Below are 57,671 nucleotides of genomic sequence, written 5' to 3'. Positions count from 1 at the left end.
CAATTTAATAAATAATTGAAAAAGTAGTATTATAAAGATAAAATAATATTAATTTAGTATAAGGATGAATGGAAGTGAGGAGAAAGTGATATTTCAGTCGAATCAAATATACATAAGAGAAGCAACGAACAATGATATAGGGTATATAACAAACGTAGAGAATAGTGAAGAGAACAAACCTCATATTCTACCTTGGACAGAGGACCAGCATCGCAAGACTATGCAAGAGGAGGATTCCTATTATTTGATTGTTGTTGAGAAAATTACGAATCGCAATGTCGGATTTATTATTTTAAAAGGATTGACCAGTACGAATAAAAGTATAGAGCTCGTCCGTATTGCCATAGAAGAAAAAGATAAAGGCATTGGCAAAGAAGCATTGAGCTTAATTAAAGTATGGGCGTTTAATTCCTTTGAAGCGCATCGATTGTGGTTAGATGTAAAAACCGATAATAAAAAAGCAATTAATATTTACAAAAAAGAAGGATTTACTTTAGAAGGAACATTACGAGAGTGTTTGAAAGTAGGAGAAACATATGAATCACTACATGTAATGTCCCTATTAAAACATGAGTTTCAAAGTAATTAGGTCTTACTTTTATACTATTTATATTGCAGAAGAACATTTCCTGACTTAAACCGATGCATTAAACTTAATTTTAATTCTTTTGAGTGACTGTGAGACAGTCTCTTTCCACCACCTAATATAACGGGATTAAAGATACATTGATACTCGTCAATAATATCATTTTTGATAAGCGATAGGGCTAGATCTCCACTTCCTAATAAAACGATATTTTCGTTACTGTTCTTGTATTGCTCAATACTATTTTGATAATCTGAGCCTAACAATGTAGTGTTCTTCCAATTTGCTTCAGTCAGAGTTTTCGAAATAATAAGTTTAGGTTTTTCGTTCATAATTTTTGCAATAGACGGGTTATCATCTAGTGCTACTTCTGTATTCCAGTAAGCTTCCATATGTTCATATGTTTTCCTACCAAATAGAATAAGATCAGCTTGTTGAAGGTTTTGAAAAGCAAAAGAATGGTACTCATCATCGACGTGATGCCAGGATAAGTCACCTGCAATTCCTTCATAATAGCCATCGATACTTAGCATAATGTGCCACGTTAATTTTCCCACGATTACCACACTCCTTAGACATATTTTAATGAATTTAGATATATCAAATTTCTTTTTAATTGCTTTATTATCAAAGGGGGTACACATCGAAAGCAGGAAACTAGAGAAAGAAGAAAATACTATCAAATATGTTTACCATCGAGAATTTGCAAAGAGATACCATTTGGTTGCTAACCAGTGAAATAAAACAACAAATATAAAGGTGATAACATGAAACAAAATAAATATGATGACCCGACATTTTTCAAAGCATATGCAGAGATGGCAAGGTCGAGGGGTGGGCTTGCTGCAGCTGGAGAATGGCCAGAGTTCCAAAAGCTTCTACCTGAAATGGGAGGCAAAAGTGTTCTCGATTTAGGTTGTGGATATGGCTGGCATTGTAGGTATGCCCGAACTCAAGGTGCAAGTACTGTCGTTGGAATAGATATTTCAGAGAAAATGCTCACGAAAGCCAATGAATTAACCAATGACGATGGAATAAGGTATGTAAACTCTGCAATTGAAGATATGGAGTTTTCTAATCAATCCTTTGATATTATTATTAGTTCCTTAGCATTTCATTATATTCAATCTTTTGATGAGGCTTGCACAAAGGTGTACAATCTTTTAAAGAAGAATAGTACATTTATATTTTCTGTAGAGCATCCGATCTTTACATCAAGAAACGACCAGGATTGGATTTACATAAGCGATTCTAGTGAACCATTATATTGGGCAGTAGATAATTATCAGTATGAAGGGAAGAGAAAGACTTCTTTTTTAAATGGGGAAGTAATAAAATATCACCGAACGTTATCGACTTATATAAATCAATTAATTAAAGCCGGCTTTCGGATCAATAATGTCGTAGAGCCAGGGCCAACGGAAGAATTGATATGCCAAATTCCTGAAATGGTGCATGAAAACCGAAGACCAATGTTTTTGCTTATTGCTGCGGAAAAGCGCGAATAGTAAGTAATAAGGTGACCTAATTAAGGTTACCTTATTTATGCAATTGATCGGATATTTCCTTGTAACACAGAAATTTTACGCCTTTTAAACAATAAAGTAACTTGCATTTGTACTTTTGTGAATTCTTTTATGGTTCCACCCTTGCACCCATCTAACTGTTTTTAGCAATTAAGCATGAATTATATTAAACATTTTTTAGAAAAGGTTGTTAAATCTAAATATTTGTATTATTATAAAATAACAACGTTGTTATTATGTAGTAAAAGAAAGGGGTAGTTTTCCATAGAAACTTTATTAAGTAATTTAAAATTAGGTGAAATTGGAGAGGGAACTGAGAACATAAAAATATACAAACGATCATTTACACATTATCAAGGAACATTTCTTTTGATGATAAAAGAAAGCGCTAACAAATTTTTGTTAGCATCGGGTGAAGGACCATTATATAGAGAATTAAATGGGCAAGAAATTGGTGATGAGGGTAAAGTTTGTCCGTTGACTCACCATAATCGATTGGTGTTAAATCGCTATTTTGATTATACAGTACCAAGTGCATTTGGAAAAAACACAGCAACTATAGGGCTCGGTGACCGACTTGGAATAGCTTCCCCTGGTCACATTGAAGCAATTAAAAATCGAGATGTAAAACCGATATTAGGTCAGCAAAGTATCCGCGAGCTAACTTTAACAAAACGTACTATGGAAGATATGATTGATACAGCAACATTTGCCGTATTTCAAGAAGGATATAAAGACGGGTTTGGGATAGATGCAGACCATATTAAAAAAGAGGAAGATATTAAACGTTCACTAGAATTAGGAGTAACCATGCTGACACTAGATTGCTCAGATTATATTCAAAAAGACGTGGAGTCAGCATCTAAAAAACAAGTGCAAGATGAATTTGCGAAGCTAGATGTAAAACTTAAAAAATATTACCTTAATACCTATTCCAATCAAGTGTTTTCTCTCAAAACGAGAAAAATAGCAGTTAATGAAATTGATGTTATGCGCAATGTTTTAATATACGGAAAAGCGGTTGCTTACATGATACATGTATTTAACACTTATGTTCGACATTTAGATAGAGATTTTGATTTTGAAATATCGATTGATGAAACAGAGGCGATTACTTCTCCAGAAGCACATTTTTTTGTTGCAAATGAGTTGCGAAAGTCTCAAGTTGAAGTAACCAGTCTTGCTCCTAGATTTTGTGGAGAGTTTCAAAAAGGAATTGACTATATTGGTGATATAGATCAATTTGAAAAGGAACTAAGTGAACATGTAGATATTGCAAAACATTTTGGTTATAAATTAAGCATTCATTCCGGAAGCGATAAATTTTCTGTATTTCCAATTATTTCAAAGCATACAGAAAGGATTTTACACATTAAAACAGCCGGTACTTCATGGCTAGAGGCATTAAGGGTAATTGCGAATAAGAATCCATCGTTATATAGAAAGATACATGCTTATGCTGAAAAAAATGTAGAGCAGGCTTTGAAATACTATCACATTACTCCAAATTTTGAAGCGATTACTCCTCTTGAAGACACAAAGGATTCAATGCTTTCTGAGTATCTTAATGATGATAATGCGAGACAATTACTGCATATCACGTACGGATTGATTTTAACTGCAAATAGAAATGAGAGTTCTCTTTTTAAGGATGAAATATATTCGATGCTAAGTGAAAATGAAGATGTTTATCGTGAATATCTTATTAAACATATAGGTAAACATGTGGAAACATTAGATCTATAAAGGAGGATTTATGGTGAAAAAGTTTATGGATGATAATTTCTTACTAAGCAACAATATTGCAGAAGATTTATTTCATAATTATGCTAAAAATATGCCAATCATTGACTACCATTGCCATTTAAGTCCAAAAGAAATTTATATGAATAAAAGGTATTCAAACATTACAGAAGTTTGGCTGTATGGAGATCATTATAAATGGAGAGCGATGCGAGCAGCAGGTGTAGATGAGTCACTTATAACTGGTGATGCAAATGATTATGATAGATTTATGGCTTGGGCTGAAACAGTTCCTAAATTAATTGGTAACCCGCTATATAATTGGACTCACCTTGAGTTACAAAGATATTTTGGTATAAATGAAATTTTAAATAAGGAATCCGGACCATCAATTTGGAAGAAGGTAAATAAACTTTTAATCCGTGATGATTTTGGTGTTAGAGATTTAATTAATCGGTCTAATGTACAAGTCGTTTGTACAACTGACGATCCAATTGATGACTTATCCTTTCATCAGATGTTAGTTGAAGATGACGAATTTTCGGTAAAGGTGTTACCCGGTTTTCGGCCAGATAAAGCAATAGAAATAAATCAGGATGGGTTTATTGACTATGTAGATTTGCTTGAAAAAGTTACTTCTCATTCTACAAAAACATATGATGGTTTTTTAAGAGCTCTTAGATCTAGAATAGATTATTTTCATCAAAATGGATGCAGAGTCTCTGATCATGCATTAAATACGATGATGTTTACGGAAACAACGAAAGAAAACGCCAGCAATTATTATGAAAAAGCTATTAGTGGTCAGAAAATTTCTCTTAAAGAAGAAAGTGATTTTAAGAGCTTCACACTAGTATTTTTAGGAGAACAATATGCAGAAAAAGAATGGGTAATGCAATATCATATAAATGCATTGCGTAATAATAATTCTAGAATGTACAATTATCTTGGACCAGATACTGGATACGATGCCATGAATGACGAAGTAATTTCTAAACCATTAGTAAATCTATTAAATGAGCTTGAAAAGAAGGATAGACTTCCAAAAACGATTTTATATTCCCTTAATCCAAATGATAATCCTGTTATTGCCTCTATAATCGGAAGTTTTCAAAGTGGGAGAGTTCCAGGAAAGCTCCAATTTGGAACAGCATGGTGGTTTAATGATACAAAATCAGGGATGATAAAACAAATGCAAACATTAGCAGATATTGGTGTGTTCAGCCAATTTATTGGTATGCTTACCGATTCAAGAAGCTTTTTATCGTATCCTAGGCATGAATACTTTAGGCGCTTAGTTTGCTCCCTGGTTGGTGAATGGGTTTATAACGGTGAAGTTCCTTACGACCTAAAATTACTAGGAAAGATTATTCAAGATATATCCTACTACAATGCAGCAAGATATTTTGACTTTGGGCTTATATCAGATGAATAATCATAAGGTGGTTGTTTTGATACAAAACAACCACCTTAATTTAAATTGCTTGCGGTTGTTGATGAAGTGGCTAGGTTTTTGAGAGTATGCTACTTTAAATAGATAATATATAGAATAAACAAGAGTTTATTATAGTTGTAATTTTTCTAAATGGAAGGAAGAATCATAGAAAAAATAATATAATACTATCTTGAATTCTTATAAATATCAGAGTAAACTATAAATAAGGTCATCAGATGACCTTATTTATTTTGTCATCTATGAAATCGCTTCATTGGGGAGAAAGAGGGGTTTTGATGTATTTACTTATAGCACTAAGTGCGATTATTGCACCGTTTATTTTTTTAGTGTTATTACGTTTTCCGGCAACAAAAGGAATGACGTGGAGTGCGTTAATTGTAATTTTATTCGCAATTACTGTATGGGGAATGGAAGGGGAAGTTATTGTATCATCTATTTTCCAGGGGACGCATAAAACATTAACTATTTTATGGATTTTATTTGGAGCACTTGTATTGTTGAATACTCTCCGCAATACGGGAGCAGTTGATCGAATTAATCAAGGTTTTCAAAGTATTTCAGCAGACATGCGAGTTCAAGTGATTATTGTTGCTTTTTTATTTGGGGCTTTAATTGAAGGGGCAGCGGGATTTGGTACTCCTGCAATGGTAACCGGACCTTTGTTAGTAGCACTAGGTATTAGGCCATTGGCAGCAGCTACAATTGCTTTAGTAGCGGATAGTGCTTCGGTTGCTTTTGGAGCTGTAGGAACACCGATTGCCGTTGGATTAAGTAATGTTCCTATAGCAAATGCTACGTTCTATGATGATATCGGTATCATGGTAACAACATTGGATCTTTTTGCTGGTACCTTTATTCCATTTGTATTGGTTATATTATTAACCATCTTCTTTGGAAAAAACAAAAGTCTCAAGCAAGCTTTACCTATGCTTCCATGGTCTCTAGTGGTTGGTCTCTCCTATACAGGTTCTGCTTTATTATATGCAGTTGTATTTGGACAAGAATTTGTTGCCATATTGGCTTCGCTAACAGCATTAGTCATCGCTACACTTACAGCAAAAAAAGGATGGATATTACCAAAAGAAACGTGGAGAGAGGCTGTGCGAGAAGGGTTTGTGGTTAAGGAAAAGAAATCAGAGATGGGTATTATAGCAGCTTGGTCACCGTATGTTGTTGTCGTTGTTTTGTTACTTATGACTAGAATTATTCCTTGGCTAACCGAATATACACAATCAGCAATAGATTTATCTTGGACGAATATTTTGGGTGTAGAAGGTGTTTCATCCAATTGGGAGTTTCTGTACTCGCCAGGTACGATATTGGCAGTGGCAGCGGTTCTATCTGTATTTTTACATAAAAAATCGTTCCGGACCTTTTTAACCGCATCTAAAGACTCACTATCAACCATGAAGACAACATCCATTTCATTAATTGCTACCTTAGCAATGGTTCATGTATTTACGAATTCGGGAATGAATCTCAATGAACTAGCAAGCATGCCACAATACATTGCAGAATCATTAGCAAATTCATTAGGATTTATTTGGTTGCTTGTTGCGCCATTTTTAGGAGAATTAGGTTCTTTCATTACAGGAAGTGCTACGGTATCTACACTTACATTTTCTCCGATTCAATATAGTGTAGCGAATCAAATAGGATTGGATGTAAATGCAGTGCTTGCAGCTCAGGTAATTGGAGCGGGAGCTGGCAATATGATTTGTGTGCATAATGTTGTTGCAGCTAGTGCCGTAGTAGGGCTGAGTGGTAAAGAAGGGGATATTATACGAAAGACCTTACTTCCTGCCATTCTTTATGCATTAATTGTTGGAATCGTTGGATTTATTATTGCTCATTTCTTTTTATAGATTATCGTGGTCCTTACCATCAGCTTTTCAAACCGGTTCGTTTCCATTAAAATGGTCTCAAGCGATGAGGAGTTGAAATAAATGGAGTATAAACGTATTAAATCCAAAAAAATATATGAACAAGTTGCAGATTCATTAATAGATATGATTAAACAAGGACGTATACAGCCTGGAGATAAACTAGATTCTGTAGAACAATTAGCACAAAACTTTGGAGTAGGAAGATCTGCTATTCGTGAAGCACTAAGTGGCTTAAGATCTATGGGATTAGTAGAAATGAGGCAAGGTGAAGGTACATTTATTAATACCTTTAATCCAAAAAGATTCACACTACCTGTAAGTACAGCATTTCTCATGAAACAAGATGATGTAAAAGAATTATATCAAGTGCGTAAAATACTTGAAGGTGGTACGGCGAGGTATGCTGCTACCAGCTATGAACAGTTAGATTTAGACAAGATGGAAGAAGCATTAAACGTAATGAAAAATGCTAAAGGGGATGACGTATTAGCAGAACAAGCAGATACAGAATTTCACTTAGCGATTGCCCAAGCGACACATATGGATTTATTAATCCATTTAATGGGCAGTGTGTCTGATTTGATGTCAGAGACAATTCGAGAAACTAGACAGATTTTATTATATTCAGAAGACCGAGCGGATGCGCTATATGAAGAGCATGCACGCATATATCAGGCAATAAAAAATAGACAACCAAATGAAGCGAGAGACGCAATGTATGATCATTTAGAAAAAGTAGAAATGCTCTTGTTTAAAAATCTAGATATGTAATTCTAGCCTCGGTCATAGTTTAAATTAGAAGAGGTGTAACCAAATGAAAGTATCGTTATTCATTACATGTGTGAGTGATATTGTATTTGCAGATGTAGGTAAACATACTGTGGAAATTTTAGAACGAGTAGGTTGTGAAGTTGATTTTCCAGCTGCGCAGACATGCTGTGGTCAACCTGCCTATAACAGCGGCTACCTACAAGAAGCTAAAAAATCAATGAAACAGATGATTAAAGCATTTAAAAATTCAGAGTATGTAGTTGGTCCTTCTGGATCTTGCGTAGGGATGTTAAAAGAATACCCTCATATTTTTCAAGGGGATCCAGAATGGGAACAACCTGCTATTGATCTTGCGAATAAAAGCTATGAAATTACTCAATTTTTAGTAGATGTATTAGGAGTAACGGATTTAGGCTCAACTTTCAAAGGAAGAGTTACGTACCACCCTTCCTGTCACATGACGAGGGTACTAGGAGTAAAAGACGCACCACAAAAACTATTGCAAAGCGTAAAAGGTATTGATTTTGTTGAACTTCCTGTAAAAGAGGATTGCTGTGGATTCGGTGGAACTTTCTCCGTGAAAAACCCGGAAATATCAAGAGAAATGGTAAAAGAGAAGTCTCAGCATGTGTCCGAAACAAAGGCTGAATACCTAGTAGGTGGAGATATGGGTTGCTTAATGAATATCGGTGGCAGAATGCGCCGTGAAGGTAAAGATGTCAAGGTGGTTCACATTACAGAAATACTAAATACACATAGTGAAGGAGGAATAGCATGAGCGTAAAAATTGGTGATGTTTCCTATAAAGATCGAATTGATAAGGGAATTGAAAACGACTTTATGCGTCAAGCCGTTTCTTCGGCACAAGGGAGATTTCGTAAGGGACGACTTTCCCAAGCAGAGGAGTTAGGAAATTGGGAAGATTGGCGCCAACTAGGTTCGGAGATTCGAACACATACATTAGAAAATATAGATTACTATCTTTATCAATTGAGTGAACAAGTAGAGAAACGCGGAGGTAACGTATTTTTCGCACAAACTGCTGAAGAAGCCAATGAATATATTGAAAATGTTGTGAAAAAGAAACAAGCGAAAAAAGTTGTAAAAACAAAATCCATGGTTACCGAAGAAATTGGATTAAATGAAGCTTTAGAAAAATCGGGTGCAGAAGTAGTTGAATCTGATTTAGGTGAATGGATCCTCCAATTAGATGAGGATCCTCCATCGCATATTGTTACACCTGCTTTGCATAAAAACCGTCAACAAATTCGTGAAACATTTGCAGATAAACGTGGATATGATAAGACAGATTCACCAGAAGAACTGGCAGCCTTTGCCCGTGAGCAACTACGTCACGATTTTCTAACTGCTGATGTCGGTATAACAGGTTGTAACTTCGCTATTGCAGAATCTGGAGCAATTACATTAGTAACCAATGAAGGTAATGCAGAAATGGTTACTTCACTACCAGATACACAGATTACAGTGATGGGGATGGAACGATTAGTGCCAACATGGGAGGACATGGAAGTACTTGTTAGTTTACTAACACGTGCAGCAGTTGGTCAAAAGCTTACAAGTTATATTACAGCCTACACCGGAACTAGATTGGAAGAAGAGATAGATGGTCCAAATGATTATCATCTTGTAATTGTTGATAATGGTAGATCCAAGATATTAGGAACAGAATTTCAATCTGCACTTCATTGTATTCGCTGTGCTGCATGTATTAACGTATGCCCAGTTTATCGTCATGTAGGTGGTCATGCGTATAACTCTATTTATCCAGGTCCAATTGGTGCCGTATTAACACCGCTTCTCGATGGATATGACGATCATAAGGAATTACCATATGCTTCTTCTCTTTGTGCAGCCTGTACAGAAGCTTGTCCGGTGAAAATTCCATTGCATGAGCAATTAATTCGTCATCGTGAAATCATTGTAGAGGAGGAAAAGAAATCTCCAGTTTCCGAAAAAATTATGATGAAAGGTTTTGCTCAATGGGCTTCGAATCCAGCAGCTTATAAGTTAAGTACGAAAGTGGCTAGGACCGCATTAAAACCATGGACAAAAGATGAGTTTGTCGAGAATGGACCAGGACCATTAAAAGGTTGGACAGATGTACGTGACTTTCCTGCTCCAGGTAAACAATCTTTCCGTGCTTGGTGGAATGAACGTGCGAAGGGAGAAAAGCAAAATGCCAATTCATAATCGAGATAAATTTTTAAGTAATTTAGCTGCTAACCTTGGCCGACCTCGAAAAACAGAAGGCGTAGAAAGACCGGAGTATAGTGTGCAGCCACAATATGAAGTTCTACAAGGAGCTTCGCAAGATGAGTTAATTGACGTATTAGAAAAACATTGCGAAGTCATCCATACAGACTTTGTGCGCACGAGTAAACAGGAGCTACCTAATGTTGTACGACAAACTATTGATCGATATGCAGCAAAGTCCATCATTGCTTCTAATGATAAACGTAACGTGGAATATGGGATGGATCAAGCTTATAATCAGTATGAGTATGCAGAAGAACTAGATATGCATATTTGGGATGCTTCTATTGGTAAAGAAAACCAGGTTATTGCAGAGAAAGCGGATGTTGGAATTTCCTTTAGTGATATGACACTTGCAGAGTCAGGAACGGTAACCTTAAAGAACGATAAAAATAATGGTAGATCGATAAGTTTAATGCCTAAAAGTTATATCGCTATTATTCCAAAAGAAACAATTGTACCTCGAATGACCCAAGCAGCAAAACAAATTCATGATGATCATGTCAATGGAATAGAGACACCTTCAAGTGTTTGTTTTGTCACAGGGCCTAGTAATAGCGCCGATATTGAAATGAATTTAATTGTAGGTGTCCATGGTCCAGTAAATGTTACGTATATTGTGGTAGATTAGAAAGAAGTTTTTTAAGAAACTTCAATCGTTTTTTAAATGAAATTTAGCAATTAAGAAATTGATTTGAATATAAAAATACGACAATTCAATAATAAATCGAGAGAATTCATTAGATTAACAGATACATGATAGCAGATGAAATATGAGAGATTCCTAGAAATAGAGAATTCAATTACAAAGCATTAATGTTTGTATATTGAAAAGGATGGGGACATAATCATATTTCATCTGCTTTTTTTATTTAGAATTGCTTTTTTACATCTTTTTGTAAGTTATTTTCTGTAGTTACTCTCCCTTTTAAATCAGTAATTAAAATAAGAACGATTTCCTCATGTGGGCATATGCTGATTTTAGATTCTATGAAAGGTGGGTTAATGAATACATGTATTATATTCCATATTATCCAAATGATCTTCGTTATGCTTCTCAGTCTCCCTTAATTACGGAAAAAGAGAAAGAAAAGTTAGCAGAAATCACATTAGAGAACTTACAAAAAGATGCTGTAACCATTCAATTATTAGATCAGTTAAGCTCATCTATGAATGAACAACAATACTTGAATACACTAAATTACACACGTGAGGTCAAATTGAGAAACATAAATCAATTGGATTATTTATATAGAAATATCACTGGTAATGCCCCGAATTATCAGAAATCCAGTGAAGCAAGCAGAAATACAGAAATAGGCATACAAGATGTTGTAGAACGATGTATAGAAGATTATGAAGAAAATTATAAAGCTAGTCTAAGAAGTAGTAGCTCGGTTGTTCAACAATTATACTATCAATTATCTTCCGTAGGTTATATGGCTGCTAACCAATTGTATAATTATCATAATTCGAGAAATAGTGAATTAGGCATCACTCTGAATAGACAGTTGGAAGATCAGGGTGGATACCCATTTGTTATTGATATAGAGGAAGCCGCTGAACAAAATACAGCTTACCGTACAGCAATTTGGACCGGAGAACATTTACAAGTCACATTAATGAGCATTCCTATTGGTGATAATATCGGTTTAGAAGTACATCCAACTCACGATCAATTCGTTCGAATAGAAGATGGAGACGGGTTGGTTCAGATGGGGAGTCAAGAGAATAATTTAACATACCGACGACAACTTTCTGATAGTAGTGCTGTGATGATACCTGCAGGAACGTGGCATAATATAACTAATACAGGAGGTGAACCACTGAAATTATACACCATTTACGCCCCACCAGAACATCCTTTTGGTACTCTACATCAGACAAAAGCGGATGCACTCGCTTCAGAATAAATAAGAATATGCTAAAAACGCATGAAATCAGAGCTCATGCGTTTTTTTATAATAAAAGGAGAGTAATTTCAACTTGTTCGCAAATAAAAAGAAATAGGGCATGGGTAATTGTGGTACATTCCTTTATAAGCAATTAATAGAAAGGGGGAAAAGGGTGAGTAGGAAAATTATTTATTCACAAATGGTTTCATTAGATGGCTTTATTGAGGGGATTAATGGTGAATTGGACTGGAGCATACCAAGTGATGAATTATTTCGATTTATAAATAAGCAGGAGGAAAATATAGACGCACATTTATATGGAAGGAAAATGTATGAAAATATGTCTATATGGCCAAGTAAAGGACAATCGCCAAATGCTTCACAAGAAGAGAAGGATTGGGCAAAACACTGGATGAACGTAAAAAAATATGTGATATCAAGTAAATTAAAGCAAGAGGATCTTAAATGGAATACAGAGTTGCTGAATGGTGATATGGTGTCATCCGTCTTACAATTAAAAGGAACTACAGGCAGGGATGTTTCTCTAGGTGGGGCGAGTTTAGCTAGAGAATTTATTCATCATGACTTAGTAGATGAAATTTGGTTATTTATTTTCCCAATATTGCTTGGTGATGGCAAGCCAATGTTTCCTATTATGCCAAATCAAAGAAAATATTATTTAAAAGAGTACAAGCGATTTGATGAGACTGTTTTTTTAAACTATGCACGAATAAATAACATTCTAAAGGGAGATTTATAGTATGGGAAAGGTGTATGTAGATATTTCCATGTCACTAGATGGGTATATCACTGGAAAAGATGATTCTATGCAACAACCATTGGGAATAAGTGGAGAAGCATTACAGAATTGGATGTTTCAAGGATCATTTGCTAGTGAATACAATGCTTTTTTTACCATGTCTGAAATAAATCGACGTGTATTTGATAAACCAATCGGGTCGTTAGGTGCAATCATGGTAGGAAGAAGAACCTTTGATATCGTAAACGGATGGAATGGCAGTCATCCAATAGCAGGTATTCCTATCGTAGTTGTAACACATGAACCACCGAACGAATACGCGAAAAAAGATACAACATTTCATTTTGTAAGTGGTATTCATCAGGCAATTGATACTGCAAGACAAATTGCTGGGGATAAGGAGATTAGTATTGGAAGTGCAAGTATCGCACAGCAATGTTTAGCAGAAAAACTAGTAGATGAACTACATTTACATATTGCGCCTGTACTATTAGGAGATGGTAAGAAATTATTTGCAAGAAACAATCAACAAACTCCACTTAAATTAATAAAAGCAATTGATGGGGAATTAGTCACCCATCTTTATTATCAGATAATTTCATAGGCAACTGAAAAAGGATTAACCTCCTCTCGTATGGGTATATTGCAAAATACTGAATAGTATGAATGTATTAACGGGAGGGGATTGTTGTATGTCTATCAAATTAAAGCGTAATACTGGGATGATGGGTGGAGCAACTCGAATTATCGTTAAAGCTGACAGCAAGAAGTTGACAAGTTTAAAGCAGAATGAGGAAACACTCGTCGACTTGCCTGAAGAACAAGCGAAAATTACTGCGAACCAATGGTTTTTGGGAAGTAAGCCAACATCAGTAAAAGATGGTGACAACGTGGTAGTGCGCATGAACAACTCTGCCCTTTTATTATATATCATTTCCATGGTTGCATTATTCACCGGTTTGTTTACCAGCAATTTAATTATCCTCATTATTGGAATCGTATTAATTTTTATTACTACTATTTTTGCAATTAAAAATTGGTTTGTGGTTAATGTGGAATCCTAATATAATACGCACTAATCTATATTATTGAGTGGAATCAAAGAAAGACTGGAACGAGAGGTGCTCTAACACCAAAAAATCCGAAGGAGTATAAGAAAGTCGATAATAAAGTCGTTCTAAAACCCAAACGGAGCTAGAAAATTGGAAAGAGTAGTAAATAGACTTGTTCTATAAATCAAACTAGGTTGACAAATTGGGTAAAGTATTTCTATAAAATTAATAAGTCTCCTATTCCTAACAAATAATGGGCTAGTGGTTAAATCGATAATTGACATTTATTGGCGAAGAATAAAATAGCATTTAAAACATTCTGAAAAATAAAACGGATTCGTGTATAATAATTTAAGTAATAAAGGTATACGTATGGAGGCGAACAAATTGGAATTAATAAAAGCAACGTCATATTCGAACCTAGCCGCTTTTCTAGCAAAAGTAAATTCTAACCCTGCAAAAAAGTGTGGCTATATTGGTGAGGATCTTAATCAGATCGAAGAAGTGTTGGTAGAGGATTTTAAACTAGATGAGATAATCATTGCGGTTGAGGGAGACCAAATTGTAGGTATGGTTGCTTTTGATTACGAAGATGAAGAAGCAGAAGTTTGGGGTCCAGTCGTAACAAGTGAAAATCCAAATCAAACTGCAAATAAACTCTGGTCTCACCACCCGTTTACAAAACAAAATTGGAACTTACATTTTTTTTACCATGTTAATAACGTTGAAATGAGAACATTTGCGGAAAACTTAAATGCGAGTATACTTGGATATCATACCGTACTGCAATGCAATCAATTAGGTAGCACAGGCAAAACAAATTATGAAGAAATAGATTTAAATAATAAAAAAATGATCGGAAGTTTTAAGACATTACATGATACGCTTTTTCCAGATACATATTATCCAGCTAAAACAATTCTTGAGCGTCTCACGGATGAACATCGATTATTAATACGAACTAATGATGTCAATGATGTAATTGGGTATGCTTATTTAGAAGGCAGTAAACAGTTTAAAGAAGGAAGTGTGGAATTTATAGGCGTTGATTCTGATTATCGAAAACAAGGTGTAGGAAAGCAATTATTACAGCAAAGCATGACACTACTTATGCAAGAGATGGAAATACCATCTTTGTATTTGACAGTTAATGATGAGAATATAGGTGCAATACGTCTTTATGAATCAGTAGGTTTTAGACAGGTGAATAATTTTGTGCACTATGAATTAGGTTGAATATATAAAGGAATTAGAGAGGGAATTTTAATGATACGACGATTAAAAGAGATAGAAAATGCTCCAATGAAACTACTATTATTGGCGGATCCATCTGAAAGTATTGTAATCGAGTATTTGCAAAGAGGCTCTTGTTATGTATTAGAGAAAAATAACCAAGTAATTGGAGAATATGTGCTTATCCCAACAAGACCAGAGACTATAGAAATTGTTAACGTGGCAGTTGATGAAAGCTTTCATGGTCAAGGATTTGGAAAGAAACTTATACTTCATGCAATTGAAGAATCAAAGAAACTTGGATATAAAACGATTGAAATAGGTACGGGTAATAGTGGTGTTAATCAACTAGCATTATACCAAAAATGTGGATTTCGAATGATCGGCATTGATCGTGATTTTTTTGTGCGACATTATGATGAACCGATTTTTGAAAATGGAATTCAGGTAATTGATATGGTTCGTTTATCGATGGATATATAGAAAGTTGGAAACATACAATGACCTCAACTTTAACTGAAGAAAGATGCAGTGCAAAAATCTCAACAAGTTAATCAGCTAGCACATTGAACATCAATGTATATTTCCTTAGTGGAAACTTCATCTGCTTTTTTGCATCTTTCAAATTAATCAATTTGTCTTGTTATAGGAATCATAATATTGAAGTGAGGTTGTTCGAGATCTCGATGTACAGGATAAACTTCATGTTTAATTGGTAAATCATCGTAGTATTCAATGTTCGGTTCAGTGTAAGGGATATAGGTACAATCTTTTAACCAATGATAAATCTTCATATATGTTTTTCCTATATCATCTCCTGCTTGATGAAATGTAATAAGATAAGTTAACTCAGGAATATAAATGTCGATCATACCAAGAGGAATTTCCGTATTTTCTTTCACTTGAAATCCTGAGTAATGTACAAATCCATCTGGCCGAGTATGGTAGGACAGACCAAGTTGTTTTTGAGAATCTATGATGTCTTTTAACTCAGTGGAGCGGTTATACATGTTTTCAATAGTATGTTTTAGCTCGTTGACTTGAGTATATGGCCCCTCCCATTTTAATCCAATTAATCGGTATCCGGGTAAGGTCCTTATATGGAATGTGTCTTCCATATCAATTGCCTCCTTTGCTCCAGAATTTATTTTAATCTATTTTCGACAAATTATAATGATATTCCTTCTTAGTCAAATAAAAAGCTAAAAACTCTAACTTTTTCATCCCGTAAGTAACGGGGCAGTAACCCGCTTAACCAAGAAGTAAGCGGGTTACTGCCAATAAAATGTTTGTTTCTGTTCAGGGCCTTTAGGTTATACCTTTGTGGTATTTATATAGAGTGAGAATGGAGAAGTAACGCCCACACCCCCGTTCAATGAATTTCGCTTTATTCAAATCGCTGAAAAACTGCCTGTTTTGGAATAGGGTAAATACTTTTTCCAGCAATAGAATTAATAATCTTTTGATTGCGAAGTACAGATAAGCCTAAGTTAGTCGCACTAGAACCATGAGAATGCTCCAAGTTAGTTAATGTATAGATATGATTATTGCGTTCCTTTTTAAAAGTTAAACGATAATCTTTGGTCACTTTATACAAATTTTTATCTTCCCATATAATCTGTTCTGAAAAACGTTCTAACCAATCCGGAAGATTCGGCTTATACCCCGTTGCAAGAATGACTTTATCAGAAGTATATGTAAAATCCTCTTTCTTTTGCCATTGCTCGCAGGTTAGCAAATAAGTCGATCGGAACGTATCTTTTTTTATATCCTGGACAGCAGTGGACGATTGGATAGTTACAGATGGATTGGCTGGATGAATAGAACGGTTATACAGAATTTCATAAATCTTATTTAACATGGTCGGCTCGACACCGTTTCGAACACTATCCAATGTTTCCAGTGATTCTTGTCTTCCTTCAAAAGATAATTTATGGAAGTAATCGATAAACTCAGGTGAAAAAACTTCTTTACCAAGACTTGTTTCATCTTTTTGAAAGAACCCACCCGAACGAGTGAACCAGGTTAATTCATAACCATGCTTTTTTTGATCTTTTAACAAATCATAAAAAACCTCTGATGCACTTTGCCCAGAACCGACTACCGTTATAGAATTGGATTTTTTGAGTGAATCTTCAAGATACAAATATCTGCTTGTGTGTGTGACATCTTCATCTGGAAAACCTTGTAATGGTTCAGGGATATTTGGAATACTACCTGTACCTAATACGATATGACGAGAGAAGTAAGATGCTATTGTTTGATCAGCGAGATTTTCCACAACCACTTCAAAATGAGACGGGTTCTCATTTTGATGGTCAATAACATCAACTACGCGCATCCCAAAATAACAGTGATTGAGGTTAGAGACCACCCACTGACAATAATCATTATACTGTTCCCTTGGTATGGTAAAACGATTAAAGAAATAAAATTGATAGAGTTGATTATGTACATGTAAATAGTTTAAAAATGTATGAGGACTTGTAGGATTAGCAAATGTTACTAAGTCTGCTAAAAATGGGGTTTGCATATCCATTCCTTCTATAAGCATGCCCGGATGCCAATTAAACTTCATTTCTTGCTCGAAGAATATTGCATCAACTTCTGCTGTTTCTTCTGTTAAAACAGCAAGGCTTAAATTAAATGGACCAACTCCGATGCCAATTAAGTCGTGTATTTTCTTGTTCATTTGTTTCCTCCGAATAATGTGATTATTTAAAAACATCATATATAATTTATCTATAGTTCAATCTATGTTATTTATTCCCTAATCGAATACGATATAAACGAAAGGAGGGGAAAGAATTGGAACTATACACTGTTATTGCTTTTATCGTTGTTATTTTGTTTTTGGTTGTTGCACTATTTCAAATTCTATTGGTTATTGGCTGTCCATTAGGTGAGTTTGCCTTAGGAGGAATGTATAAGGTTTTGCCTAAGAAGTTGCGATTTATAAGTGGTATTAATGCTTTAGTACTGTTGGTTATGTGTGGAGTATTTGCTGCTTACACTGGTTTGTGGAGTGTATCCTCTTCTATTAATTTCCACATGATGGCCAGTATTATCACAGGGTTCTTAGTGTTAAACACGATTGCCAACCTTTTTTCGAGGAGTAAAAAAGAAAAGTATGTTATGACACCCTTATCTGGGGTAATGTTTTTATTTTGTTTGTATCTCGTTTTGTTTACATAAAATATTAAAAGGATTGAAGGGGTCTCTAAGGAATGAGTAAGGTACATATAATTGGTTCAGTGGGTAGTGGAAAAACTACCATGGCAAGAGCAATAAAAACGATTTTGGATATTCCTCATATAGAGTTAGACAATATTGTTTGGATACGAGATAGTGCAGGGGATAGAAGGAGAGATTTGGAGGATAGAGATGCTTTATTACAGTCTTATGTTCAACAAAATCATTGGGTTATAGAAGGTGTTCATATTTCCTGGGTGAATTCTAGCTTAGAAAATGCAGATGCAATCATCTTTTTAGATATGCCATACTATATACGAATCTATCGAATCATACGTCGGTTCATATTGCAGAAGTTAGGAAAAGAATCAGCCAATTATAAACCAACATTATCCATGTTTTTTCATATGATTCGGTGGAATCATGATTTTGAAAATAAAAGTAGGGAAACTATTCTAACTCAATTACAACCTTATCGTGAAAAAGTACATATTCTACGATATTCTAAAGAAGTAGAAAATTTCTTGCATCATTCAACGGTGTTATGTAAAGCAAATGAGAAGATACTATGAAGATGAGTAAGCCTGAAAAATACAGGCTTATTCTGTTTTTATAGAGAAGTATACAATTAACCCTATAGTTGTTGCTAGTAAAATCGCAAATATAGAAACAAATAAGTATCCGACTGGTATTGATACGACAAAAAAGTCGATAATGAACAACAAGAATACTAATATAATCGAAATCGTATAGGTACTGAGTGTAACTTTTCGTTTATTCATGATGTGTCCCCTTTCGGATTGTCCTTAAGTTCTGTTTACCCGATGAACTTTTTTTTGAAACAAATTAAAAGATGGTATTGACCTTTACGCAACGTAAACCCTTAAACTGAAATTGTCAGGAGGTGATGAAGTGGATTATACGGTGAAGCAAGTGGCAAAAATATCGGGTGTTAGTGCACGAACATTGCGATATTATGATCAAATTAATTTGCTCAAGCCGAAGTTGGTGAATGATTCTGGTTATCGCATTTATGGAGAGGAAGAAATTAATCGTCTGCAGCAAATACTCCTTTATCGGTCAATGGGTATGAAGCTGAATCAAATCCAATCTGTTCTTGATGATTCAACCTTTGATATTCATAACGCTTTAAAAGAACATCGTAAACAACTGCTGGCACAACGGAAGCAAATTGACCACTTATTACTGACTGTCGATAAGACAATACGTTATCAAAAAGGAGAATTGAATATGTCTAATAAAGAGAAGTTCGAAGGGTTTAAGAAAGAACGACTGGAAGAGAATGAGAAGGTATTTGGCAATGAAATTCGTCAAAAATATGGGGAAGAGACAGTAAATACCTCTAATCAACAATGGATGAATATGAGTGAAGAAGAATTCAAACAAATGCAAGAGATAGAAAATGAATTGTTTTTGTCATTAGATAAATTATATCAATCAAAAGATTTAGATTCCAAAGAAGCGAAACAAGTTTTTGACCTTCATAAGAATTGGTTAATGTTTAGTTGGGCGGAATACTCTGCTGAAGCACACAAAGGGTTAGCGGAAATGTATGTAGCAGATGATCGTTTTAGAAAGTATTATAACGAAAAGGCTGATAAAGAAATTGTAGATTTACTTCGCGACATAATAGTGAAGTATGCGAACCAACAGTAATTGATTAAAAAGAGCCTCTAGTCATTGGTACTAGAGGCTTATAAAATTTTTTAGAAACTTTTTTAGCGCTGAATCGTACAACAGTTGATAATTTTTTTAATGATGAAAGGATGCAAAAGGTCGTCTGTAAAAAAATTAGATTTTAAATTGTAGAATTAAGTTTGGGGGGGCCATTGTGGAATCTATATTCACTTACCAATGGGAGATATTTATCGCAGCAGAAATCTTATCTGTGATAATGCTCTTGTTATTTGGAATAACAAGATATCTTCTAGATAGAAAACAGCTTAGTGTCATTTTTATAATTTTATTTTTAGTACTTCTTATTATGGAAGCTATACTTGGTATTTGGGTTTATCAACAAACGGGAGAAATTTCTAACTTTCAAATCATTATTACAATATTTGTAGTTTATGCTTGTACATTTGGTATCACCGATTTTAAACGGTTAGATCGCTGGATGAGAAAAATAATAGGAAAATGGAGAAGCAAAGAACTCTTAACGGAAAGAGATAGAGCGATAATGGCAAAACAAAAGAATCCAACGTATATTGCCAGAAAATATCGTTATTCTTCTATCATTCATCTTATTATTTTTGCTTCTGTCCAATTCATTTTATGGATATATGGACTAGGTGGTACGGAAAGTATTTTGGATTATATCACCGACTTATCATGGATTGAAAATGGTGACTATAGACAATCTCCATATGCGAACGAAACAGCATTTGGATTATCCATGGTTTGGGGGATTATTTTTATTGTTGATTTTATTTATTCATGGTCGTATACTATCTTTCCAAGTAAAGAGGAGAAATAATTCCGATAATTTGGTAAACTGTTATAAAGGGGTGAAGAAGATAGCATGCAAATAAATCAAAATCATCATCTATTTATGGCAAAGGCTATTGAGTTAGCGGTTAGTAACATCTCTCAAGGTGGGGGACCTTTTGGAGCAGTCATTGTAAAAGATAATGAAATAATAGCTGAAGGGTCAAATCAAGTAACCAATCACAATGATCCAACTGCACATGCCGAAGTTCAAGCAATACGCCAAGCTTGCGAGAAGCTTTCGACGTTTGAATTAAATGGCTGTACCCTTTATACAAGTTGTGAACCATGTCCAATGTGTTTAGGTGCAATCTATTGGGCGAGAATCGATGCGGTATATTATGGGGCTAATCGGAAAGATGCTGCCAAAATTAATTTTGATGACGATTTAATCTATCAAGAAATTGAACTTTTGCCCAGCGCACGCAAACTTCCGTTTATCACAATTCCTACAAACGATTCCTTACTTCCATTTGAAACATGGGAAAAGTATACGAAAAAGACTCATTATTAGATGTCAAATATGAATTTGACATCTTCTTTTTTTGACGTATAATAATTAGTAATTATAAAATTACAAATTACTTCTGAAAATTGAGGTGAAGTTATGCCCAAATTCGATCAAGAACAAGAGTTTTTCCAACCGCACACTACAAATAATTATATAACTCCAGATGGGTATACAAGCGATATTGCTGTTTTTACAATCGTATCAGATACGATCGGTGAGAATGCAAGCAGACGAAAAGTACTACCGAAAAAATTATTAAAACTACTTTTAATTCGTAGAGTTGAAATAGACAAGCATGGAAATCCAAATGTTGAGGGTGGGAAATGGGCTTTGCCAGGAGGTTTTGTGGATGCAAAACAGCAGGAGACGGCCCATGAATCAGCTATAAGAGAATTAGATGAAGAAACTGGTGTAGATAAAGTATACCTAAAACATTTTGGTGTTTATGATGCATGGGGGCGTGATCCAAGAGGGTGGATTATATCCAATGCGCACTACGCTATTGTTCCTGAAGATAAATTAACTAATTGCAAAGCAGCAGACGATGCAGCTGAAGTAAAATTGTTTTCTATCGAAGAAGCATTTGCATTATCATTAGCGTTCGATCATCGTCAAATTATTGAAGATGCCTTAAAGCGGATTGAAAGAGATATGTTGAATACAGATATAGCGAAGAATTTTTTATTACATGAATTTACTTTGTCAGAACTTCAAGGAGTATTACTTACGGTATCCGATCATCCAAAAATAGCAAATAAATCTGTTTTCTTCACGAAAGCACCGAAGCTACCTTTTATAGAAAAAGTAGTTGATGAAACTGGAAATTGGAAGAAAACAGCACGCAATTCTTATCGCCCATCTCAATTATATCGCTTTACGAATCAAGTAATAGTACCATCCATCTGGGAATAAATTGATTTTCGCGCTTATGAATATATAGAAAGTAGCGCATTCTATATTTAGGAGGAGAACTATGAATTATATCGATGACAGCTTGGCACTACATACAGACTTATATCAAATTAATATGGCAGAAACATATTGGAATGATGGGGTTCATAACAGGAAAGCTGTGTTTGACCTTTATTTCCGTAATCTCCCATTTGGCAACGGATATGGCGTATATGCTGGATTAGAACGAATAATTGAATATATGAATAATTTTCGATTTACAGATGCAGACCTAACTTATTTAAGAGAGATTGGTTATCAAGATGATTTCATTGAATATTTAAAAAGTATACGCTTTACTGGTGCAATTAAGTCAATGAAAGAAGGTGAAATCGTATTTGCGAATGAGCCGATTCTTCGGGTAGAGGCTAGTCTTGCTGAGGCACAATTATTAGAAACGGCTTTATTAAATATTATTAATTACCAAACGCTTATTGCTACCAAAGCATCACGTATTCGTCAGCTTGTAGGAGATCAGCTTGTAATGGAATTTGGAACGAGAAGAGCACAGGAAATGGATGCAGCAGTTTGGGGTACACGAGCAGCATTTATTGGAGGATTTAGTGCAACAAGTAATGTCCGTGCAGGAAAATTATTTGGAATCCCTGTTTCAGGAACCCATGCGCATTCGATGATCCAAGCATATCGAGATGAATATAAAGCGTTTATGAAGTACGCAGAACGACATAAAGACTGCGTGTTTCTTGTAGATACATACGATACATTACGGTCAGGAGTTCCCAATGCAATCAAAGCAGCAAAAGATTTAGGCGATAGTATCAATTTCCAAGGAATACGATTAGATAGCGGAGATTTAGCTTATTTGTCAAAAGAAGCAAGAAGAATGCTTGATGATGCTGGTTTTCCTAATGCAAAAATTTATGCATCGAATGATTTAGATGAATATACCATTGCAAGTCTTCTCGCACAAGGGGCGAAAATTGATGTGTGGGGAATTGGTACAAAGCTAATTACTGCATATGATCAGCCTGCACTTGGGGCAGTTTATAAACTTGTGTCAATTGAAGATGAAAATGGTGAGATGAAAGACACCATTAAATTATCTGGAAACCCAGAAAAAATGACAACACCAGCTATGAAAAAGGTTTACCGAATAATAAATAAGGAAAATCAACATAGTGAAGGAGATTATCTTACGCTTGAAAATGAGCATCCAAATGAACAAGAAGAAGTAATGTTATTCCATCCGGTACATACGTACTATAAAAAGTTTGTTACTAATTTTGAAGCTGTAAATCTTCATCATGATATTTTCGTCGATGGGGAGATTGTTTATGAATGTCCTGATCTCTCAGAAATTCAAGCGTTTACTGCGAATCAACTCAATTTATTCTGGGATGAGTACAAAAGAACAAACTATCCAGCAGAGTATCCAGTCGATTTAAGTGAAGCATTATGGAATAACAAGATGAATCATATCGAACGAGTGAAACAAGCAGTAAAAGATAAAATTAATAAAAGATAAATTGAAGGAGGAATAAGTATGAGCGATTTGCAAAAAACTATTATTGAAGATCTGCATGTAGAACCTGAAATTGATCCAAAAGAAGAAATTCGTAAGCGAGTTGACTTTTTAAAAGCGTATCTAAAAAAACATTCATTCTCAAAGGGATATGTACTAGGTATGTCTGGTGGACAAGATTCTACATTACTATCAAAGCTTACTCAAATCGCTGTAAATGAACTAAACAAGGAAAACGCTACAGATACATACCAGTTTATTGGTATGAAGTTACCTTATGGTGTTCAAAAAGATGCGGGTGATGTGGATGATGCCATTAAGTTTGTTGAACCAAGTAAAGTAGTAACAGTAAATATTAAAGAATCTGTAGATGCAAGTGTGAAAGCTTTACAAGAAGCAAATGTAGAAATTAATGATTTCCTAAAAGGGAATGAGAAAGCAAGGGAACGCATGAAAGCTCAGTATAGTGTAGCAGGAGCACTTCATTGTTTTGTCTTAGGAACTGATCATGCTGCAGAAGCGGTAACAGGTTTCTTTACGAAACATGGTGATGGCGCTTGTGATTTAGCACCTTTATTTGGTCTTAATAAACGTCAAGGAAAACAGATGTTAATCGAATTAAACTGTCCCGAGCATCTATATAATAAGAAGCCGACTGCCGATTTAGAAGATGATCGTCCAGCTCTACCAGATGAAGAAGCATTGGGAGTTACTTATGAAGAAATTGATGATTTCTTAGAAGGAAAAGAAGTTTCGAAAGACGGTAAAAAAATAATTGAAGGACATTATCTAAAAACCATGCATAAACGTGAAGGCGAAGTAACGTTATATGATCAATGGTGGAAGTAAAAATAGTAAAGAATGAGCGCATACAAGCTCATTCTTTTTTGGTTGACTTGTTACTATACTCCAGACTAGTAGTATGATTTTAGCTAAAAATGAACAGACTTAGAGTGAAAAAGAAGCTATAAGTTGCGTTATAGTTAACTCTAAGTTATAAAATAATAATATAAAAGTGGGAAAAAGCTTTAATCTATTAATATAAATAAAAACCTAGGATAAAGCAATTAACCCAATGAAAATCCAAATATCAAAAGGTTGGGATAGAAATTTTAAAGCGCTTGTTTTTACTGCTGTTAATTATAATATTGGCTTTTTGGACAAAACCATATTGGGAAGATACCGTACGTGAAATTATTCCTGAATCAGTTAGTGATACTTTTCATTCCGCAACGGATCTTGCTACTCAAAATATAGATTATGAAATTAACTTTGACTTTGATAGAGTGAAAGATCAAGTCTCTATGCTTTACTCCTCTGTAATTGATTCTATTCAAAATTCAGAACAAGAACCAGAACCAGAACCAGTAGAAAAGCCTGAACTGACAACTCCTGATGAACAATCATTTTCTGTTGGGAATGTAGAACTTGGAGATACAAAAGCTGTGGTTGAAGAAATGTATGGAGAACCTATGCGTGAAAATGAAAATGAGTATGGAGTAAAATGGTCGACCTATCATGAAAACTATCAAAATTTTATGATGGTTGCATATGATGAGCAAGACGTTGTGCGAGGGTTATTTACCAATCAGGATTTGATTTCTTCCCAGCATGACTTAGAATTAGGTGTTCCGAAATCGGCTGTAAATGAAACACTAGGTGAGCCGGAAGAAGTAATTCGTAACGGTTGGTTTAATTATCAAATCAACAGCAAAGGAGAATATGATATCTATCACATGGATGGGAGTTATGTTACTATTTTCTACGATATTCATGAAGATGATGAAATGACGGCTATTCAATTAATAGATGAGAACTTAGAATCCTCAAAAAGAGCGCTCTATACACCAAGTAGTGAGCCATTAAAAGAAGGTTTTGAATATCAGTTATTTGACTTAACCAATGCTACTCGGGTAAACCATGGTTTATCTGTCCTAGAATGGAACGAAGACGTAAGGGGAACTGCAAGGGATCACAGTACGGATATGGCAGAGAATCAATATTTTAGTCATACTAATCTAGAAGGCGAATCTCCTTTTGATCGAATGCGAGAAGATGAAATTTCATTCATAAGTGCTGGAGAAAATCTAGCTTATGGGCAGTTCAGTAGTATTTTTGCTCATCAAGGTTTAATGAATTCGCAAGGTCATCGTGAGAATATAGTAAACAATAGATTTACCGAGTTAGGAATTGGTGTTGACTTTAACGAAGACAATCAGCCGTTTTATACGGAGAATTTTCTAGATAAGTAATTATGTATTTTGATCGTTTGGAGTTGATAGCCAAGCGATTTTTTATTAGTTATGGATAAAAGAATTTGAATGATCTAAGCTTTGAAAATCGCCCACTAAATTAGATAACTTCATCTATCTGATTGGGTGGGCGATTAGTGAATCTACGTATGCTTAAGAATTGGAGTATTTCTATTGAACAAATAAATGTTTTTCTAAGATCGTTTTAGTTAATAGAAGCACTCTATTGTACAATTTAATACTTTTCTGAATGTGTTATGGTTAATAAGAAGCCCTTAATGTATATAACCTAAAACTCTTCATAAACTGCTGGGTCTTGATCTTTCATGCGACCATCAGCTTTTGACAATTGATTTATGATAGACATTTCTTCGTTGGATAGTTCAAAATCAAAAATTGAAATGTTTTCAAGCTGTCTTGAAGGCGTCGCAGATTTAGGTATAGCAATCGCATCGAGTTGATAATGCCAACGCAATATAATTTGAGATACCGTTCGATTATGGTTCTTAGCAATCTCCTGTAAAACAAGGTGATCTAGCACATCATTAGTGCGTGCCAATGGACTCCAAGATTCAGTTACAATTTGATGATCTTGATGCCATTTTCGTTGCTCCTCTTGGTTAAAGAAAGGATGTAATTCAATCTGATTTATAGTTGGTAATACCCCAGTTTCTTTTTTAAGTCGTTCTAAATGATTTGGGAGAAAATTGCATACTCCGATAGAACGAATATAACCCCAGCGCTTCGCATCAATTAACGCTTGCCATGCTTCTACATATACATCCTGAATTGGATTTGGCCAGTGAATAAGATATAAGTCATAATAATCAAGGTTTGCTCGATATAAGGATTCTTGAATCGTAGTAACTGCCTTATCATAATGATGATATCGACCTGGGAGCTTAGAAGTAATAAGCAATTGTTCTCGAGGTGTGGAACTTCGTCTAACAGCTTCCCCAATAGTTCCTTCATTCTCATAATTATAGGCAGTATCAATTAAGCGATATCCATTATCGATGGCATTATTGATGGCTTGTACACCATCGTTACCATTCAAACGATAGGTTCCAAAACCTACTTTCGGAATAGTTAGTCCATCATGTAATGTAATGTTTGGGATCTGATTTGCCATGTAATCCTCTCCTTCCATATATAAACTTTAGATTACTCTTCAATTAACGAAAATTCAAACCATTTACATGAGTTCAAACAAGGTTATGAATAATTTAGTACACTTTAATCAAACGCTTGATTAAAGGAGTTAGACTGGTAAAAGTTGATTGAAAAATTATAGGTGCCCTTACAAAATTGCTAAACCCAAAAACATAAAAACCGAATAGTAAAAGAGTAAATCCATTTACCATTCGGTTTTTATGTTTTATTAATTGTTTATTGGAATCATAAAAGCTGTCAGATTGTTGATTTTATTATCCGTAAAAGTGTAGATGTCACAAAACCCATAGGCGTTCACGTTACCATTTTCATCTGAGAAACTCATCTCACCTTCTACAATTGCTGAATTTTTATCTGTGAATATACGGTTGACCTCATATTTATCAGCTACAACTCCGCGCATTGGTTCCATGTTGTTAATAAAAGCTTCTCTGCCTTGTAATGAGGAATCACCTATTTGATTTAATACTACATCATCTGTAATATGATCGTATAAAAAATCAACATCTCCTACAGAAAATGCTTTATTGATTTGCTCTATAAATACCGAATCGATCGACATCACATCTCCTCCTTCATTTTCATATTTATAAAGCCATTTTAAATAATTATGGAGGTTTCTATTTCTTTTCATTTGCTAACTTTGCTACTATTCCTCTCTCTTGTTATAAAGTTTTGCATGAGCAATGAAAGAGAAACTAAAATTGGTGGATCGGAAATCCTAGGTTCATGAAGGATTAAATGTTCGGGTGAAAGTTTTGATATTCCATCGACTGTAATAGGGTCTACTTTTCGCACTCGCAATGTGTGATGAGGTATGAGAATAGATGTAGAAGTACTACTCCATGGAAACCCCGTTGCCATAAGATAATAAATTCCTATAGGGATATTTTTGAGATGAAAATTGCCTGTATTCCTAAGTACCGTTCCAACTATAGGTAGCCCTTCTGGTATTGGTTTAGAGAAAAGGCCAATAAAGATAATGCCTTCAAATTCCGTTTCAGCTTTAATAGTTCCAGCTAGAGTATTTGTAACTGGAGAGTGTAATTTCAATTGTTCAGTAGGTAATTGTTCAATTTGTTTTACATATTCCCCTGTGGTATTGTACATTCTGCGAAATTGATTTGGAGAGACACCAACACTTTTAGTAAATCGAGAAGTAAAGGTACCTAAGCTTTGCTGTCCTACTTCTAATCCAATATCACGAATGGTGAAGTTAGTTTGTAATAGTAATTCCTTTGCTTTTTGTAAGCGTACGGAAGAAATATAGTATTGCGGCGATACGCCAACGTGTTTTTTAAAAACACGCGAAAAGTGATAAGGACTATAGGCTGCATATTGAGCAAGCTTAGATAAAGTTAAATCCTCATCTATATGTTGATGAATATAGAGTAGTGTATGTTGGATGGAATCGTTTTGAAACGTAGTCAATAGTGTGGCACCTCCCAAGAAACATCTATAATACATATTCCATTAAAAGAGAAAAAACCCTTTATAAAAATAATTATTCAACAGTATAGAATCTTCCTAGCTTTCACTTTAGAAAAAGTATCTTGGAAATAAGATAATATAAGTTCGTGAATTTTACCTTGTTATTGAATTTTTTTTACAGTATAATCAAATTATTCGAAGAAATGGACGGAGGTGAGTAGAGATGTTTTTTCATGAAATGATGCGTGCGAATTGGATAGAGTTCCTTTATTTTTGTCGTGCGAAATTTGCTGTAGTTGCTAGCAACGGGATACGTGTGTCCTTTTTTAGTAACTTAATAAAAGTGAATGAATCGTGAAAAAGCATCTCTACATGCACGTAAGAAGTAACTCCTATTAAAATATGGAACTTTTTTAGCACAAAGAGGTTACGATGCTCTTTGTGCTTTTTCTTTTTATTGTCATGAGAGGTGACTTGAAAGTAAAGGAGATATTTACATGATTACGTGTAGTATACAAAATATTAAAAAGATGTACGGTGGAAATATTATTTTTGAAGGGATTAATCTGGAAATAAATGAAAAAGAAAGAGTTGGACTCGTTGGTAGAAATGGAGCTGGAAAATCGACGTTGCTCAGATTGATGGCAAAGATAGAAGAACCTGATGAAGGTAAGGTTCATTGGAAAAAGAATATCCAAGTTGGTTATTTAGCACAAATACAGGACGAAATGAATGGGTTAACCGTTTATCATGTATTGAAAAATGCATTTGAGACTCTAAACGACTTAGAAAAGCAAATGCAAGAATATGAGGAAAAGATGCAAGACCCTTTAAATGAAAATGTATCAGATATCATTATCCAATATGGAGAGGTTCAAGAACGATTCTCTTTTTTAGGTGGCTATGAAATAGAAGCGCAAATTGAAAAAGTCTGCCGAGGATTAAATATAATTTCATTGTTAGAGCTGTCTTTTCAACAATTGAGCGGAGGGGAAAAGACAAAGGTTGCCTTGGCAACAATCTTATTGAAACAACCTGATCTTCTCTTGTTAGATGAACCAACCAATCATCTTGATTTAGTTGCAGTTGAATGGTTAGCTTCATTTCTAGACGATTATCCGGGCACGGTGGTTATCGTGTCTCATGATCGTTACTTTTTGGATGAAACAATAACCAAAATTATTGATTTAGAAGATGGAGAGGCAGTTATTTATGAAACCAATTTTAGTAATCACATAAAGGAAAAGGAATCCAGGTTGTTAAAAGAGTTCCAAGACTATCAAGAACAGCAAAAGAAAATTAAAAAAATGAGAGAGGCTATAAAACGACTACGTGAATGGGCAAATCGTGCTAATCCACCAAATGAAGGCTTGCATAAACGTGCAAGAAATATGGAACGTGCTATAGAACGAATGGAAAAGATAGATAAACCACTACTTCATCGTAATAAGATGGGGTTAGATATGGAAACAACAGATAGAAGTGGAAAAGACGTTGTTAGAATGGAAGACGTAAAGAAGCGATTTGAAAACCATCTACTCTTTGAACATGTTGAAATGCACATTCGTTATCAAGAGAGAGTAGCAATTATAGGAGAAAATGGAACAGGGAAATCTACCTTGATTAAAATGTTATTACAGTCTCAACACCCTGATGCTGGAGCTGTTTATATCGGTAATAATGTAAAGATAGGTTATCTATCGCAACATATTTTCCAAGATATCGATCCTGCTTTAACGGTAATAGAAGCCTTTCGTAATGAAGTAGCTGTTGTAGAAGGAAAGGCAAGACATATACTTGCGCGATTTTTATTTTATGGATATGCGGTGTTTCGTAGGGTCTCTGAACTGAGTGGAGGAGAAAAGATGCGACTTCGATTAGCTCAACTTATGTATCAAGATATGAATACACTCATATTAGACGAACCAACGAATCATCTCGATATAGATTCCCGAGAAGTGCTAGAAGAAGCTCTAGAAAACTTCCAAGGGACAATAATTGCAGTAAGTCATGACCGATACTTCCTAGATAAGATATTTCAACGAATCTATTGGATAGAAGATAAAAAGGTCCATGTTTACGATGGAAATTACTCTTGGGCTAGAGAAAAAATGAGAGAGCAACGTTTGAAATTAAAAGATATGCTGGTGACGCGGGATAATAAAACAAATATAGATATCTCACCGTCACAAGTGCATAAACAATTAAAGGGAAATGACAAGAAAATTCTTCTGGAGGAGATCGATAACCTGGAGAAAGAATTGATTATTATCGAAAGAAAGATGGAAGTATCAACCGATGTGGATCAATTAATGCAGCTTCAAGAAAAAAAGGAAGAGATTGAAGAGCTCTGGGAGAAGAAATATCTTTTAATAGAAAAGTAAAATTATAGTAAAAAAGGCAGGTATTGTAGGCGGTTCCTGCCTTTTTATGCTAGGATATAAGTAGGAGGTTAAAACTACTTCCTTATGGAAAAAATAAATATTATATCATATTCTAATAATTAATATTATTCATTTATTGCTATTGAATTTACTGTTAAAGAAGGTGCCGATTTGGGAATTAATGATAACAAAATAGGATTATTTAAACGTTTTTTTCTTAACAATCGCTTTGTGTTATTTCTCACAATTCTATTGTTAATTGGTTTAAACATACTTATCTTCACAAATATTTCTTTTGTATTTACACCTTTTGTTGTGCTTGTGAAAACAGTAGTTTTGCCTTTAGTATTATCAGCAATAGCTTACTATCTATTAAATCCAATTGTAAATTATTTAGAGAAGAAAAATATAAAACGGATCTACTCGATATTTGGTTTGTTTATTATAATTATTGGCCTTCTGACAGTTCTAATTGTTTCAGTTATTCCGGTTCTACGCGAACAAATAATGAGTTTAATTGAAAATTTACCTCCTTTTATTAATGATATTGAAGATATGGTAGAGAGTTTAGTAGGAAGTCAAGTGATAAATCAGTCTCAAATATTGAGTAGTTTAGATATTTCTAGTTTCGTTACACAGATATCTGAGAAGTCATTAGACTTGGTAGACACTGCCTTTAGTAATATTGGTGGTGTGATAGGAGCGGTTACAGAAATTGTCCTTGCAATTGTAACGTTACCTTTTATTTTGTTTTATTTATTAAAAGATGGAGATAAACTACCAGGATATTTCCTTAAGTTTTTACCAGTATCATTACGTGATCAAACATATACAGTGCTTAAAGAGATGAATACACAAATTAGTGCATATATTAGAGGACAGATTATCGTTGCTTTTTGTATCGGCCTTTTAATGTATATAGGTTTTACTATTATTCAATTGGATTATGCTCCAGTACTAGCATTAATTGCTGCATTTACAAATGTAGTGCCTTATTTAGGACCAGCGATTGCTATAACTCCTGCATTAATCGTTGCTCTGGTAACTTCCCCTTTTATGTTGTTCAAATTAATTGCGGTATGGACAGTAGTACAGCTGATAGAAGGAAAGTTTATTTCTCCGCAAATTATGGGAAGAAATCTACGTGTTCATCCCATTACAATTATCTTTATCATTTTAACTGCTGGTAACCTATTTGGAGTAGTTGGTATCTTGTTAGCAGTACCAGGCTATGCTATATTAAAGGTTATTATTACGCATCTATTTGAATTCTTTAAACGAAGAAGTAACTTATACAATGAGGATAATATGTCTCAGGAATCAAAACAATAAAAGCGATGATAAGGAAAAGTAAATCGCAGCAAGGTAGCAGTAAACATCGTTCAAGAAGATCCGCATATTAAGTGGATGCAAAGGGCAATTATCTAAGAACTTTCTATGAAAAAGTAATCTCGGCCAAAATCGGGGTTGCTTTTTTAATTTATATAATTATTGCATCTTTCATAAAGTGTGTATATAATGTATATACTGTATATATACATTATTCATCTAAACAATGTCTAATCAGAAGGAGAGGATACCTTTAACGAAAATATGTTAACTATTAATTACTAGATACTCAATTGAACCATATATAAAAAACATAAAATTAAGAGGGATTAGCATGAAAGTAATAATTTCAAACAGCTCAAAAGAGCCTATTTATGAACAAATCACGAATCAAATTAAATCGTTAATCTTATCAGGTGAATTGCAAGAGGGGGCTGCATTACCTTCTATACGCCAACTTGCAAAAGATTTGAAGATAAGTGTAATCACTACAAAACGTGCTTATGAAGAACTAGAAAAAGATGAATTTATTTATTCTATCGTCGGTAAAGGATCGTTTGTAGCGGAGCAAAATCTAGAGGTTATTCGTGAAAAAAAATTAAAAGTAATTGAAGAACAATTAAATGCTGTCATTACAAACAGTAAAGAGATAGGTCTATCATTAGAAGATTTACAACAATTATTAGACATTTTATATGAGGAGTGAACTATATTGGAGAATGTGGTGGAGATAACGAATTTGTCGAAAGAATTGAAAGGTTTTTCTATTAGAAATATGGACTTACATATTAAAAAGGGATTTATTACTGGATTTATCGGTGCAAATGGGGCGGGAAAATCTACTACAATTAAATTGATGATGAATTTATTGCGACCTGACAGTGGAGAAGTGAAAGTGTTTGGTTTGGATTATGCGATGCATGAAAAAGAAATTAAAGAGCGTATTGGCTTTGTTTATGATGGAAATGTGTTTTTTGAAGGATTAAATCTAAAAGATATTAAGCGGATTGTTGCGCCAGCTTATAAGAGATGGGATGATAAAATCTTTCATCAATATGTGAAGCAATTTGATCTACCTCTAAACAAACCAATAAAGAATTTTTCCAAGGGAATGCAAATGAAGGCGTCTCTAGCTATAGCTTTATCCCATCATGCGGAACTCATTATTATGGATGAGCCTACATCTGGACTAGATCCAATTTTTCGTAGAGAGCTGTTATCTATATTACAAGATTTGATGGTAGATGGAAATCGTACTATTTTCTTTTCAACACATATCACATCTGATTTAGATAGAATAGCAGATTATATATCATTTATTCGGAATGGAGAAATTGTATTTACACAAACAATTCATGGAGTCTCAGAAAGTTATGCATTAGTAAAGGGCGGGGTAGAACTTTTAGATAGAGATACGGAGCAGTACTTTGAAGAAATACAACGTTCATCTACAGGGTTTGAGGCATTAACGAGTGATGTTGATCAAGTAAAGCAAATTTTTGGAGATGAAGTTATTATTGATCCAGCTTCTCTTGAAGATATTATGTTTTATTTAAAAGGGGGTAAACAGCATGTTTAATCTGATTAAAAGAGATTTAATCCTTCAGAAGAAGCTAATAATCTTATATATGCTTATCTCAATTGGTTTTATTATGTTAGATAAACATCATCCTGCATTTATATTTTTAATTTCTAGTATATTTATTCCATTTAATACACATGCCTACGATGAAAAAACGGAAACGAACTTACTTTTGAATTCTCTTCCATATACGCGTAAACAAATTATCGCGGCGAGATATATAGGTGCTGTTGTATATATGTTGTTAGCAATGGGATGGACGAGTATTGGTTTTATTATTTTTGGTAAATCCTTTACATTGACTGATATTGTGATAGGTATAGGCTTATTTCTTACTTTTGTTGCATTTGCATATCCATTATTTTATATCTTTAAACCAGGTTATATTACTATTGTCATTATTATTAGTTTTCTTGTCTTAACTGCTTTGTTACCATTTATTTCTACGCTTTTATCGAAACACGCAACATTTTTAATGCAACTAACCGAAATAATGCTATATATTTTTGGGGCAATGTTCACCATTCTTGTTTATCTACTATCGTGGGGTATTAGCCATTGGATTTACCAACGTAAGGCATTTTAGATATCGTTAAAAAAGGGTAATAGTTCCTTTAAATCGTGTTAGATGGAAGATGGAGAAAAGCTATTGACAACGCAAAAGCGAGCGCATAACGCTCGCTTCTTTTAAAGCATTTTTAAATTATTTTGAGCAGTTTCTATTTGTATAAAATAGTTTATATTTCTCTTATTGTTTATATTAAGTGTGGCGCTCTGTCTGCAAGTTATGCCCCCATACCGCCGTCAACTCGATACTGACCACCAGTAATAAACGTACTATCATCAGAAGCTAAGAATAATACTAATTTTGCAATATCATCAGCTTCTCCATAACGCCCCAATGGAATTCCTTTGGACATTGTTGCTTCATCCGCTTGTAATCCTTCTTCTAAGGAACGCATCATTCTTGTATTTACAGGAGAAGGATGAATTGAATTAACGCGAACATTAGCGCTAGCTACTTCAAGGGCTGCTGTTTTTGTTAAACCAACTACTGCATGCTTCGAAGTAACATATGGTGCTACGCCAGCACTTCCAGCTAATCCCCCAACAGAAGATGTATTGATAACACTGCCATAGCCTTGGTTAGTCAATACTGGGAGTACGTATTTCAAGCCTAAAAATACCCCACGCAGCCAGAAAGGCGGTAGATTCAAGAGTTAATCAGCATTTTTAATTTTTTTCCATTGTTTTAGGTAAAGAAACGAAATTATAATTAAGAAAATCATTAAAATAATTGTTACAAAACTTAGTGTCCATTGATCAGAAAAGTTTTTAACTGCAATACCGCCCATTGACCATAAGAAAACAAGTAATATAATCCAATCGCGTACAGAGAATAGTATAGCCATACTAATTAAGATAATTACTGTAAGTGCGAGGTAAGCAAGTAATAATTGTGTAGAATCAGTAACTTCTAACGTTGCCACACTAAAGTAAATTATGTTGGTTGTAAAGGCAATAATTAACCAGCCAGAATAAATGGAAATAGGAATTATCATTGAATAACTTGCTCGTTGTTGGCGTTGGTAAGCATACAATATTAATACTGAAACAAGATGTAAGCCAAGGATAATCAGTGCAACTCCATCAAATAAATAATGCCAAAATACAATCCAAAGTGCGTTAAATACACATGTTGAAATAAATATCCACATTAATGTAGCAGTGACTGGCTGTTTATGAAAGCTAATTCTAATCAACCAATAAAGTAGCCCGATATAAATAACTGTCCAAATGCTAAACGTATAACTTGCTGGTGTAAAATATACGGTATACATGCTAGATACTTCACCTGTATTATACCCGTTTAATGGTAGGATATTTGCTAATGCATTGACTGCAATCATAGCAAAGAAGGCTATGTACATAGATATAAGTTGTATCGTTCGTTTTTCCATCGTATCACTCCAAACTGCTTTTCATATATGTACCCAAATTTTTACAATTTTAATCATGTTTGCTAAACCATTTAAGATTGAAGGCAAGAGAGTTATAATGTAATAAAAAAGAAGAAGTGAACATCATGTATAGAACAATGATAGTTACGTTTATAGTTGGACTAATTGGAGCTTCTGTATTTTCAGTTATAGGTTTACCTATGCCGTGGTTATTAGGACCACTATTTTTTGTTTTAATCACTCAATTAAAGGCCCCGATTTCGTTAACATGGCATCCTTTCTTTAGAAATACAGGATTAGTTATAGCCGGTTATGTTATAGGATACGCATTTACATTGGAAGCATTACAACAAATGGTACATTTTTTTCCGCTAATGATAGCTATTAATGTATTATTTTTTCTATTATTTTTAGTTATTAGTTTTGTATTATCTCGATTATCACAGATGGATTTAGGTACTGCAATGACATGCTGTGTCCCAGGAGGATTACAACAAGTCATTGTATTTGCTGAAGAACAAAAAGAGATGGACGTAACACTAGTGACGTTTTATCATGTATTACGCGTGCTTGTTATTGTTTCAATGGTTCCATTTATTGTATCAATACAAGGACCAAACCTTCCGGTTGAAACTTCTCATGATGAGCAATATAGTTTAATACTATTGGGTTTAATGATCGTAGCATATTTTGTTGGTATGCTGTTTAAATTGATTAAGGTGCCTACAGCTTATTTATTGGGTCCAGTATTCTTTGTGATGTCATGTAACCTACTTGGATGGCAAGTGCCAGTAATGCCAGATTCGGCTCTACATATAGCTCAACTTTTTATTGGTATTTATATCGGATTATTGCTAAAACGAGATAGCATTAAAAAAATGAACAAACAATGGATGTATGCTCTACTGTCATGCGTCATATTAGTTAGCTTTGCGCTCGGTATCAGTTGGTTTGTAAAGCAAAGGTATTTTGATTTTTCTACAAGCTTTTTAAGTGTTGTTCCTGGAGGCTTAGATCAAATGGGTATTATTGCAGCTTCTGTACAAGCAGATGTCACGGTTGTTACTGCATTTCAATTATTCCGGATTTTATTTTTATCCGCACTTGTGATTCCTTTTGTGCAATATCTGGTGAGAAAAAAACGGAGCAGAACATGATAGCAAGGAGGTTAAATAGATGATTTATATTGGTTTAACTGGTTGGGGAGATCATGAAACTCTGTACACAGCCGATACAAAGCCTCAAGAAAAATTACAGGATTATAGTAGTCACTTTCCAGTCGTGGAATTAGATGCTTCCTTCTATGCAATTCAACCGAAACGTAATATCGAAAAGTGGATAAAAGAAACCCCTGAGAAGTTTCAATTCGTAGTAAAGGCATACCAAGGAATGACTGGTCATCAGCGTGGGGAAAGTCCATTTGAATCTAAGCAAGCGATGTTTGAAGCGTTTAAAGAATCAATTATTCCTTTTCAAAAAACAGGTAAATTAGCAACAGTATTATTCCAATTTCCGCCTTGGTTTGATTGTAAAAAAGAACATGTACAATATATTCGATACTGTAAAAGACAGATGGGGGATATACAGGTTGCGCTAGAGTTTAGGCATCAATCATGGTATAGTGATTCCTTTCGTGAACAAACGATTGCTTTTATGAAGGACGAGGGATGGATGCATTCTGTTGCAGATGAACCTCAGGCTGGTAAAGGGTCAGTACCTTTTGTTCCTATCACTACACACCCTGATACAACAATTATTCGATTGCATGGACGGAATTTTCATGGATGGACAAGATCTGGGAATGAAAACTGGAGAGAAGTTCGTTATCTCTATGACTATAACAAAGAAGAATTATTAACAGTAGCGAATGAAGTGACTCAATTAAATCAGTCTAATCACGATGTTATCGTACTATTTAACAATAATTCTGGGGGACACGCTGCAAATAATGCAAAACAATTGCAAGAGATACTGGGGATAGATTATCAAGGTTTGGCTCCTAAACAATTAGACTTATTTTAAATAGAGTTGGGGCATAACATAGGAAAAAGACAGATGATAGCTAATAAACGTAAGAAATATACGGAGACTCACCAGCCGCCGTTGGATAAGCGTAGTATATTTCTGAAGCGTGTTTTTAAAAGCCAATTATCTTTTACTTGAATACTTTTGTCCCAACCCTATTACGATATATTTTGATTGCTCCCGAAAAATTTTTGATATATTTTCGTAGCATAACGTTTAAATGTTTTTGATTTGTCTAGACTACGTTTTTTCGTAAATGATTGAAAGGCTGCTCTTTTATTTGGGTCTTTCTTTTCAACTTTACTTTCAGTCACAATTTGTAATAAGTCACGTTCAGATAGATGTGAAGCGTTTTTTTCCTGCTCTTCATTGAGATAACCAGCTCTTTTTAAAATCCGCAAAGGTTGTTTCATTGATTCGGGAATGTCCGCAAACTCATCACGTAGATCTAATCTTTTACCTTTTCCAGGGAGATTATCAAATTCACCATTTTCGATCGATTCTTTAATTTTATCTTCAACGAAATGATACATAAGTTTCCTCCTCTTCTTACTTCATAGTATGAAGTAAGTGTAGAGGTCAATCAACTATAAATTATTGTCAATATGGTTAATAATTTGTTGAACAGCATGCTCACCGTTTTTCTGCCAATAAGATCTATCATCAATTTCTCCATCTGCATCTACGGGTTTTTGGAATTGACTAAGGCCTGTAGCTGTTGCTAAGTCTGAGCCTTCTTTTTCTAATCCTGTATTTACTACATGTTTAATAAGAAAAGGTGTATCAAACTCGAGTAGTGCATGATCATTGTCTAATTCACCACTAATAACATGAAAGGGGAGGCGTAAATAAATCGTCTCTGCTCCTTCTCGAGAGAGTATCCCATCGAAATATCCTTCATCATATTGCCATGATCCAGAAAGGCCAAACCCTAGTTCTTTCAATCCTCCCTGTAATTTTCCAAAATAAGCTTGCTTTCCTTCAATGTCTGTTTCTAATTGAATCATACTAACTCACCTCGTACTTCCATTTTAGTTTTATTGTTACCACTTCTAATGGAAACATACGGATATCTAGGCATAGAAAAAGTGAAGGCTGTAAAATTTGCCTCCACTTTTTGATTATTATTTAATAGTAGTCAATTAATTGTCCAATTCTGTTCAAGAGCACCTAGGTCATGCCCTTGTGATAACATTACTAATGAAGTTACGCTTTATGCCTCCTCATTTTTCTTTAGTGAAGTCTTCCTTCTTTTGATGTAAGCATCCTCTTTTAAGGCTCTGTATAGGGAAATAACCATCAATATAACCACAAAGGAGAATGGCAATGCCGCAACAATAACTGTATTTTGTAGCGAGCTAAGGCCTCCTACATATAAAAGAATTAAAGCCACTGCTGAAATAGATAATCCAAGTGCGACTTTAACAGAATTTGGGGGTGAAAGTGATCCTCCAGTTGACTGCATTCCTAATACAAATGTCGCTGAATCTGCAGACGTGATAAAGAAAATAACCAATAAAAATATGGCAAGCAGTGAGATGATCGTTGATAAAGGTAGGTAATCAAACATATTAAATAGAACGAGTTCTGTTGAAAATTGAGTTAAATCAACAATCCCTTGTTGCTGCATTTCTCCTGCGGTAGTACCAAAAACAGTAAACCATGCAGATATTACAAGAACAGGTACAATAATTACGCCAAAGATGAATTGACGAATGGTTCTACCTCTAGATATACGTGCAACAAAGATACCAACGAATGGTGCCCAAGATATCCACCATGCCCAGTAAAATATTGTCCATATATCTAACCACGCTCGATTATCCGATGCTAGAGGAGCGGATCGGAAGCTCATCCGAATGAAATTTTGAAAATACAGGCCAATTGATTCCGAGAACATGTTAAATATTAATAATGTAGGTCCGACGGCTAATACAAAAATAAAAAGTGTTAAAGCAAGTAAAAGATTAATATTTGATAATGTTTTAATCCCTTTGTTTAACCCGCTCCAAGCAGATATGATAAATAATACTGTTACAATTAATATGATAATTGCCTGTACTCCGATGTTTACTGGAAGACCAAATAAATGGGATAACCCAGCATTGATTTGGATTGCCCCTAATCCAAGTGACGTAGCTACACCAACGACAGTTGCGAAGATTGCTAAAGCATCAATTGCTTTACCGAATCCCCCATTCATCCGATCTCCAAATAAAGGTTTTAATGTAACGGAGATAAGTCCAGGTTCATCTTTTCTAAACTGAAAGTACGCAATAGCAAGAGCAACGAGTCCATACATGGACCAACCATGTATCCCCCAATGAAAGAATGAATGCGATAAAGCTTCTTTGAATGCTTGTGCGGTCCCTGGTTCGGATAGCGGTGCATCAACCATAAAGTGGGCAAGCGGCTCAGATGCTCCGTAAAAGACTAAACCAATACCAATTCCCGCAGCAAATAACATCGCCACCCAAGAAATATTAGAAAAATCAGGACGATCGCTGTCTTTTCCTAGGCGGATATTACCGTATGGACTAACAGCAATAAATATTGCTACAGCAACTAAAACAGACATAAGCAACAAATAATACCAACCAAAAGTTGAAGATACCCAAGATTGAACGTTTTGTGAAATTTCTTCAAATTTCACTGGAAAAATGGCACCAAGTGCTACCATAATACCAACCAAAATTACTGAGAAATAAAAAACATTCGTGACTTTTTTCATGTGTTCCCCTTTCGTTAAAGAAAAGCATTTATTTATAGATATATAAAACTACCCTTTTTTGAATATTTTTAAACTTTATCTTTTATTATTCAACTTGATACGAATAGTATGGAACGAATATAATTTGATATGCAAAAACACGCACAAGAAAATCTTATGCTATAGTAAAAGAATCAATGTACAAAGGAAGAAGCAGATGAAAGATTATCGATATGATAAATATTTGCATATACGAACACAACCTCAGAAGCACTTAAATTATCCAGATGAATTACAATATAACCCGTATGAACCAACTCCCTATGGTGCATTAGAAGAATTAAGTCGTGTGTATTCTCCTACAAACGGTTACCTTGTTGATTACGGATGTGGAAAAGGGAGGGTGAGTTTTTACTTTCATCATTATTACAAGATGAAGGTAAAAGGGGTGGAAATGGATGAAAATATAATTGAAATAGCGATGGATAATCATAATCGTTATGGTAGTGATGATATAGAATTAATTTGTAGTCTTGCGGAAGAATATTTTGTCTCAAAAGACGACTCCAATTTTTACTTTTTTAACCCATTTACAATTCATATATTTCGAAAAGTTATACAAAACATATTAACTTCCATTGAAACACATCCAAGAAATGTAGATATAATCATGTATTATTCACATCAAGAATATATTTATTTTCTGGATAATTCTACACCATTTGAATGTGTTCAAGAAGTTCCTTACTCGATCCTATATGAAAATAATCCGGATGAACGTTTTCTAATTTACCGTTTTTCCCGCAAATAACGGAGCAGTAATACCCGTACTTCTCAGCTATGAGGCAAGGCCGAGTGGGCTAAGTGAGTAAAACGAATCCTCACAAAATGAAGTTTCACTGTATCGTCTAATTTATATAGATAAGGTTTGTTCTTCGCTAGCAGGTGGTTCTTTAATTTGTTGGATATCTTTATCAAAAAATACATATACTCCTGTACAGAAAATCCAAGCTCCTGAAAGAAGGAATACAATGTTCACATGGAGTGTGTCTGCCAACCAACCACCGAGAAGAGAACAAATTGGAATTAAGAATCCTGAAATGGCTCCTATAATTCCAAAAACACGCCCGCGTACTTCATCATCGACCATTGTAATTAAATAGGTATTGAACTTAATGTTTAAGGCTACAATTACAAAAGTGAATGAAAAATATAGGATGATTCCAATAATAGGGATACTTGTTAGAGTAAGGAGCATTAATGTAATCCCAGCAATCAAAAAGGAATAAGAAAAAATTTGAGCGACAGATAACTTTGCGGTGAGTTTTGTAATCATCAATCCAACAATAATACTTGCAATAGAGGCGGCGGCTGAAAAGAGTCCGAACATGACTGCACCGCCATTATATTGAACTTGCACTAGTACAACGAATAAAGGAAGTACCATTGTACTAACATTTACTACCATTGCAAGGATAATAAGTTTAAATACTTCCGTCTTCATGCGCAGATACTTATAACCTTGTACTAACTCTTGAAGAATAGATGTTTTTTTATTTGTTGTTATTTCTTCATTAGATGCAGCAACCGCTACCTCACCTATATTCGTAGGCTGTACTTTACTAGTAATCTCAACTAAAAACATAAGAATCAGGCTAGCTATTAAATAAATAAGTGAATGTGATAACATAACACCTACAAATCCAATAAGTGCGATTGCAAAACCGCTAATCGAGGTCCCAATCAATGTTGCTACTTGCCCTGATGAACTAATGAAACCATTCACTTTCAATAGATTTTTTTGAGCAACAATTCTTGGTAGTAATCGGTTCTTAGCCGGAGCAACTATAAACATTCCTACATCATGCAATATAAGCCCAAAATAAACTACGATTAAAAAATAATCAAAAAAGAAATGAAAACTAATCGCCATAAAAATTCCTACATTTAGCATGACAAGAAATCCAATTTGCATAAATCTCTTCGGTTCAAAACGATCAGCGAAAGTCCCGAGCAATGGACCAACTAATATTTGTGTGGCAAAAGTTAACGCTGTAATAATCGAAGCTAACAATGCTGATTGTGAGACTTCATAAACATACCAAAAAATTGCGATATCATATACACTATCTGCTAATTGAGTCAAAAATTGATTGGAAACAATTACTTTCATGTTTCGATTTTTCATTATAAACCCCTCCGCTACCTAATCTGATTTTAGTTTAAGGGGGAAAGTGCTTTTTCTAAACGGTAACTGGATGGAGTTTATCTAAGTCTAAAGACTGATATTGTAAATAAATGCAACGTACTATTTTTGATATAACAAAACTTAATTAGAAACGGAGGGTTAAGATCTATGGTAAAACAACAAGTACACCCATTTTTAATGTTTCAAGGAGAAGCTGAAGAGGCTGTAAACTTATACCAATCAGTATTTACTGATGTCGATATTCCTTTTATCGAAAGATATGGTTCAGAAGTGGAAGGTATGGAAGGGAAAATATTGCGAGCAGTTATTGTAATTAAAGGGCTAGAAATAATGTGTAGTGATAGTTCCATTCAACATGATTTTACTTTTACTCCATCGATGTCTCTTTTTATTACATGCCATGATGAACAAGAATTACAAGATGTTTTTACAAAGCTTTCTCAAGGTGGAGAAATCCGTATGCCAATCGATAACCATGGTTTTAGTAAGCAATTTGGCTGGGTGGAAGATAAATTTGGTGTTAACTGGCAATTAAATGTCGAATAATGATCCATGGAATTGTTATTGTACAGAGTTTGAACAAAATTGGTGTTTCTATAATCAATCGAGGATGAGGCCAAAGTATTTAATCAAAAGAGAAAACCGAATCAATAGGTATTGAAACCTGACTTCAAAAATTATACTCCGCTTATTCTAAGGGAGCTGGTGAGCCTCCGGATCTTATGCATCGAGGTTCTTCTAGGCCTTCCTCCCACAGGACAAGGAAGACCTCGACAGCATTGCATCGCACGCAGAAAATCGATTTTTGTTTTCAAGAAGTCTCCGCATATTTCTTACGCTTATTCTAGCTATCATCCTTCTTTTGACAAAAACTTTGTGTTAAGTCCCATCCTTCTTTTAACAAATTATAGATTATTCTTTTAATCTAAGTTAGTTGGAATTCTTTAGCGAGTAACTTGATTGCTGTTTTTCTATTTTCGATTCCTGGAATGTTAGGAATCAATATCACTTCATCACAATTATATTTGGCGATCAGTTTTTGAATCTCTTCCTTTACGTAACTAGAGTCGCCAATAATAGCTCGTTTACGGATATTATTTATTTTCTGCTTTTCAAAAGGACTAAAATATTTTTTTGAAGCAGTGATTACATTTGGGAAATATGGAGGATTCTTAGCAGTCTCTAATGATGCCATCCATAAATCAAAGGATTTAGCAAGCTGTTCAGCTTCATCTGTTGTTTTTCCGACAACAACAAAAACTGCAATAGAAACGATGGGTTTGTCATGAAATAAGGATGGCTTAAATTGTTTTCGATACGTATTAATGATTTCAATTCCTACATCAAAAGGTTTTATGAAATGAGCATATGTGTAAGCAGTGCCAAGTTCAGCAGCAATTTTTGTGCTAGAACCTCCTGCACCTAACATCCACATTTCTGGTTGTGTATCAGTCACTGGTGTAGCGATTAGCTTTTGGAAACGATGACTAGATTCTTTGTCGTCACTCAAATATTTTTGGATATCTCTTACTTGTTGCTCATACGTTAATCGTTCTTCTTTTTCCTCATTTAAAGCATGGTTAACTAGTCTTCCTCCCGTACTATTCCCCATACCTAGATCAATACGGTTAGGGTGAATTGCTTCCAATGTACGAAAAATCTCGGAAACTTTGAAGGGGCTATAATGCGGAAGCATAATTCCTCCAGAGCCAATTCGTATATTGTTCGTTTGTCCAGCTAAATGCATCATTAATAATTCAGGTGAACTACTGGCAATCGAAAGTGCATGATGTTGCTCCGGTACCCAAAAACGATGATACCCTAAATCATCAGCCAGTTTTGCCAATTCTGTAGTGTTATGAAATGCATCTATAGCTGTTTTTCCTTCATCAATTAATAGATAATCTAAGATGTTTAGACGTGTCATCACTTTCTATCCTCCGTATGTTCTTTTATTAATTATTATTTGCTTATACAATCTATTCTAAACGATTGAGGTGAAAGCGTAGAGTTTCATCACAAATTTTTTGACTTATTTGTATTTGAATGCTTATAGTTTATAAAAATGTTGAGGTATATTGATGGTTAATATAGAATGATAATGAAATATATAATAAGGGAAAGAGGGTTGAAAATGGACGTTAAATTTCCAATTGGCAAATTACAAGTTCCCGAAAAAGTAACATTTGAAAATATTCACGAATGGCTAAAACAAATCGAAACATACACGAATCGATTAGGAGAAACGGTCAACTCATTAAATGATGAGGAATTAAGCAAAACTTATCGTGAAGGGAGCTGGACCATTCGTCAACTTGTTCATCATATTGCTGATTCTCAGTTGAACATGTATCAACGCTTGAAGTTGGCTTTAACAGATGAGAGTCCAACAGTACCTGCTTTTGATCAAGAAAAGTGGGCTATTCAACCGGATGTAAAACTGCCTATAGAAAGTTCTATTAAAATGTTGGAAGGTATAAATGAGCGCATTGTATCATTGGGATATAGTTTAACTGAAGAGCAATTAGATGAATCTTTTGTTCATCAGATAAATGGTGAAATATCAGTTACTACAAAGTTTGCAAAATTAGCTTGGCACGAAGAACATCATTTAGCACATATAAAAATCGCATTATCTAAAGCATAATTGGTAAGGATATGATTTGGGTAAAGGTGACATTATCGAATATATATAAATAATGGATAGTAGTAGATAAAAATAAACCTCCTAAGCATAGAAAAGTTTAGGAGGTTCATTTTTAACAGAAATATCCTTTTTTCCATGAATGTAATTAATTTGTTTCGAATACAGACAGATAGTTTGTACGATGATGAAAGAATTGCTGGTGATCTACTGCTCTAATTCTAACCTGACTTCATTGAGTATGGCATGGGTAATTAAATTATAGAATACAACTATTTTCAATTATCCTTTTTTATCGTGCAAGTTTCGTAGAGTCCAATACCTGATTGGATTTAAACGGAAATAGAGTAAACCGAGTGTTGCAGATATACAAGTGATCAAACCCATTATGATAAATGCTAAACGTATAGTAAAAAGTTCACTTATGAATCCACCAATTAGTATTCCTATAGGTAACATAATTCGAATAATTAGCATTCGTATCGATAGTAATTGAGTGCGCTGATTATCGTCAATCTTTTGCTGGAACATGGTAAGATGCCAAATTGTAAATATACTCATTGCAATTCCTGCTAAGATTTCAGAGCTAATGGCAACCCAAACATGGGATGTGACCCCATTAATAATATAAGTACAACCACCAATAATTAAACATAATAACATCCAACGTGGCTTATTGTTTACGTTTATATATTTAATACATAATGAACCAATCACATACCCAAGTGGAAATCCAGCCATGAAGAATCCGTACATAGACATACTACTCCCATGGACAACGGTGATATAAGGCAAGTTCAAAACGATGGATGCGCCTACTCCTAATTGCACAATTGCAAGAAATCCAGCTAGTATAAATAATAGTTTTTGTTGAAAAAAGCTATTCCATCCATTCTTTAGTTCGTCTTTCCAAGCTTGCTTTTGTATCTGTAGTTGTCTTTTCTCGGTAACGCTAAATAAAATAGCTCCGGAGATAGCAAATAAACCAATAATGACGATTAGAGTTGTTTCTATACTTAGAATATCCATGATAAACCCTGCGATAAGCGGCGCAACAAGCATCATAGTTCTTGTTAAACTATCGAGATAGGCGTTACCTTCAATTAATTGATTACTACTCACTACTTGCGGTAATAGTGACTGAGAAGCGGGTACATATAATGGTGTTAGTAATCCAACAAAAAATTGAATAATATAAATACTCCATACTGAGGGAGAATCGAGAAGTAGCAAAACCAATGGTATGATGAATAAGAAAGCTCTGCACCACAGTACAGAGATCATTATTGTTTTCTTTCTCCAATGGTCTAGGTAGGGACCGATAAAAAATTGTATTAGTATGGATGGTACGTAATATAGTAACCACATACTGCCTAATGCCAATTCTGAACCTGTTAGCATATATACATATACTGAATTACAAAAAGTACCGAGGGCACCACCTAATTCAGATATACCGCTACCAAACCATAAAGAGCGAAAAGAAGAGTTTTGCCATATCGTTTGATTATTCTTCATGTAGATAGTCCTCTAATTTCCTCCAATTTTTATGTAATGTATCCTGATTGAGGTGATATTTGGATTGGTTTGTTTCAAGTATGCGTGCGGATCGCATAAGCTTTAAATGATGGTGAATGGTTGTTTTCCCTATATTTGTTTTTGAAGCAAGCTCAGATAAACTATAATCTCTTTTGGATAAGAGTTTTATCAGTCGTAATCTTGTATCGTCACCTAATATTTTAAACACTTGTAGCATTTGATAATCTGGAACTAACGTATCTTCAGGATGAATACTTTCATTTGTCACCGGATAATAAAGCACTTGATATGAAGGTAATTCCAAATAGATAACCCAAGGTCGATAAGTAATTTGTGGAATCAGTATAATATTAGTCTCTGCATCTTCTAAACGGAATTTTTGATCGTCTAGTACCCACTGGATAAATGATAGCGAATCCTTTTGTTTCTGAGCATGTTTTTTTGATTTAATATCTCGTGCCAAGACGGCTTCTATACTGTCTTGAACGGGATAAACAACTTCTTTTAACCATAACTGTAGTACATTGATGAGGTGATGTTTTAATTGACTGATCTCACAATTTACAATAAACGTAATATAACCTGGTAAGATATTCGATGTAGCTTTTTCAAATAAGTTAACACTTTCCTTCTCTCCCCGAGCAGCCATTTTTCGGTTTTCCTCATAATTTTTTCCAATGAAAGGGATGACAGAGTACCTTAATTCCACATCTGATGTTTCTAATATTCTATCTTTAAATTCATCGATATGTTGAATATTCCAGGTATGAATTAATAATAAAAGAGACTTCCATGTGTTATGTGTTTCAAGATAGTTTAATTCATGAAGAAGTGCAGATGATAAATCTTTTCGAAGCTTCTTAAACTCAGTTTCTTTTTCTAAAGTAGATAATATAGGTTTGTTCGTAATTGCGGCTATGCCTAAGACGGCTTCATGAATAATGGAATAGTCCATAGTTACATGAATGTGATTTTCCTTTGTTGAGCTCCAATTTAATATATCCATAACCTCACCTTTTTTCTTTTTTTATAAGTATACTTCTATAACACTATTTATTCAATATTTTTTGAACTTATAATTCGAAAAAAATTGAATTTAAAAGTTGATTAATGAGATTTGAACTCTGACGTTTAGATAGGAGGGAATTTATCCGATGATAAATTACTTTAGTCTCAGTCTTATTGAATGTATAATGATAGTACAAATTGATTTTTCTGAAAAAAGGTGATTGATAGAATGATAATAAAAATATTAATTTTGATACTGTCGTATGTTTTCATCGGTATCATTGTTGGTTTATTTTACGTGGCAGTGCTTCTTTCCATATTCTACCTTATGAAAAAAATATTCCATATGAACGAATCAAAATGGACATCTCTTTTCAAGATACATAATGGGTTAGGAGTGTATTATACTTTAATCATTCCATGGATAATAACGATACTGATAATGTTTCCAATCATTGTATCGTGGTTTGAATTAATTGGGCTTGAATATAACATTCTTGCTTCTGTGTCTATCGTACTATTGTTGCTCATAACAACTGCATGGAAATTTTATAAGGGTAGAGAAGTTCTTGCCAGAATTAGTAGATAGGGGATTTGTTTTGTGGAATGGGTGAGAGGATTTTATGAAAAGCAGTATAGTTTGTGGGAAGTGAGTGATACAGAAGAGCTTGAATCTCAACAGAAATTACTGAATAAATTGAAAAAATACACACCATCTTCGTGTAAAAAAATCTTGGAATTGGGTGGCGGACGAGGTTATTTTGCAGTCGCTGCAGCAAAGTTAGGATATGAAGTTACTGTTATAGAGTTAGCGGAAAATGCTGTACATTATATATACCAACTTGCTAAGCAAGAAGGTGTACTATCTAAAATCACCATCATACATGAGAATTTTTATAAAACGGAACTAACCGAGCATTTTGATGTGGTATGTTATTGGGATGGATTCGGAATAGGAGACGATCAAGAGCAACAGGTTTTACTAAAACGAATACATCGCTGGCTGAGACCAGGTGGAAAAGTGTTGATTGATATATATACGCCATGGTATTGGGCAAAAATTTCGGTAAGGGCAATGCAGATAGAGAAAGGGTTATTTAGGAAATATGACTTTGATGCAATAAATTGTAGAATGATAGATTCTTGGTGGAAGGAAGGTAGAGAAACCGAGAAAGTCACGCAATCTTTAAGGTGTTATTCTCCGGCTGACTTAGAGCTGCTAATCAGTGATATTCCATTGACGCTAACACAGTGTGAACCAGGCGGGGAAATGAATTATGATAGATATATATATAGAATCGGTTTCGTTAGCTAGAGCGATGAGTTATCTGGCTATTTTTAGTTATGAATAATATTTTACTAAATAATAGTGGAGTAGAGTATTCCTGTAATTACAAGGAATGCTTTTTATTTTCGATAAATATTTATTGAAATTCGATAAATATATGTTAATATATAATAAATAAATGGTTGATGAGGTGGTTTTGATGAAGCGAGAAACACAAGTGTTGAAAGTTGCCGTATTTCTTATTGGTCTTCCGGTTTTAGCTTTATGTATATTTTTAATACCTGAAGTTATTTCGATAACTGAACGTAATGGAGAATTTTTTTATCTACTTCCTTTGTTTATAATTTATTTGTATTTCACAGCTATTCCATTTTATTACGCATTGTTACATGCCTATAAGTTATTACAGTATATAGATCAAAACAAAGCATTCTCTGAACGGTCGATAAAATCTCTGAAAATTATCCGATATTGTGCAACGATTATCAGTGTGATGTATGTAATTAGCTTGCCCATTTTCTATATAATAGCTGAAATGGATGATGCTCCAGGGTTGTTGGTAATTGGTTTAGTAATTACTTTTTCTTCATTGATAATCGCAGTTTTTGCTGCTGTATTACAAAAGTTATTTAAAAATGCGAACGATATAAAATCCGAGAATGATCTAACAGTCTGAGGTGAATAACATGGCAATTATCATAAATATTGATGTAATGCTCGCAAAACGGAAAATGAGTGTTACAGAATTATCAGAACAGGTAGGAATTACGATGGCTAACCTTTCTATATTAAAAAATGGTAAGGCAAAAGCTATTCGTTTTTCGACGTTGGAAGGAATTTGCAAAGCTTTAGATTGTCAGCCTGGAGATATATTAGAATACAAGTCTGATTCAGGAGATTAATGTTTGTTATTTGTGAGAGGGGTGGAAAGGTGGGGGCATTAAAACAATTCATTCGCTTTGGTTGGGAGCAAGCTTTATCTTGTTTATTTCCAGTGGTTATCTTTGCTTCACTTGCAATTACGCAAATCATCCCACTACCTTTTTTGCCACGATATGATTGGTTATTAATAATTTGTATACTCATGCAGTGGTTCATGTTGAGATCAGGTTTGGAAACAAAAGATGAATTAAAAGTAATTACATTGTTTCATATAATTGGCCTTTGTCTAGAACTGTTTAAAGTACATATGGGTTCTTGGGCTTATCCTGAGGAAGGGTATACGAAAGTCTTCGGGGTACCTTTGTATAGTGGTTTTATGTATGCCAGTGTGGCAAGTTATCTATGTCAGGCATGGCGTAGGCTTGATATTCAGTTAATGCAATGGCCTTCATCCTATATAGTAGCGCCTTTAGCATTAGCTATTTACTTGAACTTTTTCACACATCATTTTTGGGTAGATATTCGATGGGGTTTATCTATTCTAGTTGTGATTATTTTTTGGAAATCGTATGTTGTTTATAAAATAGATAAGTCTAGATATCGTATGCCGATTGTATTTTCTTTTATCCTGATTGGATTTTTCATATGGATTGCAGAAAATATAGCAACCTACTTTGGTGCATGGGAGTATCCAAATCAAGCGAATACGTGGAGTTTGGTTCACTTAGGAAAGATAAGTTCCTGGTTGCTACTAGTGATTGTTAGTTTTCTAATTGTTGCAACATTAAAACGTGTGAAAGAAAAAGATCCGAGTACATTGGAGGCTAACGTAAATCGTTATTATGGATCTTAGTTTCAGCCTAAACCTATTGTAATTATAAAAACACCCCTAAAAGTAGATTTTCTCTACTCTTTGGGGTGTTACATTTATTTAGTTCACAATCGTTATTTCTGCTTTTCCAACTCCAGGATATACTGCTTCGTAATGACCAATTTTTAATGGGATTGGAGAAATAAAAGTGCCTGAAGAAATGATCATTCCTTTTTTTAGGGTTGTTCCGTGTAGTGCTAATTTTTGACTTAACCAACGTACAGCATGAATTGGATTGTCTAATACAGCAGAAGAGAATGCTTCTTTAATCTTCTCTCCGTTATGATATAGTTTTAATGGAATGTTTCCTAATTGTTCTAACGCTAATATAGGTACTGGTTCAGCAATTATTACTCTACCAGTTGCTGTGTTATCGCTTAATAAGTCGATAAGAGAAAAGTTTGGGAACCAATCAATATAGCGTGCATCAGGAATCTCGATTCCAGCAGCCATACTTGTTTTTTGAAGAATTTCGGCTTCTTCTGCGTCTAGTGTTAAATCTTCGTTTACAATAAAGATTAATTCAGGTTCAATTAATGGCTGAAAAAGTTCCGACTTTGATAATTGTCTTCCTGATGATATTACATGATTCGATAACAATGTGCCGTATGCAGGTTCATGTGTACTTGCTATTGCTTGGGTCTCTTTACTTGTCATACTAACTTTATATCCTGAGATATGTACGTTATTTTCTTCAAGCTGATGTTTAATATATAACTCCTGAACTTGATAAGCTTCTTCTTCTGTTAGATCGAACTCATCTCGAATAAAAGGAATAGGCTGTTTGGATTGATGCGCTTTTTTAAGTTGATGAACAATTTCAAGTATGCTCTCTTTACTCATGTATATCTTTCCTTTCGAGTTGATTTAAAATAGGTTTAATCTTTCTATACGTTTCATTGCTTCCACAATACGTTCTTCATCGACAAGTAAACCTATGCGTATGTAGCCTTCACCGAAAGTTCCAAATCCATTTCCAGCTGCAACAGCTACATCGACCTGATTCAATAAATAATCAGCAAAAGTCTCACTGGTGAATCCTTTTGGTACAGGTAACCAAGCGAAGAAGGAGCCTTTTGGTGCTTTTATATCCCAGCCAATACGTTTACATTCAGTAATTAACGTATCTCTTCGTTTTTGATATAGGGTAACTAAATCTTGTACACTGCTTTGATCACTTAATAATGCTTCTGAAGCGGCTCTTTGTATTGCAGGAAAGATACTGACGAATAAATGATCTTGTAAAATATTAATGGCTTCAATCATTTCTTTATTACCAGCTGCAAAGCCGATGCGCCAACCTGCCATATTATACGTTTTAGATAGCGTATATAGCTCAATTCCTACTTCTTTTGCCCCTTCTGTTTGTAGAAAACTAATCGGTTTTTCTTCGTTGAAACCGATTGCTCCATAAGCAAAATCATGAACAATTCCAATATCATAATTCTTTCCAAGTGCCACAGTTTCTTTAAAGAAATCACTATGTGCAGTAGCTCCAGTCGGATTGTTTGGGTAATTTAAATATAATAGCTTCGTGCGTTCTTTTTGGCTTAGGGTAAGTTGTTCATAATTTGGTAAAAAATTATTTTCTTCTAAAAGAGGCATAGTATCATATTGAATATCAGCTAATGGTATGCTCGACAAATAATCGGGGTATCCTGGATTAGGGAGCATCATCCATTCATTAGGGTTCATCAGTGCTAATGGAAGTTCTACAAGTCCAATTTTACTTCCAAATAATATAGCAATTTCTGTGTCAGGATCCAAATCTACTTGGTATTCTCGTTTGTAAAACGTAGCAGCTGCTTTCCGAAAATCTTCGGTTCCGCGAAAAGGGGAATACTTATGAGTTATAGGATCTTCTGCGGCTGATTGTAAAGCTTTTATAATATGAGATGGAGTAGGTTGGTCTGGATTACCTTGACCTAAATTAATAACATCTCTTCCTTCAGAAATGGCTTGATTTACTTTTTGTACGAGAGATGCAAAGAATTGTGGAGGTAATTGTTTTAATCTTTTGGATTGTTTCATGTTGTATCCTCCTTTGTTTTGGAATGTTCAAATTACTATAAATATTAACTTCATTCCTTATATCTGTCTACCTTAAAACAAAGAAAATTTTACCATGAAATAAATTGTAGAAACTTGTCAAAATATGTTGCATTTATATGAGGTAAGGTGTATGATTATTTTCGTTGTACTTCTTATACTAAAAAATCAGATAATTCCAAGAATTTTTCGGCTATGTTGGAGGGAATCACAGCTATGGATAATAAATTACAAGTAAAACAATACTTAGCGATTGCATTTATGCTTTTCGCATTGTTCTTTGGGGCAGGAAATCTTATTTTTCCAGCACAACTAGGGCAACTGGCAGGAGAAAATATTGTTCCTGCGATCATTGGATTTTTAATAACCGGTGTAGGCTTACCTTTACTTGGAATATTAGCAATGGGATATTCAGGTAAGAAAAATCTTCAAGAATTGGCGAGCAGAGTACATCCAATTTATGGGGTTGGATTTACTGCATTACTTTATCTTACAATTGGACCATTTTTTGCAGCACCGAGAACGGGAACGGTAGCATTTGAAGTAGGGATTGGACCGTTTATTAAAGAAGAATCATTTCAAACGGGTCTACTCATTTTTACAATCGTATTTTTCCTAATTACTTTATTATTTTCATTATATCCAGCGAAAATTGTTGATAATATTGGAAAAATCCTTGCACCACTGTTAATCATTTTGTTAGCAATACTATTGATTGTTTCATTTTTCAATCCAATGGGATCTATTCAAGAACCGCAAGAAGCTTATCAAGCATCTAGTTTCTTTAAAGGTTTTTTAGAGGGATATAACACAATGGATGCACTGGCAGCACTGGTATTTGGAATCATCGTTATTCAATCCATTCGTGCTTTAGGAGTAAAATCGAAACAGGGGATATTAGTTGCTACAGCGAAAACAGGGATTACTGCTATTTTGCTATTAGGGGTAATCTATGTTGGTATTTCATATTTAGGAGCAACGAGTGTAAGTACTATAGGATATTTTGATAATGGTGGACCGGTATTAAGTGGCGCAGCGAGTCATTATTTTGGAACGTTCGGTAGTTTATTAATGGCAGTTCTGATTTCATTAGCTTGTTTGACCACTGCGATTGGTTTAGTAACGGCAAATGCAGAGTATTTTAATACATTATTTCCGAAAATAGGATACAAACCTTTTGTTTTCTTCTTCTCTATTTTAACGTTTATCGTTGCTAATTTTGGATTGACGAACATCATAACGTTCTCCATCCCTGTATTAATGTTCTTGTATCCTTTAGCAATGGTGCTTGTCTTATTAACATTTGTATCTCCATTATTCTATCACTCTCGATGGGTGTATTTACCAACTATTGGTATTACGTTTATTCTCAGTATTTTTGATGGCTTAAAAGCGTTGTGTGATTCTTTAGGAATCGAGAACTTTGCTTGGATGCAACCGATTCTTAATGTATTTGAAACGGTATTACCATTTTACAATGAAGGTTTAGGATGGATAGTACCAGCGCTAGTAGTTACCATCATCATGATGGCTGTTGTTCGCTTTCGCCAGACCAACGCTTAATAAAGTGAATATCAAAAACGCCCGAAACCTAAAATTGGTTATCGGGCGTTTTATTACATTTTATTCTGTAAAAAGTCATGCCAATCAATGATACGTGAGAATTTATTAAAATTTCGATTGTAAGATTGGTCTTTAATAAGAAGGTTCGTATTTGTTTTAGCCAGTGTATCTAAAACAGCGGGTTTGTCATCCACATAGTAGTCTAAGTCAAGCTGTTGAATTACCTTCACTTTTTCAGTATCCTTCATTCCATGAAAAAAACGACTATCTAAAACAGGGAACCCATTTTGACGTAACCAAGCTTTCGTTTGCTCACCATGTGGCTTGGGGCGAGCAGTGATATAATAAATTTCATGGCTACGTTCTTCAAGTTGTTGAATGGCCTCCAATGCCCCAGGGTAAAGTGGGCAATCCGTAAAGTATATTTCTTCTAGTGAATCCTCCCACATCTGTTTGCCTTCCTGCTCGTTCAGGCTGAATAATTCATGAATTTCTACACGGTCAAGTTGATCAAATTTTTCTTTTTCAACTTGTTGGTTTAGCTTTCTTTGATAAATGTGAAAAGCATGTTCGCGTAATCGTATCAGTGTATCGTCAATATCAAAACCAAATTTCATCTATGAAACTCCTAATCATTTAATTCTTTAAAAACCGGATATCCGATAAATCTAAAATCAGATCCAATCTGATCTACGCTTAAGTTAATTAAATCAATAGAATCTTCCATCCATTCGATACCTGTCCCTTCAAAGAAGGTAGGTGCATCTTTTCCACCACTTAATTTTGGAGCCATGTAAAGGACTATTTTATCAACGAGTCCAGCTGCTAAGAAAGAAGCATGGATATTTCCTCCACCCTCTAATAATAAGGAGGAAATTTGTTGGTTTCCGAGATGATTAACAACATCCTGTATGTCAGTCTGTTCCTTGCCAGAAGTTATAACTACCTCGACACCAAGCGATTCTAACTTTTCCTTTTTTTTCAGATCTACTTCTTCTTTTGTAAATATCATTGTGTGAGCTTGTTGATCTTGAATAAGTTGTGAATCAAGAGGGATACGTAAATTTGAATCAAGTACAATTCTGATTGGATTCCGTCCATTTGGTATTCTGGTGGTAAGTGCTGGATTATCATGAAGTATAGTTTGAATGCCAACTAATATTGCAGCATGTTCATTTCTAAGATGGTGAACATCTTCACGTGCTTCTTCAGAAGTAATCCACTTACTATGGTTGGTCTTTGTTGCTACTTTTCCGTCTAATGTAGAAGCGGCCTTCATTGTAATAAAAGGCAATTTTTGAGTAATAAATTTATTGAACACTTCATTCATCGAAATAGATTCTTCTTCTAGTACACCGACTTCTACTTCGATTCCAGCATCTTGTAGTATTTTTACACCAGTTCCTGCTACCAAAGGATTTGGATCAAGAGTTGCGATAACAACGCGTTGTATACCTGCTTCAACTAGTGCACGGGCACAAGGGCCTGTTCGACCTTGGTGTGAACAAGGTTCTAGTGTGACATAGACCGTTGCTCCTTTGGCATTATTACCAGCCATTTGTAGCGCATGAATTTCTGCATGTGGTTCACCGGCCTTGAGGTGGGTTCCTACACCGACAATTCGATTATGATTAACAATAACCGCACCGACTAAAGGATTTGGGTCTGTTTGACCTTTCATCGCTTTTGCATTCTCTAAAGCGAGTTTCATATATTGCTTATCATTAGTCATTACTGCATTTTCCATCCTCTCGTAAGTGACCGGATTTTATCACTTTAGTGTCTAGATATTTTTGGTTATATTCTGAACGGTCGCCCCACAAAGGAGTTCGTCCAGATAGGTGTAACCCAGCATTTTCAAGAGCTTCTACTTTGAGTGGGTTGTTTGTGATCAGTGTAACTGGCTTGCTGCGAAGTGTCCGCAAAACTGCAATTGCATCTTTATAATCTCTTGCATCATTTACGTACCCAAGACTTTCATTTGCTTCCACAGTGTCATAACCATTCTCTTGTAGTACATAGGCCATCGCTTTACTAAATAAGCCTATACCGCGTCCTTCGTGATTTGCTAAATAAAATAAAGCACCAGTACCATGTTCTCTAATTTTCTTCAATGATTCCTTTAATTGAAAGCCACAGTCACAACGTTTGCTACCAAAAATGTCACCAGTATGGCAAATCGAATGCATACGAATAAGTGCATCTTCTGTCTGAGCAAAATCTCCATAGACCAAGACACTAGATTGTTGATATTCTGCCAGATTTGCAGAAGATAGCTTTTCAATCATTCTTTCATAATCCTCTGTTACTTCATCATAATTTAACCAACAATACCATTGAAAAACAGTAGTCTCTCCTTCTAAGTTTATCGGAAGTTGGATTGGCCCAACCAAATATATTGCATGATCGTTTTGTTGAATAAGTTGAATTTTATCTTTTAAAAGGGCAAAAGCCTGTGATTCTAGTTTTGTATTTAACATCTGAAAGACTCCTTTCAATTGATTCATAGTATAGTGTATTACTGTTATCAAATCAATTGTTCCAACTCCGGCTAATAAGGGCTTACACCCTATTTTTGTTTCCTGTAATTCCGTAGAAAAAGATTTGCGTTAATTCTTCCTTAAGCGGAAGTGCTTGTGAAATAACATCTTCTCTTCTTATATAATCTGTAAACATTTGCATATAAAAGAAAATCGCTTCGTTATTTAGATTCGGTTCGATTTCCTTTGCTTCTCGACCTTGGTTGAATAATTCCATAACGGAGGGGATTATCTCTTTTTGATATAACTTGGTTAAATAACTGTTATTTTTAGACAACTCATCTATTAAATAAGCATAAAATTCCGTATGAATATTACTTGCTGCTTCCATTTTATCAAACATTACCATTCTTAATTTCTCTGTAAATGATAAATTACTGTCAATCAATGTTTTATATTCATTC

62 protein-coding genes and 1 pseudogene (1 of these 63 running past the window's edge) are annotated in these 57,671 nt (G+C 34.5%); 41 read left to right on the top strand and 22 right to left on the bottom strand.

From position 1 onward, the window contains the following. Nucleotides 1-85 precede the first annotated feature (85 nt). Nucleotides 86-589: a GNAT family N-acetyltransferase gene (locus AQ616_RS15110; protein ID WP_069686153.1), complete on the top strand. Its 504-nt coding sequence runs from the start codon at nucleotides 86-88 to the stop codon at nucleotides 587-589. 14 nt (nucleotides 590-603) lie between these two features. On the opposite strand, the gene AQ616_RS15105 is transcribed toward AQ616_RS15110, so the two are convergent. Next, nucleotides 604-1,143, bottom strand: coding sequence for a dihydrofolate reductase family protein (locus AQ616_RS15105; protein WP_017795431.1), 540 nt, complete (start codon nucleotides 1,141-1,143; stop codon nucleotides 604-606). A gap of 210 nt (nucleotides 1,144-1,353) precedes the next feature. Here AQ616_RS15105 and AQ616_RS15100 point away from each other — a divergent pair, with 210 nt between their 5' ends. The 14 genes from AQ616_RS15100 to AQ616_RS15035 all read left to right on the top strand — a co-directional run bounded on the left by AQ616_RS15100 (nucleotide 1,354) and on the right by AQ616_RS15035 (nucleotide 15,665). After that, nucleotides 1,354-2,094 carry a class I SAM-dependent methyltransferase gene (locus AQ616_RS15100; protein ID WP_017795432.1) on the top strand — a complete coding sequence of 247 codons (741 nt, stop codon included), beginning with the start codon at nucleotides 1,354-1,356 and terminating at the stop codon, nucleotides 2,092-2,094. A gap of 282 nt (nucleotides 2,095-2,376) precedes the next feature. Continuing rightward, complete coding sequence (locus AQ616_RS15095; RefSeq protein WP_069686152.1) at nucleotides 2,377-3,858, top strand: tagaturonate epimerase family protein; 1,482 nt, start codon at nucleotides 2,377-2,379, stop codon at nucleotides 3,856-3,858. Nucleotides 3,859-3,871: 13 nt separating this feature from the next. After that, nucleotides 3,872-5,290, top strand: a complete 1,419-nt coding sequence (uxaC, locus tag AQ616_RS15090) for a glucuronate isomerase (RefSeq protein WP_017795434.1) — start codon at nucleotides 3,872-3,874, stop codon at nucleotides 5,288-5,290. A gap of 296 nt (nucleotides 5,291-5,586) precedes the next feature. After that, on the top strand, nucleotides 5,587-7,176 hold the full coding sequence (locus AQ616_RS15085) for an L-lactate permease (RefSeq protein WP_069686151.1): 1,590 nt from the start codon (nucleotides 5,587-5,589) through the stop codon (nucleotides 7,174-7,176). Nucleotides 7,177-7,257: 81 nt separating this feature from the next. Then, complete coding sequence (locus tag AQ616_RS15080) at nucleotides 7,258-7,968, top strand: FadR/GntR family transcriptional regulator (protein ID WP_069686150.1); 711 nt, start codon at nucleotides 7,258-7,260, stop codon at nucleotides 7,966-7,968. 43 nt (nucleotides 7,969-8,011) lie between these two features. Continuing rightward, nucleotides 8,012-8,746, top strand: a complete 735-nt coding sequence (locus AQ616_RS15075) for a (Fe-S)-binding protein (RefSeq protein WP_069686149.1) — start codon at nucleotides 8,012-8,014, stop codon at nucleotides 8,744-8,746. Then, entirely contained in the window at nucleotides 8,743-10,179 is a 1,437-nt protein-coding gene (locus tag AQ616_RS15070; RefSeq protein WP_017795438.1) for a LutB/LldF family L-lactate oxidation iron-sulfur protein, read from the top strand. The genes AQ616_RS15075 and AQ616_RS15070 overlap by 4 nt, the downstream gene beginning before the upstream one ends. Beyond that, nucleotides 10,166-10,873: a LutC/YkgG family protein gene (locus tag AQ616_RS15065; protein ID WP_069686148.1), complete on the top strand. Its 708-nt coding sequence runs from the start codon at nucleotides 10,166-10,168 to the stop codon at nucleotides 10,871-10,873. The genes AQ616_RS15070 and AQ616_RS15065 overlap by 14 nt, the downstream gene beginning before the upstream one ends. A gap of 382 nt (nucleotides 10,874-11,255) precedes the next feature. After that, nucleotides 11,256-12,155: a cupin domain-containing protein gene (locus AQ616_RS15060; protein ID WP_069686147.1), complete on the top strand. Its 900-nt coding sequence runs from the start codon at nucleotides 11,256-11,258 to the stop codon at nucleotides 12,153-12,155. Nucleotides 12,156-12,309: 154 nt separating this feature from the next. Then, nucleotides 12,310-12,897 (top strand): dihydrofolate reductase family protein, encoded by a 588-nt coding sequence (locus AQ616_RS15055; RefSeq protein ID WP_168156649.1) that lies wholly within the window; start codon nucleotides 12,310-12,312, stop codon nucleotides 12,895-12,897. Nucleotide 12,898: 1 nt separating this feature from the next. Next, nucleotides 12,899-13,501, top strand: coding sequence for a dihydrofolate reductase family protein (locus AQ616_RS15050; protein WP_069686145.1), 603 nt, complete (start codon nucleotides 12,899-12,901; stop codon nucleotides 13,499-13,501). A gap of 88 nt (nucleotides 13,502-13,589) precedes the next feature. Beyond that, complete coding sequence (locus AQ616_RS15045) at nucleotides 13,590-13,961, top strand: hypothetical protein (RefSeq protein WP_069686144.1); 372 nt, start codon at nucleotides 13,590-13,592, stop codon at nucleotides 13,959-13,961. A 375-nt stretch (nucleotides 13,962-14,336) separates the two neighbouring features. Continuing rightward, nucleotides 14,337-15,185, top strand: a complete 849-nt coding sequence (locus AQ616_RS15040; protein ID WP_017795445.1) for a GNAT family N-acetyltransferase — start codon at nucleotides 14,337-14,339, stop codon at nucleotides 15,183-15,185. A gap of 30 nt (nucleotides 15,186-15,215) precedes the next feature. Continuing rightward, the gene (locus AQ616_RS15035; RefSeq protein WP_069686143.1) at nucleotides 15,216-15,665 is read left to right on the top strand and encodes a GNAT family N-acetyltransferase; all 450 of its coding nucleotides are present in this window, start codon (nucleotides 15,216-15,218) and stop codon (nucleotides 15,663-15,665) included. 143 nt (nucleotides 15,666-15,808) lie between these two features. Here the strand turns inward: AQ616_RS15035 and AQ616_RS15030 are convergent, their stop codons facing one another. Both AQ616_RS15030 and AQ616_RS15025 read right to left on the bottom strand, forming a co-directional pair. After that, a complete protein-coding gene (locus AQ616_RS15030; protein WP_017795447.1) occupies nucleotides 15,809-16,300 on the bottom strand; it encodes a GyrI-like domain-containing protein in 492 nt (163 codons plus the stop codon). Nucleotides 16,301-16,569: 269 nt separating this feature from the next. Next, complete coding sequence (locus tag AQ616_RS15025) at nucleotides 16,570-17,874, bottom strand: lysine N(6)-hydroxylase/L-ornithine N(5)-oxygenase family protein (RefSeq protein ID WP_069686142.1); 1,305 nt, start codon at nucleotides 17,872-17,874, stop codon at nucleotides 16,570-16,572. Between the two features lie 116 nt (nucleotides 17,875-17,990). Here AQ616_RS15025 and AQ616_RS15020 point away from each other — a divergent pair, with 116 nt between their 5' ends. Both AQ616_RS15020 and AQ616_RS15015 read left to right on the top strand, forming a co-directional pair. Next, entirely contained in the window at nucleotides 17,991-18,377 is a 387-nt protein-coding gene (locus tag AQ616_RS15020) for a hypothetical protein (RefSeq protein WP_017795449.1), read from the top strand. 32 nt (nucleotides 18,378-18,409) lie between these two features. After that, nucleotides 18,410-18,946 carry a P-loop NTPase family protein gene (locus tag AQ616_RS15015; protein WP_069686141.1) on the top strand — a complete coding sequence of 179 codons (537 nt, stop codon included), beginning with the start codon at nucleotides 18,410-18,412 and terminating at the stop codon, nucleotides 18,944-18,946. Between the two features lie 27 nt (nucleotides 18,947-18,973). On the opposite strand, the gene AQ616_RS15010 is transcribed toward AQ616_RS15015, so the two are convergent. Continuing rightward, nucleotides 18,974-19,156, bottom strand: a complete 183-nt coding sequence (locus AQ616_RS15010; RefSeq protein WP_017795451.1) for a hypothetical protein — start codon at nucleotides 19,154-19,156, stop codon at nucleotides 18,974-18,976. Between the two features lie 130 nt (nucleotides 19,157-19,286). Between AQ616_RS15010 and AQ616_RS15005 the strand changes: the two genes are divergently transcribed. The 7 genes from AQ616_RS15005 (at nucleotide 19,287) to AQ616_RS14975 (ending at nucleotide 26,079) form a co-directional block, all read left to right on the top strand. Then, on the top strand, nucleotides 19,287-20,051 hold the full coding sequence (locus AQ616_RS15005) for a MerR family transcriptional regulator (protein ID WP_017795452.1): 765 nt from the start codon (nucleotides 19,287-19,289) through the stop codon (nucleotides 20,049-20,051). 175 nt (nucleotides 20,052-20,226) lie between these two features. Then, nucleotides 20,227-20,871, top strand: a complete 645-nt coding sequence (locus AQ616_RS15000; protein ID WP_069686140.1) for a hypothetical protein — start codon at nucleotides 20,227-20,229, stop codon at nucleotides 20,869-20,871. A 45-nt stretch (nucleotides 20,872-20,916) separates the two neighbouring features. Beyond that, nucleotides 20,917-21,396, top strand: a complete 480-nt coding sequence (locus AQ616_RS14995) for a nucleoside deaminase (RefSeq protein ID WP_069686139.1) — start codon at nucleotides 20,917-20,919, stop codon at nucleotides 21,394-21,396. A gap of 93 nt (nucleotides 21,397-21,489) precedes the next feature. After that, nucleotides 21,490-22,305, top strand: coding sequence for an NUDIX domain-containing protein (locus AQ616_RS14990; protein ID WP_017795455.1), 816 nt, complete (start codon nucleotides 21,490-21,492; stop codon nucleotides 22,303-22,305). 61 nt (nucleotides 22,306-22,366) lie between these two features. Beyond that, the gene (locus AQ616_RS14985; protein WP_017795456.1) at nucleotides 22,367-23,830 is read left to right on the top strand and encodes a nicotinate phosphoribosyltransferase; all 1,464 of its coding nucleotides are present in this window, start codon (nucleotides 22,367-22,369) and stop codon (nucleotides 23,828-23,830) included. A gap of 18 nt (nucleotides 23,831-23,848) precedes the next feature. Continuing rightward, complete coding sequence (gene nadE / locus AQ616_RS14980) at nucleotides 23,849-24,676, top strand: ammonia-dependent NAD(+) synthetase (RefSeq protein ID WP_017795457.1); 828 nt, start codon at nucleotides 23,849-23,851, stop codon at nucleotides 24,674-24,676. Between the two features lie 272 nt (nucleotides 24,677-24,948). After that, nucleotides 24,949-26,079: a CAP domain-containing protein gene (locus AQ616_RS14975; RefSeq protein WP_069686138.1), complete on the top strand. Its 1,131-nt coding sequence runs from the start codon at nucleotides 24,949-24,951 to the stop codon at nucleotides 26,077-26,079. 289 nt (nucleotides 26,080-26,368) lie between these two features. On the opposite strand, the gene AQ616_RS14970 is transcribed toward AQ616_RS14975, so the two are convergent. From AQ616_RS14970 to AQ616_RS14960, 3 genes are all read right to left on the bottom strand, one after another. Beyond that, the gene (locus AQ616_RS14970) at nucleotides 26,369-27,211 is read right to left on the bottom strand and encodes an aldo/keto reductase (protein WP_069686137.1); all 843 of its coding nucleotides are present in this window, start codon (nucleotides 27,209-27,211) and stop codon (nucleotides 26,369-26,371) included. Nucleotides 27,212-27,460: 249 nt separating this feature from the next. Beyond that, a complete protein-coding gene (locus tag AQ616_RS14965) occupies nucleotides 27,461-27,814 on the bottom strand; it encodes a nuclear transport factor 2 family protein (RefSeq protein WP_017795460.1) in 354 nt (117 codons plus the stop codon). Nucleotides 27,815-27,882: 68 nt separating this feature from the next. Beyond that, nucleotides 27,883-28,683, bottom strand: coding sequence for an AraC family transcriptional regulator (locus AQ616_RS14960; RefSeq protein WP_017795461.1), 801 nt, complete (start codon nucleotides 28,681-28,683; stop codon nucleotides 27,883-27,885). 223 nt (nucleotides 28,684-28,906) lie between these two features. Here AQ616_RS14960 and AQ616_RS20105 point away from each other — a divergent pair, with 223 nt between their 5' ends. From AQ616_RS20105 to AQ616_RS14935, 6 genes are all read left to right on the top strand, one after another. Further along, the gene (locus tag AQ616_RS20105) at nucleotides 28,907-29,041 is read left to right on the top strand and encodes an RAxF-45 family protein (RefSeq protein ID WP_017795462.1); all 135 of its coding nucleotides are present in this window, start codon (nucleotides 28,907-28,909) and stop codon (nucleotides 29,039-29,041) included. Between the two features lie 139 nt (nucleotides 29,042-29,180). Then, nucleotides 29,181-31,067, top strand: a complete 1,887-nt coding sequence (abc-f, locus tag AQ616_RS14955; protein ID WP_069686136.1) for a ribosomal protection-like ABC-F family protein — start codon at nucleotides 29,181-29,183, stop codon at nucleotides 31,065-31,067. Nucleotides 31,068-31,238: 171 nt separating this feature from the next. Continuing rightward, nucleotides 31,239-32,399, top strand: a complete 1,161-nt coding sequence (locus tag AQ616_RS14950; protein WP_017795464.1) for an AI-2E family transporter — start codon at nucleotides 31,239-31,241, stop codon at nucleotides 32,397-32,399. A 331-nt stretch (nucleotides 32,400-32,730) separates the two neighbouring features. Next, nucleotides 32,731-33,102, top strand: a complete 372-nt coding sequence (locus AQ616_RS14945) for a GntR family transcriptional regulator (protein WP_017795465.1) — start codon at nucleotides 32,731-32,733, stop codon at nucleotides 33,100-33,102. Nucleotides 33,103-33,108: 6 nt separating this feature from the next. After that, the gene (locus tag AQ616_RS14940) at nucleotides 33,109-33,975 is read left to right on the top strand and encodes an ABC transporter ATP-binding protein (protein ID WP_017795466.1); all 867 of its coding nucleotides are present in this window, start codon (nucleotides 33,109-33,111) and stop codon (nucleotides 33,973-33,975) included. Beyond that, nucleotides 33,968-34,564 (top strand): ABC-2 transporter permease, encoded by a 597-nt coding sequence (locus AQ616_RS14935; RefSeq protein WP_069686135.1) that lies wholly within the window; start codon nucleotides 33,968-33,970, stop codon nucleotides 34,562-34,564. The genes AQ616_RS14940 and AQ616_RS14935 overlap by 8 nt, the downstream gene beginning before the upstream one ends. Before the next feature lie 199 nt (nucleotides 34,565-34,763). Here the strand turns inward: AQ616_RS14935 and AQ616_RS14930 are convergent. Together AQ616_RS14930 and AQ616_RS14925 are read right to left on the bottom strand one after the other, a co-directional pair. Next, nucleotides 34,764-35,174, bottom strand: a pseudogene (locus tag AQ616_RS14930) (SDR family NAD(P)-dependent oxidoreductase); the annotation flags it as partial. A gap of 24 nt (nucleotides 35,175-35,198) precedes the next feature. Next, complete coding sequence (locus tag AQ616_RS14925) at nucleotides 35,199-35,939, bottom strand: tryptophan-rich sensory protein (RefSeq protein WP_069686133.1); 741 nt, start codon at nucleotides 35,937-35,939, stop codon at nucleotides 35,199-35,201. Between the two features lie 125 nt (nucleotides 35,940-36,064). Here AQ616_RS14925 and AQ616_RS14920 point away from each other — a divergent pair, with 125 nt between their 5' ends. Together AQ616_RS14920 and AQ616_RS14915 are read left to right on the top strand one after the other, a co-directional pair. Then, nucleotides 36,065-37,096, top strand: a complete 1,032-nt coding sequence (locus AQ616_RS14920) for an AbrB family transcriptional regulator (protein WP_084822491.1) — start codon at nucleotides 36,065-36,067, stop codon at nucleotides 37,094-37,096. A gap of 19 nt (nucleotides 37,097-37,115) precedes the next feature. Then, a complete protein-coding gene (locus AQ616_RS14915; RefSeq protein ID WP_017795471.1) occupies nucleotides 37,116-37,961 on the top strand; it encodes a DUF72 domain-containing protein in 846 nt (281 codons plus the stop codon). Between the two features lie 161 nt (nucleotides 37,962-38,122). On the opposite strand, the gene AQ616_RS14910 is transcribed toward AQ616_RS14915, so the two are convergent. From AQ616_RS14910 to AQ616_RS14900, 3 genes are all read right to left on the bottom strand, one after another. Then, complete coding sequence (locus AQ616_RS14910) at nucleotides 38,123-38,497, bottom strand: DnaJ family domain-containing protein (protein WP_069686132.1); 375 nt, start codon at nucleotides 38,495-38,497, stop codon at nucleotides 38,123-38,125. Between the two features lie 54 nt (nucleotides 38,498-38,551). Then, on the bottom strand, nucleotides 38,552-38,971 hold the full coding sequence (locus tag AQ616_RS14905; RefSeq protein ID WP_017795473.1) for a YugN family protein: 420 nt from the start codon (nucleotides 38,969-38,971) through the stop codon (nucleotides 38,552-38,554). A gap of 206 nt (nucleotides 38,972-39,177) precedes the next feature. After that, nucleotides 39,178-40,695 (bottom strand): BCCT family transporter, encoded by a 1,518-nt coding sequence (locus AQ616_RS14900; RefSeq protein WP_017795474.1) that lies wholly within the window; start codon nucleotides 40,693-40,695, stop codon nucleotides 39,178-39,180. Between the two features lie 196 nt (nucleotides 40,696-40,891). Here AQ616_RS14900 and AQ616_RS14895 point away from each other — a divergent pair, with 196 nt between their 5' ends. Next, the gene (locus AQ616_RS14895) at nucleotides 40,892-41,485 is read left to right on the top strand and encodes a class I SAM-dependent methyltransferase (protein ID WP_069686131.1); all 594 of its coding nucleotides are present in this window, start codon (nucleotides 40,892-40,894) and stop codon (nucleotides 41,483-41,485) included. Nucleotides 41,486-41,587: 102 nt separating this feature from the next. On the opposite strand, the gene AQ616_RS14890 is transcribed toward AQ616_RS14895, so the two are convergent. Further along, the gene (locus AQ616_RS14890) at nucleotides 41,588-42,862 is read right to left on the bottom strand and encodes an MFS transporter (protein ID WP_069686130.1); all 1,275 of its coding nucleotides are present in this window, start codon (nucleotides 42,860-42,862) and stop codon (nucleotides 41,588-41,590) included. A gap of 168 nt (nucleotides 42,863-43,030) precedes the next feature. Between AQ616_RS14890 and AQ616_RS14885 the strand changes: the two genes are divergently transcribed. Beyond that, complete coding sequence (locus AQ616_RS14885; RefSeq protein ID WP_017795477.1) at nucleotides 43,031-43,429, top strand: VOC family protein; 399 nt, start codon at nucleotides 43,031-43,033, stop codon at nucleotides 43,427-43,429. 379 nt (nucleotides 43,430-43,808) lie between these two features. Here the strand turns inward: AQ616_RS14885 and AQ616_RS14880 are convergent, their stop codons facing one another. Further along, the gene (locus AQ616_RS14880; RefSeq protein ID WP_069686129.1) at nucleotides 43,809-44,810 is read right to left on the bottom strand and encodes an LLM class flavin-dependent oxidoreductase; all 1,002 of its coding nucleotides are present in this window, start codon (nucleotides 44,808-44,810) and stop codon (nucleotides 43,809-43,811) included. Nucleotides 44,811-45,017: 207 nt separating this feature from the next. Here AQ616_RS14880 and AQ616_RS14875 point away from each other — a divergent pair, with 207 nt between their 5' ends. Next, nucleotides 45,018-45,530, top strand: a complete 513-nt coding sequence (locus tag AQ616_RS14875; RefSeq protein ID WP_069686128.1) for a YfiT family bacillithiol transferase — start codon at nucleotides 45,018-45,020, stop codon at nucleotides 45,528-45,530. Nucleotides 45,531-45,809: 279 nt separating this feature from the next. On the opposite strand, the gene AQ616_RS14870 is transcribed toward AQ616_RS14875, so the two are convergent. Beyond that, the gene (locus AQ616_RS14870) at nucleotides 45,810-47,045 is read right to left on the bottom strand and encodes an MFS transporter (RefSeq protein WP_017795480.1); all 1,236 of its coding nucleotides are present in this window, start codon (nucleotides 47,043-47,045) and stop codon (nucleotides 45,810-45,812) included. Then, complete coding sequence (locus AQ616_RS14865) at nucleotides 47,035-48,072, bottom strand: ArsR/SmtB family transcription factor (RefSeq protein WP_017795481.1); 1,038 nt, start codon at nucleotides 48,070-48,072, stop codon at nucleotides 47,035-47,037. Before AQ616_RS14865 ends, AQ616_RS14870 begins: the two co-directional genes overlap by 11 nt. A gap of 330 nt (nucleotides 48,073-48,402) precedes the next feature. On the opposite strand from AQ616_RS14865, the gene AQ616_RS14860 reads away from it, so the two are divergent. The 5 genes from AQ616_RS14860 to AQ616_RS14840 all read left to right on the top strand — a co-directional run bounded on the left by AQ616_RS14860 (nucleotide 48,403) and on the right by AQ616_RS14840 (nucleotide 51,097). After that, on the top strand, nucleotides 48,403-48,663 hold the full coding sequence (locus tag AQ616_RS14860) for a hypothetical protein (protein ID WP_240490511.1): 261 nt from the start codon (nucleotides 48,403-48,405) through the stop codon (nucleotides 48,661-48,663). A gap of 12 nt (nucleotides 48,664-48,675) precedes the next feature. Next, the gene (locus AQ616_RS14855) at nucleotides 48,676-49,389 is read left to right on the top strand and encodes an SAM-dependent methyltransferase (RefSeq protein ID WP_069686127.1); all 714 of its coding nucleotides are present in this window, start codon (nucleotides 48,676-48,678) and stop codon (nucleotides 49,387-49,389) included. A gap of 172 nt (nucleotides 49,390-49,561) precedes the next feature. After that, nucleotides 49,562-50,038 carry a DUF2975 domain-containing protein gene (locus AQ616_RS14850; RefSeq protein WP_017795484.1) on the top strand — a complete coding sequence of 159 codons (477 nt, stop codon included), beginning with the start codon at nucleotides 49,562-49,564 and terminating at the stop codon, nucleotides 50,036-50,038. Nucleotides 50,039-50,048: 10 nt separating this feature from the next. Beyond that, entirely contained in the window at nucleotides 50,049-50,264 is a 216-nt protein-coding gene (locus tag AQ616_RS14845; RefSeq protein ID WP_017795485.1) for a helix-turn-helix domain-containing protein, read from the top strand. Between the two features lie 29 nt (nucleotides 50,265-50,293). Next, a complete protein-coding gene (locus AQ616_RS14840) occupies nucleotides 50,294-51,097 on the top strand; it encodes a DUF817 domain-containing protein (RefSeq protein WP_069686274.1) in 804 nt (267 codons plus the stop codon). 78 nt (nucleotides 51,098-51,175) lie between these two features. Here AQ616_RS14840 and AQ616_RS14835 read toward each other — a convergent pair whose 3' ends face one another. Both AQ616_RS14835 and AQ616_RS14830 read right to left on the bottom strand, forming a co-directional pair. Beyond that, entirely contained in the window at nucleotides 51,176-51,958 is a 783-nt protein-coding gene (locus AQ616_RS14835) for a 2-keto-4-pentenoate hydratase (protein WP_069686126.1), read from the bottom strand. A 24-nt stretch (nucleotides 51,959-51,982) separates the two neighbouring features. After that, the gene (locus AQ616_RS14830) at nucleotides 51,983-53,146 is read right to left on the bottom strand and encodes a pyridoxal phosphate-dependent aminotransferase (protein ID WP_017795488.1); all 1,164 of its coding nucleotides are present in this window, start codon (nucleotides 53,144-53,146) and stop codon (nucleotides 51,983-51,985) included. Between the two features lie 234 nt (nucleotides 53,147-53,380). Here AQ616_RS14830 and brnQ point away from each other — a divergent pair, with 234 nt between their 5' ends. Continuing rightward, nucleotides 53,381-54,727 (top strand): branched-chain amino acid transport system II carrier protein, encoded by a 1,347-nt coding sequence (brnQ, locus tag AQ616_RS14825; protein ID WP_017795489.1) that lies wholly within the window; start codon nucleotides 53,381-53,383, stop codon nucleotides 54,725-54,727. A 53-nt stretch (nucleotides 54,728-54,780) separates the two neighbouring features. On the opposite strand, the gene AQ616_RS14820 is transcribed toward brnQ, so the two are convergent. The 4 genes from AQ616_RS14820 to AQ616_RS14805 form a co-directional block, all read right to left on the bottom strand. Then, complete coding sequence (locus AQ616_RS14820) at nucleotides 54,781-55,344, bottom strand: 5' nucleotidase, NT5C type (protein WP_069686125.1); 564 nt, start codon at nucleotides 55,342-55,344, stop codon at nucleotides 54,781-54,783. An 11-nt stretch (nucleotides 55,345-55,355) separates the two neighbouring features. Continuing rightward, nucleotides 55,356-56,459 (bottom strand): bifunctional diaminohydroxyphosphoribosylaminopyrimidine deaminase/5-amino-6-(5-phosphoribosylamino)uracil reductase RibD, encoded by a 1,104-nt coding sequence (ribD, locus tag AQ616_RS14815; protein WP_017795491.1) that lies wholly within the window; start codon nucleotides 56,457-56,459, stop codon nucleotides 55,356-55,358. Then, nucleotides 56,452-57,207, bottom strand: a complete 756-nt coding sequence (locus AQ616_RS14810; RefSeq protein WP_017795492.1) for a GTP cyclohydrolase II — start codon at nucleotides 57,205-57,207, stop codon at nucleotides 56,452-56,454. The genes ribD and AQ616_RS14810 overlap by 8 nt, the downstream gene beginning before the upstream one ends. 82 nt (nucleotides 57,208-57,289) lie before the next feature. Further along, nucleotides 57,290-57,671, bottom strand: partial view of a TetR/AcrR family transcriptional regulator gene (locus AQ616_RS14805; protein WP_017795493.1) — the 3' portion only. The gene runs 209 nt beyond the window's last position; 382 of the gene's 591 nt are visible here — the last part of the coding sequence; its start codon lies beyond the right edge, outside the window; the stop codon is at nucleotides 57,290-57,292.

Origin of the sequence: Oceanobacillus sp. E9 (genome assembly GCF_001741975.1) — a bacterium.
Classification (GTDB): Bacteria; Bacillota; Bacilli; order Bacillales; family Amphibacillaceae; genus Oceanobacillus; species Oceanobacillus kimchii.
This window is presented reverse-complemented; position numbering and strand designations above follow the sequence as displayed.

Excerpts from the sequence above, each read along its gene's own strand:
- ribD (WP_017795491.1), bottom strand. The coding sequence starts at position 56,459 with ATGACTAATGATAAGCAATATATGAAACTCGCTTTAGAGAATGCAAAA.
- AQ616_RS15060 (WP_069686147.1), top strand. The coding sequence starts at position 11,256 with ATGTATTATATTCCATATTATCCAAATGATCTTCGTTATGCTTCTCAG.
- AQ616_RS15030 (WP_017795447.1), bottom strand. The coding sequence starts at position 16,300 with ATGGAAGACACATTCCATATAAGGACCTTACCCGGATACCGATTAATT.
- AQ616_RS14905 (WP_017795473.1), bottom strand. The coding sequence starts at position 38,971 with ATGATTCAATTAGAAACAGACATTGAAGGAAAGCAAGCTTATTTTGGA.
- brnQ (WP_017795489.1), top strand. The coding sequence starts at position 53,381 with ATGGATAATAAATTACAAGTAAAACAATACTTAGCGATTGCATTTATG.
- AQ616_RS15015 (WP_069686141.1), top strand. The coding sequence starts at position 18,410 with ATGAGTAAGGTACATATAATTGGTTCAGTGGGTAGTGGAAAAACTACC.
- AQ616_RS15035 (WP_069686143.1), top strand. The coding sequence starts at position 15,216 with ATGATACGACGATTAAAAGAGATAGAAAATGCTCCAATGAAACTACTA.
- AQ616_RS14900 (WP_017795474.1), bottom strand. The coding sequence starts at position 40,695 with ATGAAAAAAGTCACGAATGTTTTTTATTTCTCAGTAATTTTGGTTGGT.
- AQ616_RS14810 (WP_017795492.1), bottom strand. The coding sequence starts at position 57,207 with ATGTTAAATACAAAACTAGAATCACAGGCTTTTGCCCTTTTAAAAGAT.
- AQ616_RS14935 (WP_069686135.1), top strand. The coding sequence starts at position 33,968 with ATGTTTAATCTGATTAAAAGAGATTTAATCCTTCAGAAGAAGCTAATA.
- AQ616_RS15025 (WP_069686142.1), bottom strand. The coding sequence starts at position 17,874 with ATGAACAAGAAAATACACGACTTAATTGGCATCGGAGTTGGTCCATTT.
- AQ616_RS14995 (WP_069686139.1), top strand. The coding sequence starts at position 20,917 with ATGCAAATAAATCAAAATCATCATCTATTTATGGCAAAGGCTATTGAG.
- AQ616_RS15045 (WP_069686144.1), top strand. The coding sequence starts at position 13,590 with ATGTCTATCAAATTAAAGCGTAATACTGGGATGATGGGTGGAGCAACT.
- AQ616_RS14965 (WP_017795460.1), bottom strand. The coding sequence starts at position 27,814 with ATGTCGATCGATTCGGTATTTATAGAGCAAATCAATAAAGCATTTTCT.
- AQ616_RS15050 (WP_069686145.1), top strand. The coding sequence starts at position 12,899 with ATGGGAAAGGTGTATGTAGATATTTCCATGTCACTAGATGGGTATATC.
- abc-f (WP_069686136.1), top strand. The coding sequence starts at position 29,181 with ATGATTACGTGTAGTATACAAAATATTAAAAAGATGTACGGTGGAAAT.
- AQ616_RS14910 (WP_069686132.1), bottom strand. The coding sequence starts at position 38,497 with ATGTATCATTTCGTTGAAGATAAAATTAAAGAATCGATCGAAAATGGT.
- AQ616_RS14845 (WP_017795485.1), top strand. The coding sequence starts at position 50,049 with ATGGCAATTATCATAAATATTGATGTAATGCTCGCAAAACGGAAAATG.
- AQ616_RS14970 (WP_069686137.1), bottom strand. The coding sequence starts at position 27,211 with ATGGCAAATCAGATCCCAAACATTACATTACATGATGGACTAACTATT.
- AQ616_RS15100 (WP_017795432.1), top strand. The coding sequence starts at position 1,354 with ATGAAACAAAATAAATATGATGACCCGACATTTTTCAAAGCATATGCA.
- AQ616_RS14990 (WP_017795455.1), top strand. The coding sequence starts at position 21,490 with ATGCCCAAATTCGATCAAGAACAAGAGTTTTTCCAACCGCACACTACA.
- AQ616_RS14885 (WP_017795477.1), top strand. The coding sequence starts at position 43,031 with ATGGTAAAACAACAAGTACACCCATTTTTAATGTTTCAAGGAGAAGCT.
- AQ616_RS20105 (WP_017795462.1), top strand. The coding sequence starts at position 28,907 with ATGTTTTTTCATGAAATGATGCGTGCGAATTGGATAGAGTTCCTTTAT.
- AQ616_RS14920 (WP_084822491.1), top strand. The coding sequence starts at position 36,065 with ATGTATAGAACAATGATAGTTACGTTTATAGTTGGACTAATTGGAGCT.
- AQ616_RS14915 (WP_017795471.1), top strand. The coding sequence starts at position 37,116 with ATGATTTATATTGGTTTAACTGGTTGGGGAGATCATGAAACTCTGTAC.
- AQ616_RS15080 (WP_069686150.1), top strand. The coding sequence starts at position 7,258 with ATGGAGTATAAACGTATTAAATCCAAAAAAATATATGAACAAGTTGCA.
- AQ616_RS14945 (WP_017795465.1), top strand. The coding sequence starts at position 32,731 with ATGAAAGTAATAATTTCAAACAGCTCAAAAGAGCCTATTTATGAACAA.
- AQ616_RS15085 (WP_069686151.1), top strand. The coding sequence starts at position 5,587 with ATGTATTTACTTATAGCACTAAGTGCGATTATTGCACCGTTTATTTTT.
- AQ616_RS14895 (WP_069686131.1), top strand. The coding sequence starts at position 40,892 with ATGAAAGATTATCGATATGATAAATATTTGCATATACGAACACAACCT.
- AQ616_RS14835 (WP_069686126.1), bottom strand. The coding sequence starts at position 51,958 with ATGAGTAAAGAGAGCATACTTGAAATTGTTCATCAACTTAAAAAAGCG.
- AQ616_RS14820 (WP_069686125.1), bottom strand. The coding sequence starts at position 55,344 with ATGAAATTTGGTTTTGATATTGACGATACACTGATACGATTACGCGAA.
- AQ616_RS14925 (WP_069686133.1), bottom strand. The coding sequence starts at position 35,939 with ATGGAAAAACGAACGATACAACTTATATCTATGTACATAGCCTTCTTT.
- AQ616_RS14985 (WP_017795456.1), top strand. The coding sequence starts at position 22,367 with ATGAATTATATCGATGACAGCTTGGCACTACATACAGACTTATATCAA.
- AQ616_RS15010 (WP_017795451.1), bottom strand. The coding sequence starts at position 19,156 with ATGAATAAACGAAAAGTTACACTCAGTACCTATACGATTTCGATTATA.
- AQ616_RS14870 (WP_017795480.1), bottom strand. The coding sequence starts at position 47,045 with ATGAAGAATAATCAAACGATATGGCAAAACTCTTCTTTTCGCTCTTTA.
- AQ616_RS14880 (WP_069686129.1), bottom strand. The coding sequence starts at position 44,810 with ATGACACGTCTAAACATCTTAGATTATCTATTAATTGATGAAGGAAAA.
- AQ616_RS14890 (WP_069686130.1), bottom strand. The coding sequence starts at position 42,862 with ATGAAAAATCGAAACATGAAAGTAATTGTTTCCAATCAATTTTTGACT.
- nadE (WP_017795457.1), top strand. The coding sequence starts at position 23,849 with ATGAGCGATTTGCAAAAAACTATTATTGAAGATCTGCATGTAGAACCT.
- AQ616_RS14830 (WP_017795488.1), bottom strand. The coding sequence starts at position 53,146 with ATGAAACAATCCAAAAGATTAAAACAATTACCTCCACAATTCTTTGCA.
- AQ616_RS14875 (WP_069686128.1), top strand. The coding sequence starts at position 45,018 with ATGGACGTTAAATTTCCAATTGGCAAATTACAAGTTCCCGAAAAAGTA.
- AQ616_RS14850 (WP_017795484.1), top strand. The coding sequence starts at position 49,562 with ATGAAGCGAGAAACACAAGTGTTGAAAGTTGCCGTATTTCTTATTGGT.
- AQ616_RS14860 (WP_240490511.1), top strand. The coding sequence starts at position 48,403 with ATGAAAAAAATATTCCATATGAACGAATCAAAATGGACATCTCTTTTC.
- AQ616_RS15070 (WP_017795438.1), top strand. The coding sequence starts at position 8,743 with ATGAGCGTAAAAATTGGTGATGTTTCCTATAAAGATCGAATTGATAAG.
- AQ616_RS14865 (WP_017795481.1), bottom strand. The coding sequence starts at position 48,072 with ATGGATATATTAAATTGGAGCTCAACAAAGGAAAATCACATTCATGTA.
- AQ616_RS15075 (WP_069686149.1), top strand. The coding sequence starts at position 8,012 with ATGAAAGTATCGTTATTCATTACATGTGTGAGTGATATTGTATTTGCA.
- AQ616_RS15065 (WP_069686148.1), top strand. The coding sequence starts at position 10,166 with ATGCCAATTCATAATCGAGATAAATTTTTAAGTAATTTAGCTGCTAAC.